We start from the raw sequence: 49,480 nt of genomic DNA, 5'->3' as shown, positions 1-49,480 counted from the left end.
TATGCCGCGTTCGCCCTGATGCACCACACGCTGACCATGGGCCACCTCTCGTTCGAGAAGGACCGCGACAGGTACATGGCCTCCATCGGACACACGGTCGCCTACTACGGCATCACGTATCTGCTGCGGGAGCTGGAGGAGCGCGCCGGGACCGCTCAGGCCGACGCGGTGGCCTGCGAGTTGTGGAAGGACTGGGTGGACGGTTCGTGGATCGGGTCGTCCCTCTGGGAGTGGCTGGACGAGGAGTACGGCATCGACCCGGCCGGGGTGCAGAAGGCCGCGGCTGAGGTCTACGAGTCCATCAAGGCGAAGGCCGCCGAGAGCACCGCTGATGGTGCGGCATGAGCCACATCGATGACCTGTACGAGCCCGGAGACGACCGGGAGCCCGACGCGCCGGAGGAGTACGAGGAGCCGCTCGACCTCGACGCGATCCTCGCCGCCTACCGGGCGTCGATGGAAGAGTCCCGCATCACCGGCCCGTACCTGACTGCGGTCCTCGCCGCGGTGCCGGACCTGATTCGGGAGCTGCGCGCGGTGCGCGAGGAGCTCGCCTATTGGCGGGGCCTGGAGATGGACCAGGTCTACGCCGTCGCGCACGGCGGCAACCGGCGCCCCGAGGACTGCGCGCTGTTCGTCCACCACCGCAGCGGAGACGCCGCCGAGCACTCTGCCGCCCAGGACCCGGACGGCGCCACGGCGTACATGCGGGTGCGGACGCTGCACCCGTGGGCCGAGCTCGGCGAAGCCCCCTTCTGACCTTCCCCTTCCCCTTGCCGTCTCCGCGCCCTCCATCGGGGGTGGGCGCGGAGGCGGCCCCCTCGACCTAGGAGACCCACGATCATGAGCAACCCGTACCCAGCCGATCTCTCCCCTGTCCACCTGACAGCCGAGGACACCGACTTCCTGCGCCAGCGCCTGGAGCGCGACGAGGCGACCCTGATGAACGTCCGCGCGGATCGGGCCGTGATTCAGGCGAAGCTCGACTCCCGCGATCGGGTCATCGCGACCCTGGAGCGGTCGGTCGAGGAGGCCAAGCTGGCGCTCGGCGAGATCGCCAGCGCAGACCACCCTTTGACGACGCAGGGCGACCGCCTGGTGCACACCGCTCAGTGGGGGAACGTCGACCCGGATCCGACGCGGGTTTTCCAGCCCGCGGAGCCGGCTGGCCGGTGCAAGGGCTGCCAGGAGCCGCTGTGGCCCACCGCGAACGGTTCAGGGCTGGTGCACGCCTATGGCGGCGCGGACTGCTTCCCCGAGCAGGAAGACACCCCGCAGGCCGAGCTCGCCGAGCCGGTCCGGTGACCGGCCTGCGCCGCTTGTGGCGGCACTACGTGGCCCGCCAGCCGTACACCGGCCGGCACGCCCTCCCGGCCGAGACGCCGGGCCCCATCGCTGACGACGCCCCCACCGTGTCCTTCCGCCGCCCCCCGTACCCCCAGGAGCCGACCCGATGAGCACCGACACCCCCGAAGCCTGCCCGAAGAGCATCTATCTGCTGCGCCAGGAGAAGGTAGCCCACGCCATCCAGGCGTGGCAGGCGAGCACCAACACCTCCGGTCACCCGCTCGCTGACGCGAACGACCTGACCGACCACCTCGACAACGAGGGCCTGCTGATCCTGCCGCGGGCCGTCACCTACGGCAGGTGGGTGGTGCTGGTGGACGGCGAGCCCGCACCGTACCCCGACAGCGGTCGTCCGGCCGGGCCGGTGGACGCCGAGCAGGCCGCTGAGATCTTCCTGATCGAAGCGGCCAAGGCTGAGTCCGTCGACCGGTCACGGCAGATCACCATCCGTCCGGCGACGGACGCCGAGCTCGTCACATACGCGATCGGCGGTGCCCTGTGAGCACCGAGACGCACACCCCCGCTGCCGACCTGCTTGGGGCGGTCCGGCGCAAGCCCAACGGCAAGGTCCTCGCGGTCCTGTGGCCGGCCCCGCCGCACAAGGCGCGGTGGATGGTCACCGACTGCTGGGGTTCGTGCGGCTACGAAACGGACGAGGCGGTCGCGGACTGGCCGGTTGTTGGCGCGGTCCCGTACAGCCCCGCTGCCGGGTTCCCGATGCCCGCCCCCGCTTCCGCTGTTCAGGGAGAGGCGGAGACCAGCGGGGGCGACCGTGGCTGAGTCGATCACCCCGGAGCACTTGGACGAGCTGGTCGACACCGACCCGATCCGGTTGAAGGAGATTGCGCTGTCTCTCCTCATCAAGGTGGAGCGGCTCCGCGCCGAGTTGGCCGAGATCCGCGCTGACGAGCGTGCCCGCTGCGTCGCCGAGCTGCGCGCCCACTCGGTCGAGCGCATGGACATCGCCGTTGGCCAGGTGAGCGCTGGTGACGACAACGGGTTCGCCCGCGTCTCCTACGCCGCGACGATGAGCAAGGCTGCTCATCTCCTGGAGTCCGGAGAGCTGTCCACCCCGCTCGCTGGTCAGGGAGAGGCGGAGACCGCCGGGGGTGCCGAGTGAAGCCGCTGCTGCTGATCGACGTGGACGGCGTCCTGAACCCGTTCCGCCGCCCCGGCCCCGAGTGGGTCAAGACGAAGTGCTCGGTGGATGGCCGCTCTTACAACGTGCTGCTCAACCCGGGCCACGGCAAGCAGCTGCTGGAGCTCGCCGAGACGGTCGGCTGTGAGCTGGTGTGGGCCACCACCTGGGAGCACGACGCCAACACGCAGATCAGCCCGATCATCGGCCTGCCGCAGCTGCCCGTAATCGAGGTGGATCGCGACAACCAGCACCGCCACCGCTACGACGACGTCAGGCACAAGACGCCGCACGTCGCCGAATGGGTGCAAGGCCGCCCGTTCGTGTGGCTCGACGACTACCTCACCCACCGCGACGAGGAATACCTGCTCGCCCACGAAGGAGTCGGCGACTTTCTGATCATCCACGTCGATGACGGGCTCGGCATCACTGATGACGACCTCCGCGAGGCCGCCGCTTGGCTGACCGAGCACCAAGGCGGATCTGGTGCCTGACGTCATCAACCCGTGGTGGTTCGCCCCCGCTGGGCTCCTGATCGTTGGGGGCCTGGCGTGGGCGGCCACCGCCCATCTGATCCGGGCGTGTCGCTCCCGCCGCTTCATCGCCCGCCTACGCGCCGAGGGCGCCGCTATGGAGGCCGAGGGCTACTTCCAGGTCGACCAGGAGCGGCGCCTCCTCGCCGACGCCTATGACGTGTTCGAGGAGGAGAGCAATGCCTGAGGTAACTGTCCGCCGCGCCCAGCTCTGGGCGAGTCGAGTCGAGCCGTCCCGCCGTTTCCTCGTCACCACCGCCACCGACGCTGACGCCCGAGGCATGGACTACAGGGGGGGGGAGTCACGAACCAGCACCCTCACTCTCCCTATCGCTGACCTGAAGGCCCGGTATCGGCTGCTGGAGGACGTTCCCGCCCACTGGGGGCAGGTGACCTGTGACCGCTGAGACTCTCGCCCCTCACCCCGCCTGTACCGAGGTGGCCTGTACAGACGCTGTAGACGCTGTTGTGCACGGCCTTAAGGCCCGTGCGGCAGCCCTGAGGGAGAACCGTCCCGGCTACTCCGATCCGCTCGCTGACGCCCTCTGGGAGGGCTGCACGCGCGGTGAGGATCACGGGTTCATCTACGGCGACCCTCGCGCTATCGCCGCGGTTGCCCTGGAGGTCCTCGCCGCCGACCTCGCCGGATCGTCCCGGACGACTCCGGATGACCTCGGGGAGGCCAGCCATGGCGGCTAAGACGGGCACCTGGCAGTGGCAGCACGACGCCGCATGCCGCGGGGAGTCGCTGGTGCTGTTCTTCGGCCCCGAGGGGGAGCGGCAGCCGGAGCGTGACCTCCGGGAGCGGCAGGCCAAGGCCATCTGCGCCCAGTGCCCCGTACGTACTTCCTGCCTCACCTACGCGCTGTCCCGGCCGGAGAAGTACGGCACCTGGGGCGGCCTCAACCAGGACGAGCGCGGCTCTGAGCGGCGCCGCAAGCAGAGAGCCGCCCTGCGCGCCACCGCCAAGACCGTCTGATCGAGATCAAGGACACCCGACATGGGAAGACGACGTAACCCGCAGGACTACAGCCCAGAGCAGTTCGACGCCGTGGTGGCGATGATCCGCGGCGACCAGGGGCTTCAGCAGGACATCGAGCGCATCACCGGCCAGTCCCTGGAGGGCAAGACGCCGCGGGAGCTGTTCGACCTGTTCCGCGCCATCCAGGCCACCACTGAGGTGCAGGCCGTGGTCGTGAACTACGGCCGGGCCCGGCAGGCGGTGCGGCAGACCCGCATCGAGATGGACCTCGACCCGGCGAACCTGCCGCCGGACACCGCCCGCCACGTGGCGCAACTGCAGGCGAAGGTCGACAACGAGCGACAGCGCCGCATGGAGGCCGAGGCCGCCCTGAAGCAGCTCGCCGAGAAGCAGCGGGCTCAGCCTCGCAATCTTCTTTCCCTCCCCGCTAGCACCCCCACCAGGAAGGCGGTTGGCCAGTGAGCGCCGTCGACATCTTCGGAACCAAGACGAATGTGGCCCTCTACCGGGTGAGGCTGCAGCTCCGCGACAAGATCGTGGGCGGGGTGCCGTCGTCGGAGTCGGTCATCAAGGGCTGGCTCAAGACCCGCATGGAGCTCGGCGACCGCGATCTGCAGGAGCTGACGCAGAAGACCCTGGCGGAGCGGTTCCCTGACCGGCAGCCATCCGCGGACGAGCTGGCTGATGCGCTGCTGGAGTCCGACGCCGCCCCGTCGATCAACGGGTTCAAGCGGATCCCGGAAACGGGCGAACTGGCCTACGAGGGCCGATGCATGAAGTCCGCCATCAAGGAGTGGGCCAACTCCGCCTACCCGGGAACCGACTGGGACGGCAAGACCACCACGAAGAGCGATGTTGGCCGGCCACTGCCGAAGGGCTTCCGCAAGGGGCTCATGTCCACGATCGCCGAGCGGGTGTTCGTCACCGAGGTCTTCATCGGCTTGGGGGTGAAGGAGCCGTCAGGCATCGAAGAGCGCATCAAGCACGTCATGACCGCTCAGGGTCCGCGGTCGTCGATCAACCGGGTCGAGTACGTGGAGCGGCCAGTCCTGGAGTTCGAGCTGAAGGTCCACGACGACTTCCTGAGCATGGAGGCGTGGGGCCGCATCTGGGAGCGCGGCGAGGACATCGGCATCGGCTCTGACCGCGGCCGGTCCGACGGCAAGTTCGAGCTCCTCGCGTTCGAGCGGATCTGACCAGTGGGCTCCTTCATCTGCGACGCCGTCCCCGATACGGCTAGCCACGCCATGCCGACGAACCGAACCACCTCTATCCCTGCCGACGGTCCACCCCACTCCCGTCCTCGTCGACAGGTCAAGCCGGCGCTGTCCTGGCCGCTACGACAAGCCAAGCCGCGTCATCCCCATGCCGACACGCCATGCTTCGCCCGCCCATGCCAAGCCGACAAGCCACGCCCTGGACATCTCTTGCCGCTGCGACAAACCCAATCCCGCCTCATCAGGCCAAGCCACTCCGACCAGCCATCCCATGCCGGCCCCTACCAGCGCGACACGCCAACCCGAGCCGCCTCCGATGCTGCCCCGGGCGACTACTCCATCCTCGCCCTGCCCGGCCGCTTCAAGCCGACTCGCCACGCCTTGCCCGGCCTCACCGACAAGCCCTCCCATTCGCAAGTCCAACCCAGGGCGCGCCGACAAGCCGAGCCATCACAGCTCTCTGGCGACATGCCTGCCCAAACCCGGCCGGCCCGGTCCCGACAAGCCCATCCCGGCCTGTGATGACCAGCTAATTCCAGTGTGTTCCAGCAAATTCCAGTGATCGCATGCGAAAAGCCGGAGCCCACCCGATGTGGGTGGGCTCCGGCCGGCAACCGAAAGGAGGTGACCTTGATCTCTAGAGCGCGAAGAAGCGGCATGACCACCGATGTCGCCCGCGAGGGACTTGCTCAGGGGAGCCGTACGAGCGGCTCCCCGAGGGGATCAGGAGGGCGCGGTCTTCTTGCGCGCGTCCACGACCTTGCGGCGCACCCACTCCCGGGTGAAGCCGATCTCTCTGACGATGTCGACCTGCTGCTCGCCGTCGTCAAGCGCAGCGAGGACTTCGGCGACCAGGTCGTCATGCGCCGCTTCGGCGGCCTCGGTCCGGCGCTTGTAGGCGGCGGCGAGCCGGCGAAGTCGCTGCTGGCGGTCCTTGTCCACAAGGTCATGTTCGCACACGGGGGATGGCATCAAGGCGTGGCTGTGCGTCATGTGTCTACTGTAGGCCATGATGATTGGCCATGGCCATATGCCATGGGGTGTGGCATATAGTGGAACCGAACACCCGAGCTAGACCCGGGATTGATGGGGTGATCTGTCGAAAACAGGCCCCGCTTCCGCTGTCCCTTTAAGAGCACCACCAGCACCAAGGAGAACTCGTCCAGGTGAACGACGACAAGCTTCGGCCCGCTGCCGACCCCGCCATGGCGGCCGGAGAGCGAGCTGTGGGCCTGGACCGTCCGGCGGTCGGCTGGGCGTGGGCGCAGCCGATCACTAACAACCCGGGCGCCCGGGTCGTGCTGCTGTGCCTCGCCCTCCAGGTCGATGACGCCTGGGAGTGCACGGCGAGCCAGGACGAGATCGCGGCGGAGGCGTTGCTGTCTATCCGCTCGGTTCGCCGGCACATGGAGCAGTTGGAGGACGGCGAGTACATCCGGCGGAAGAAGCGGTTCGACGAGAAGGGACACCGGCTGCCGGATCTGTGCCGCCTGAACCCCGCCATGGACCTATCGGCCAATCTGGCCGGTAGGCAGGTCAGCCCACTGGCCAATCTGGACGCTAGGGAGGGCGACCACCGGCCAGATTGGCCAGTGGCCAATCTGGCCACTGGATCTGACCAGCAGGAATCCCTACCGGCCAATCTGGCCAGTGGGCAGGTTGACCTGTGGGCAGATTGGCCGGTGGTTGCCCCCTCTGAAACGGACATCCCCAGCTCAGAACCAGTGGCCAAATTGACCAGTGGCCAAATTGGCCGCGCTATAAGTAGTTCTCCTACGGAGAACTACAACAACAAACCCACTTCTATAAAGAAGCGCAGTCGCGCACAGTCCAGCGCCGAGGAGCACCCCCGCTTCGCTGAGTGGTACGCGGTCTACCCGCTGCACGACAAACGGCCCCAAGCCGTCAAAGCGTTCAACAAGGCCATCGAGAAGGTCGGGGACCCCCAGATCCTCATCGACGCCGCCGAGCGCTACGCGAAGTTCGACCGCCGAGTGCTGGACGGCTTCATCAAGGGCCCGTCCGTCTGGCTTAACAACAACTGCTGGGACGACGACATTCAGGTGCCGACTCCACGGGTCGCAGCAGGTGCTGACGGCCGCCCCTCCAACGGCTCTGGCCCCCAAGTACCTCCCCGCGGCACCCGACAGAACCCCTTCCGGAACAAGAGGGAGACAGCGTGAACTTCGACGACGACGCCATCGCTGAATGGCGTGCCGACCGGCTCCGTAAGCGCATCGCGGCTTTCCAGGCCCGCCGGCCGGTCTTACTCCGACACGCTGGCCAGCTCAACGACGAGGTTGCCGAGTGGGGCAGCCGCCTGTTCGACAACACCGCCCGCACGCTCGTCATCACCGGCGACGTCGGCACCGCGAAGACCTGGAACGTGTGGGAGGTCCTGGAGAGGGCGGTCAAAGTCGGTTACGCGGGCGAGATCCTGTTCATCACCGCCGCCGAGTGGCAGGACATCGCTGGCCCGCCACCGAATCTGGAGCGGCTGCGGAAGATGCGCACCGTTGACACCCTGGTTGTGGACGACCTTGGCGCGTGCCGGATCAACCCCTACCAGCTGGATCTGCTTGGGCCAGTGATGGACGAGCGGTGGGTCAACGGCCGCCCCACCGCGATCACCTCGAACATGGACGACTTCGACACGGCCCTGGGCGAGCGGCTGACTTCCCGTCTCGGTGATGGCGTCATTAACGCCATGCTCGAAGGCGAAGACCTGCGGGCGGGCCGATGAGCGACTTCGACTCCGACCAGGAAGACCGCGACCTCTTCGCCGAGCGGTCGGTGCTCGGCTCGATGATGCTGACCGCCGACGCCGCTGATCGGGCGTTGGAGGCGGTGTCCAGCCGTGACTTCAAGCGGCCCGGCCATCAGCTGATCTTTGAGGCGATCTCGGCGCTGGCCAACCGCGGCATGGGCATCGACCCGCTGACGGTGGCCGACGAACTCGACAAGCACCAGATGCTGCCCCGCGTTGGCGGCGCGCTGACGCTGCACGAGATGACCGCCGTCGTGCCGACCGCCGTCAACGTGGGCTACTACCTAGCACAGGTCCGCGAGGCGGCCGTCACCCGGCACACGCTGATGGCGACCGCGCAGGCCGGCCAGGTCATGGCCAACCGGGAGATGGACCTCGACGACCGGGTGGACGCGGTCCGCTCGCTCATCGACGACGCCACCCGCCTCACCTCGTCGGCGCCGATGCGGTCGGTCGCCGACGTGATCGGCCCGCTGCTGGACCGGCTCGGCTCCAAGACGCCGGCCGAGGGCGTGACGACCGGCTGGTCCGACTTGGACGGCATGCTGACCAAGCTCCGCCCGGGACAGCTCGTCGTGGTGGGCGCCCGGCCGGGCATGGGCAAGTCCGTCGTCATGATCAACCTGGCGGCGCACGTGCGTATCACCCTCGGCCTGCCCGTCCTGTACGCCAGCCTGGAGATGTCCGAGGACGAGATCGTCCTGCGCATGCTCGCCCAGAAGGCCAAAGCGGACCTGTCGCGGCTACAGAAGGGCGCCCTGGACGACCAGGAGTGGTCACGCGCCGCCGACTGGGCTGGCCGGATCGCCGAGTACGACGACCTGATCATCGACGACGACGCGTCCATGACGATCGCGAACCTGCGCTCCAACATCCGCCGGATGCGCCGCAACGGCATGCCGCCCGCCCTCGTCGTCGTCGACTACCTCCAGCTCATGTCCACCGGCAAACGAGTCGAGTCCCGCCAGGCCGAGGTGTCCGAGCTGAGCCGCAACTTGAAGATCCTCGCCAAGGAGTTCGAGGTGCCTGTCGTCGTCGGCTCACAGCTCAACCGCGAGTCCGAGAAGCGCGCCAGCAAGCGCCCCACCCAGGCAGACCTTCGCGAGTCCGGCGCCGTCGAGCAGGACGCCGACGTGATCCTCCTGCTGCACCGCGAGGACGCCTACGAGCCGGAGTCGCCCCGGGCGGGCGAACTCGACGTGATCATCGAAAAGAACCGGCAGGGCCCGCGGGGTGTTGTGACCCTCGCCTGGCAGGGCCACTACGCCCGCGCGATGGACTTCGAACGTGAGTCGCCGGACGGCCGCCCGAACCTGCAGGTCGTGAAGTGATGGCGGTCCGCTTCCCCGCCCGCCCGGTGTGTGAGTGGTGCGGGTCCAGGCCCGCCACCGAGCTGCTGGTCCGCGACCGCCCCACGGAGAAGGGCGGCACCCATAGGGCTTGCACGCTGGCCTGCACCGGCTGCGGCGACCGGATGTCCTTGACCATCGCCCGCATCGAGGACGTGACCGCGATGTACCGCCTCGCCATCAACCCCCTCATCCCCGCATCACAGGAGGCGTGCTGATGACCCGCCCCGACCGTCCCGACTCGCCCTGTCCCCACCTTGTGGACGCTGCTGTGGAGGAGATCGCATGACCGCCGACGAATGGAACGCGACTCACCCGGTCGGGACACCGGTCCGCTACTGGCCCGGCTGGCGTGAGGGTGAAGGCCGACCCGGCCTCACCCGTACCCCTGCGTGGCGTCTCGGGTCCGGCGAGCACGTGGTCTCCGTCGAGGGGTACGCGGGCGGCATCGCCCTCACCCACGTGGAGCCTGTCCCTGGCCTGTGCCGGGCGGTAAGCGAGCACGGAGACGTGTGCGTCAACTCCGAGGACCATTCCGGCCTGTGCCGGTCGGGAGTAGGGCGCCGGCTCGTGTCCTCGCCTGAGAAGGCCGACAAGCCGTGGTTCTGGTACCGCGACCCCGCCTCGTCTGCCTCTGTGGCCCCTTCCGCCCCTCCGGGAGCCGCGCAGAGCGTCGTGTAGGCCGGATTGGTCCACGACTGAGGGGTGCCCGCACTGATCTTGTCTCAGGGCTCTACAGCCCTCCGAACGGAACTCCAGTTCCCAAAACTGATCTTCATGGGAACTCCAGAGCGACTCACAGCCACGAAAGGACCCCCGAAATGCCCTGGAGAACCCTCCTGCACTGGGTCGATGACACGACGATCGTCGACGGCCGCGTCTACCACCTCGTCAAACACCCAGGCGACGCCGACGACAAGGGCCGCCCCGACCCGGCGGAGACGTGGTACCTGCACGAAGACGACGGCGGCCAGCCCGAGGACATGCGCTGCTCGTTCACCCTCGGCGGCAACAAGCGGGTAGCGCGCCGCCTGGCTGAGCTGCTCCTCGTCGACCAGTGGGAGCGCGTGTACGGCCGCCGCGCCGCGGACGGCGGCGAACTGTGGAAGAGCCCGGCCGGCGACGTCCGCCCCCTCGCCGAGCTGCTCCGCGGCGAGCACCGCACCTCCGCCTGACCCCCGACAACCTCAACGACAGGGAGACCCCGATGTCTGACCCCACCTACTGCAGCAACCCAGACCACGCCCGGCCGACGCCCGCGATCGTCCACCTGTCCTGGCCTGACGGCCGATTCAAGCCCACAACCGCCTGCATCAGCGACATGCAGTTCCACGTTCGCGCCTCCATCGACGAGGGCCACCCCGTGATCCTCCAGCCCGTCGCGCCCAGCCCGTACGACCGCAAGGGCGGCACCTACCTGGTCTGGTCGAACGAGTCCGCCGCATGGTGGGGGCCGCACGGATCTGGCTACACCGCCGACGTCTGGTCAGCCGGCCGCTACGACGAGAGCGAAGCGATCAAGGCGTGCGGCATGCGGACCTGGTCGCAGGGCGCCCAGCCGCCCGAGGTGATGGTCCTCGCCCCCGAGGACGGCCGCGCTGCCTTCACCGTGGACGACATCCGCGCCGTACCTGTCTGATGCGGCAGCGCATCCGCGAGGCGACCCGACAGGCCATCGCCGAGCGCAAGGCCGCCGCCTCTGTTCCCGCCTGACCCCCGCCCCTCCGCCGTCCCGTCCGGTCTGTCTCCGGACGGGACCTCCAACCCCCGAAAGGCAAGACCGCCGATGTTCACCAGTGGAGTGTTCAACCACATCCGGGAGCGACTGCTCCGCGACTGGGCCGAGCGGGACACCACGCCCCGCATCGAGCCCGTGGACCCGCCCGCCGAGGTACTCGCCGCCGCGTCTGCCCCGCCCGCAGACCGGGCCCCGGTCGAGGTGTACGACGAGGTCGGGATCCTCCTCTATCACCGCCCCCTCGCCGGCTACCACGCTCAGGAGACCGGCCACGAGCTCGCTGTCCTTGATGACCTTGCTGACCGCATCGCTGACGGCATGTCCCCGCTCGCGGCAGCCCGAGCCTGTTTCGGGGGCCCCGGTGTCTGACCCCTCCTCCCTGCCGGCGGAAGCGCCGCGCGAGATCCCCGAGCCTGAGGTTCGCGTCACCCGCTACGAGGTGTCGTGCCTGCCCGAGGGCGGCATCGACGCCGACGCGTACACGCTGACCGTGGAGTACCGGGGAGGCGGCCTGTGGGCTGTCAAAACCAGGGGTGCATGCCTGAACGCTGACGGCGTCAAGTCGTGGGGCCACCACTGGGAGGACGGCCGCGAACCCGTCACCGGCGAGGAGCTGCGCGCCCATGAGGCGAGCCGTCAGGCGTGGCTCGACGCGCACCGCTTCGACGAGGAGACCGCACTCCAGATCGCCCGCAAGGCTGCCCCGACCATGACCTGCATGGGCCACACGGTGGCTGACGCTCTCCGAGACCGAAAGGCCCGTGATGTCTGACCCCACGATCCCAGCGGAAGCCGTACAGGCCACCGCAGACGCGCTGATGCATCACGACCAGGACGTGTGCGGCTACGGCTACTTCGAGGGTGACCGCGAGTCGGCCGAGTCGATTGCAAGAGTCGCCCTGGAGGCTGCTGCCCCGTTCATCGCCGAGCAGGCCCGCCGAGAGGAGCGCGCCCGCATTGTCGCTCATCTCCGCGAACTCGCGAAGTGGGAGATGAACGGCGGCTTCGTCAACCTCTTCGCCTTCATCGGGCGACACGAGCGGCTGGAGCACATCGAGCCGACACATCTGTCCATGGCGTTCCGGCTACTCGCCGACGAGATCGAGGGAGGCAACCAGTGACCCCCGAGCGTGTGATCGAGGTCGCCATTGGCCTGTACGACGGCCCCCGAACAGGCAAGGACGCGCCTCCCACCATGGTCAGCGCCGTCCTGACTGCTCTCACAGAGCAGGGCTACGCCATCGTCTCCGCTGAGGACCTCCGCAAGGCATGCGCCCCGACCGACAAGGCCGAGTTCATCGCTTGGGCGTCGGACATGTTCCGCGACCTGGGTAAGGCGGTCGTGGACCGCGAGGACCTCGATGTAGCCATCGCCTACGCGGCGCGCGATCAGGATGGTCAGCGCAGCCCGCGCGTTGCTCGTCTCCGCGCTGTCCTCTCAGGTACGGCCCCGAACCCCTCAGAGCCGCCCCAGGACGCCCAGACTGCCGGTGATGGGATCAACGGACGATCCGACACCCCGGACGCCTCTACGGGCACCTCAGGCGCCCGCGCTGGTGACCTCCGCCGCCGCTACATCGATGCGCTCGTTGACGCAGGCTGGTGGCCAAGACCAGACCATGACGTGAAACGGATCATCGACGCGATCCTGTCCGTTCAAGACAGCGAGATAGCTGGCCTCCGCTCCAATCTGGAGACCGCCCGTGCCGCCCTTGACCGCGTCCGGGACCTCCACCACGTCCACTCCTGCGCCGCCGACGGGCACGCCCTCACCCGCACCCCCACGCCGTGCGTCAACGACGGCGTCTGCTCCTGCGGCTCAACCCGCTGCCCGACCCTCGCTGCTCTCGACACCCCGGAGGAGCCGTGACCAACCCTGACGGTGTTCTCGCCGCGATCGACGCCTGCCTCTCGGACTACTCGGTCAGTCCGGACGCCATGAGGTGGGCTCCAGACCAGCCAGACCCGGCACCAGAGGACGGCCTGGCCCTGTGGGGCCAATACATCACCGGGGAACGCCTCTACAGGACCACAGCGCCGCCCTACCGGTTTGTGGTCAGGCACGGAGATTCGCCGCTGTTTGATCGCTGAGAACGCGAAAGCGGCTCCCCGCGCCACACGGAGAGCCGCCCACTATCGCCGCACGAGACCTGTCCTGGTCTGCCCGTAAGAGTACGAGATCGGGGAGACCACCATGCCTTACGACGACATGCGCCCATGCGCCCGTGACATCCACTGTGCTGACCGGCAGATCGTCATCGACGACGGTCGCCGCATCATCGAGCCGGCTTGGACCTACCGTCCGTTCTGCGACCTCGACCGGCAACACCTCATCACCTGCATCGAAGCGCTCCCCGGCCAGTACGTGGACCTCTACCGCAAGCTCCCGCCCGCCGGCAGCGGCGGGCAGCGCGTGTCCGGCTCCCGCACCCCGCCCATCCCCATGGTCCTCAACGTCGAAGCGCTCATGCGGGAAGTCGTCCACGTCGTCTGCTCCTGGGCGGAAGTCGTCGGCCACGTCGCGAACCTCTCCACCACCGACGGGCCGCGGCGGGCCGGCACAGCCCTCAACGAGGCATCCAAAGCGCTGGCCATCCACGTAGACGCTCTCCTCGCCCTCGGCACATGGTCCGTCACCCGCTACATGGACATCCACAAAGCCGCAGACCTGCCCGCAGGAACGATCGGCTGGGTCCACCCGCACGCCGGCTACGTCGAAGCGATCGTCGACCTCGACGGCCCCGCCGCCGGCATGGAACTCCTCGACCTGCACGCCAAATGCCGATCCGTCCTCGGCCTCACGAAGAAGCGGGAAATCCTCACGATTCCCTGCCACGAATGCGGCCACGCCGCCCTTCACCGGGAGGAAACCTCCCAGGGCATGGAGGACGGGGCGACGTGCGGAAACTGCCGAACCGAATACACCGGCGAACAGTGGAAACTCCTGCGCGACATCGTCTACGGCGAGCAAATTGCCGCGCGTAAAGCCGGATGACATGGGATAATGGGCAGCATTGTGATTACATCCCCTCCCATCTCAGCCGATCTGACGCCATGCGCTGACGGCTATGTGGTGATCCCGCACGTCCTCACCATTCACGTCCCGCAAGCCGCTTTCGGCCTCACGGTCGCTGAGTTCTTCGGCCTCGACGAAACGCCGCGCTGACCTGCAAGTAGCCGAGATCACCGGACTTGTGTAACGTGAGTGCCAGCAGAACACGTATGCCCTCGATCCTCACAGGTCGGGGGCCTTCGTCGTATTCGGGGGTGATCCCGTTGCTCATCACCCGAGATGACGGCCTCATCGACTCCGACCAAGCTGCGGAACTGGCCAACGTCAAACCCGGCGTGATTCGTATCTGGGTCCACCGAGGCAAACTCGCCGTCGCCCTACGCGAGGACGGACGCAACCTGTTCAACCCCGCTGCCGTCGCCGCCGCGGAGTTCGCCACCCACCGCAAGGCCGGCCGCCGAACCGATCGCCTCCGCGCTGCCTGAACCCCACAGACGCGCACCCCTGGCGGAGGTGCGCCGCTCCAGAGGCCGGCCCCCTGCCGCCTCTGTGAGCCCCCCGAGATGCGGTCCGGCCCACCACGCGGGGGGTCGCGAGTAGGGCCGGGCCGCACCTCCCACACGCTCGGGCGGGCCGTTTGACTCTGCGGCCGACGTCCCGCCCGCACCACCCTGGGAGGCCGGCGTGCACCTACGCCACCGCTGGACCCCCATCGAGATCATCGGCCGCGTGATCACCTCACGCTGCCGTATCTGCGGAAAGACCCGCACCCGCGTCGCCTAACCCTGGAGCCCACTTGCCCACCACGCCGTACCTGACCGTTGAGATCCGCCACGACCCCGCGCACTGGACGTCACCGCCGTATCGACGCTTCAAGGAGTGGGCCGCCGCGGAGGGCATCCCGGAGGAGTCGGGCCACTACCTCGAAGTGTGGGACGAGTCGCCAGTCCGCGCGGTGCTGGACGTGTACGACCTCGACGGCAACGGCGACAAGATCGACGACGGCAACGGCGGCTACCTCACCCACCCCGTCACCTACACCGCCTCCACACTGCCTCCCGTTCAAGGGCAGATCGTCGGCGGCGCCCGCTAACCGCACCTGATCGAGGCCCCGCGGCCTCCAACTCTCACCAGAGGAGGCCGCGATGGCCGACGGCGTGTTCAACATCAGTCTCGGCGCGATCAAGTACTACGCCGGCCTGCCGGCCGCCAACGACGCCCTGATCGTCGTCCTGCTCAAGAGCAGCGGCCTGGAAGCGGATGCGACGCTACGCGACCACGACACCCTGTCGGCGCTGCTGGCCGCCACCAACGACGAAGCCGATGCCACGAACTACACCCGCAAGACGCTGAGCAGCGTCACCGTGACAGTCGACGACACGAACAACCGGGTCGACATCGACGCCGACGACCTCGCCTACACCAGCCTCGGCGGCGCCTCCAACAACACGCTGAGCAAGCTCATCGTCTGCTACGACCCCGACACCACCGGCGGAGACGACACCAGCATCATCCCGCTGACGTTCCACGACATCACGCTCACCACCGACGGCAACACGGTCAACGTCACCATCCCGTCCGGCGGATTCGCCCGCGCCGCCTAACCGGCTGACGGGAGCGCATCGTGGCCGACCGGCACAATCTGTGCATTAACCCGGCACTCACCGTCAACACCACCGGCTGGGGCGGCGGATCCACGCCAACCCGCAACGACGTCACCGGCCTCGGTTTCGCCCGGACCTGGGCGGCCCTCTACAGCAGCGGCACGTTCATGGCCTCCGCGGCGACCGCATCAGGCGCCGTCGCCGTCGGCTCCGCCTACACGCTGTCGGTGTACCTGCGGCCCACAAGCAGCGCCGGCGGCACCATCTACGTGGAGTGGATCAACGGCGGGGGTGGAGGCTTCGGCTACCCCACCGCCTCCTACAGCGTCGCAGCCGGCACAGTAGGACGAGCCAGCATCACCGCCGTCGCCCCAACCACCGCCGTCGCCTGCCGGATCATCCTGGACGGCGTCAACTACGGCGCCAACAACTGCAACATCACAATGGTCCTCATCGAGCAGGCCGGCAGTCTCGACACTTACTTCGACGGCGACACCACCCCGGGCGGATCCTGGGACGGCACCCCGGGCAACTCGGCGTCCACCCTGACCAGCGGGCAAACCATCACCATCGGCCAGGCCACAGAGACCGACACCGGCCGGGCCCTGACCACCGCCCGAACCGCGCTCCTTGGCCGCGCCACAGAAACCGGCACTGGCCGAGCGCTGACGCTCACCAAATCCATCGTCCTGGGCCGCGCTGTAGAGGCCGACACCGCGCAGCCCCTGACAACCCGCACCACCCTCATCGTCACCCCCACGCGAGCCTCAGAAGCCGACACAGCCCGCCCGATGGCCATCACCAAGACCATCGCGCTCGGCAGAGCAACAGAGACGGACACCGCTCGGCGCCTTACCGTCACAGGCGGAGCGACTGTCGACACCGGAGGCACTCTCGGCGGGGCGCTCACCACACCTCGCCTCGGCGGCACCCTCACCACTCCAGCCCTTGGCGGCCGGCTCACCTGACAGGAGGCGGCCATGGCACAGCTCGTCAACGTCGCCCTGATGCAGGGAGACGAGACCTCCCGCACGTGGCAGCTCACCTCAGACGGCGAACCCCTCAACCTCACCAGCGTCACCGTGACCGCCATCATCAAGGCCACCCCACACGTGGACGACGATGACGCCGCAGCGATCCACCGCACCGAAGCCGACGGCATCACCATCACGAACCCAGCACAGGGTGAGGTGACCATCGCCATCCCCACCACCGTCACCCAGTACCCAGGCGCCTGGTACTACAAGATCCTGCGCGAGATAGATGGCGACACCCAGGTAGCAGTGCACGGGTGGATCACCATCACGGACACCTGATGCCGCGCAAGGCTCAGACCCCATGCCCCCGCGCAGGATGCGATCAGCTCACCGATGGTGGCCCATGCGTTGCACACAGGCGTCAGGCTGAGAAGCAGCGAGGCAGCGCATCCCAACGTGGCTATGGCCATGCTCACCGCACCCTGTTCAGAGACGCAGTGCTGGCCAAGGACCCCGTGTGCACCATCCCCACATGTGGAGAGCCCAGCACACACGCCGACCATCATCCGCTCTCACGCAAGCAACTCATAGCTCAAGGACTCGACCCCAACGATCCACGGTATGGACGTGGCCTATGTGCCTCATGCCATGGCAGGGAGACGCAGGCCAACCCCGGTCAGCGTGGAGGATGGAACGCAGGCTAGGTCCCTTCCTCAGCGGTGCTTCATCTTGGTTAGCTTCAGCTCTTCCTCATCCCTAGCAGCAAGGATGATCAGGTACGGGGTGAAGTCCTCCGCACCACCTACATACACGGCGTTGAACGCACGCCCCGCATCCATCTGTGGTGCGAGCTTGGACGCCAGCCCCTTCGGCAAGTAGCCGAGAGGAATCGGCTCCACGCCCTCACTCGATACGACGCCGAGCACGAGCACAGCATTGGTGTCGTAGATGTTGTTCATGTCACGACGTAAGACCAGCTCACTACCAGGCTTGACATGCTTGACCTTGTCGCCCTTGTACTTGGCGCCCCTCAGCTTGACCGCTGTGTATTCGACATGCATGCCGCAGAGCAAAGCAGCACGAGGCCGGCACGTCAGGCGAATCGGACTCTCGCCCTAGCGTAGGGGTGGGGTATGCCCCCTATGTCCGATTCGTAGTGGACCGAGGGGGAGGCTTCCGCGTGGTGCCGCACTCAAACGACTTTGCGCGATGACCGAGAGTGAGGTCCCTCATGGCTGATGCCGGCAGGAAGCGGCCCCCGCTCGCGGTTGTCCGCGAGGGCAACCCGGGCAAACGGCCTGTTGAGATGGGCGTGATCCTTCCAGCCGCTGAGCTGGAGGAGCCGAACTGGCAGGACACCTTCCCGACCGTCTCGGACAAGTCGCAGCAGGCGTTGAACCGCCGCGCGCGTGAAGTCGCGCGCAGGGAGTGGCGTTGCGTCGTCCCCGTCCTGAAGCATTCGGCCGGCCTCGCCGCGGTGGACGCGAACCTGCTCACCGACTACTGCGTGTGCGTCGCCCGTATCGACCAGTGCGAGCGTGACCTGTCGACCCGCGGTCTCCTGGTGGAGGGGGAGCGTGGCTGGCAGAAGAACGGCGCTACGACCATCGTCAGCCAGTACCGAGCCCAGTTGAAGGTCTACATCCGGGAGCTGGGGCTCTCGCCGTCGGCGCGGGCGGGCCTGAAGCCCCCGGGGGATAGCGATGACGGAGATGACGTCTTCGACTGAGGCGCTGCCGGTTCCGCTGGAGGCGCTGGTCGAGCTCGGCATGACCGCTGAGCAGATCGACGAGGCGCTGGAGTCCCGGCCCCTGACGGTGGCGTTCCAGGCGGACCGTCAGCCGGGCGCGTACTTCGATGTCACTCGCGTCCAGAAGGCGTTGCGGGCGCTGGCGCAGTTCAAGCACACGAAAGGCCGATGGGCTGGCAAGCCCATCAAGCTCGGCCAGGGGCTCGCCCCGTGGCAGGTCGTGTGGATCCTCGCGCCGGTGTTCGGCTGGGTCCACTTTGACGAGGAAGTCGACGACGTTGTCCGGGTCATCCGGGCGGTGTGGGTCGAGGTCCCTCGCAAGAACGGCAAGTCGACGATCTCCTCAGGCATCGGCAACGTGCTACTTCTCGCGGACGGCGAGGCCGGGCCTGAGGTGTATGCCGCGGCCGGCAGCAAGGAGCAGGCGGGGCGCGTCTTCGAGGATGCGAAGCGCATGTGTCTCACCTCGCGGGCGGCACGCTCGCGCGTGGAGGCGCTCGCGGGCGTGATCCGGGCGCCGAAGTCCGCAGGCATCTTTCGCGCCTTGTCGAAGGTCGCCGAGACCGCGCACGGCCTCAACGTCAGCGGTGCCGTTGTCGATGAGGTGCACGTCCACAAGAAGCGCGACCTCATCGACGCGATCGAGACCGGCACGGGTGCCCGAGCCCAACCGCTGATCATCTTCATCACGACAGCGGACGAGGCGACCGAGGGATCGATCTACGACGAGAAGCACTCCTACACCGAGAAGGTCGCGGACAACGTCGTCGAGGACCCCAGCCACTACGGGGTGATCTGGGCGGCTGAGGAGACCGACGACCCGTTCGATGAGGCCACGTGGCGCAAAGCCAACCCGGGCCTCGGGACGTCACCGACCGTCTCCTACATCCGCAAGGAAGCCAACAAGGCCAAGACGACCCCGAGCTACTTCCCCACGTTCTGCCGGCTGCATCTGAACCGGCGGATGCGCGGCGAGTCCCGCCTGATCGACCTGCGCACGTGGGACGCGACCGCGGGCATCGTCGACCTAGCCGCTCTCAAAGGGCGGCGGGCGTGGGGTGGCCTGGACCTGTCAGCCGTCTCCGACCTCACCTCCTGGTGGCTGGGCATCGAGTCCACCCAGCCGGGCATTGAGCTGGAGTTCTTCTGGCGGTTCTGGGTGCCGGGCGACCGCGTCGAGGATCTGGAGCGACAACTCCAGGTGCCGCTGACCCGGTGGATCGGCGAAGGCTGGATCACCGCGACGGAGGGCGACGTCATCGACTACGCCGCCGTCCAAGAGCAGGTGATGGCCGACTGCAAGACGTTGGACGTGCAGCGCATCGGCTACGACCGGATGTTCGCCGGCCAGATGGTCCAAGACATCGACGCCGGCCTGAAGGGTGTTGAGGTCGCGCCGATCGCGCAGACGTTCCTCGGCCACTCCCCATCCATCAAGGAGCTACAGCGGCTGCTTGGCAAGTCCGGCGACCAGGAAGGGCCCGCCCGCATCAAGCAGGGCGGCAACCCAGTGGCCCGGTGGATGGCCCGCGTCGTCGAGGTCAAAGACGACGGCAACGACAACTACCGGCTCGTCAAACCGCAGCGCAACACCTCCCAAGCCCGCATCGACGGCATCGCCGCATGCGTGACCGGACTGGACGGGTACGTGCGCCGGCCGAAGAAGAAGACCAGACGAGTCGTCGGATTCTAGGGGGTCAGCGTGGCAATCGAGCTTCCCCCGGAGTCGCCGGAGTGGTGGGTGCGCAGGCTGCATAAGCAGCTCGCCGACCGCCAGACAGACTTGGACCTGCTGGAGCGGTACTACTGCGGAGACCATCCGCTGCCGCATCTGCATGAGAAGGCCCGGGATCCGTTCCGGCGGATGCTGAAGATGTCACGATCGAACTACTGCCAGCTGGTAGTAGACGCCGCGGCCGGCCGGACGGAGATCGGCGGGTTCCGCACCTCTGACCCTGAAGGGGATGAGGCGGAGCGCGGCGACGATGAGGCGTGGCGCATCTGGCAGGCCAACCACCTGGACGCCGACTCCGACTTGGTGTTCACCGAGGCGTACAAGCTGGGGCACGCCTACATGCTGGTCGAGCCGAACAAGAACGACCCGTCTACGCCGATCATCACGCCGGAGCACCCCTCCCAGGTGATCGTCGAATACCGGCCGGGCTCCCGGCGGATTCGCGCCGTAGGCATGAAGGAGTGGCTGGATGACTGGACTGGCCTTCGGATGGCCACCCTGTATCTGCCGGATCGGATCTACACCTACTCGGCGCCGGACCAGCGTGGGATCCTTGAACCCAAGTGGACGTTGATCGAGAAGCTGACCGGGCCGAACCCTCTCAAAGAGGTGCCGCTGGTCGAGTTCGCCAACCGGCCGTCCATGCTGAAGCCGCCGGCGTCGGAGATCACGGGCATCGTCGACATTCAGAATCGGATCAACAAGACGCTCGCTGACCGGCTCATGGCCCAGGAATACGGTGCATTCAAGCAGAAATGGGTCACTGGGTTCGAAGTCCCATCCGATGAGAACGGCAACCCGGTCGAACCGTTCAAGGTCGCCGTGGACCGGATCCTCGTCGCGGAAGAGGCCGACACGACATTCGGCGAGTTCAGCGCCACTGACCTCAAGCCCTACCTTGAGGCCGCACGGGACGACATCACCGACATTGCCGCGATCACCTCGACTCCGCCGCACTATCTACTGGGCGACATGGTCAACCTGTCCGCGGAAGCGCTGAAGGCCGCCGAAGCTGGTCTGGTGGCGAAGGTCCGCAACCGCATGCGGCACCTGGGCGAAGCGACTGAGGAGACCATGCGGCTCGCCTTGAAGGCCGCCGGATCCGGCCGGAGCGCTGACATGGCCTCCGAGGTCGTGTGGCGCAACCCGGAGTTCAGGACCGAAGGCGAACTGGTTGACGCCTTGCTGAAGATGAAGACGCTCAACGTCCCCGAAGAGGCGCTGTGGGAGCGGTGGGGCGCCAGCCCGCAGGAGATCAAGCGCTGGAAGAAGATCCGCGACGAGCGAGAGGAGCAGGCCGCAGCCCGCATCATGGGCGGCGACCTCGCCTCGCTCACCGGGCCCAAGCCCGACGACGCATCTGAGTCTGCGGCGTAGCCGTGTCGCTGGAGTCAGTGACCGCCATTCACTACAAGGCGCAGCAGGGCATTGCCCGGGAGACCGCCACGCAGGCACAGGAGCTGTGGCGACAGGTCGAACCGGGGTCCGTCGTCGACTCGTGGATGAGCGTGCTGGCCGAGGTAGTGGCGCTGCTCACCATGGGGCAGGTCGCCGCGGCCCGGCTGGCGATGCCGTACCTGAGGCAGGTGTCGGCGGAGCAGGGCGGATCAACGCGCCTGCCTGGCGTGGTGCAGCCTGCGACGTTCGCCGGGCTTGCCGCGGATGGCCGGGATCTGGCGTCACTGCTGATGCAACCCGCGCTGCTGGTGCTGCGGCTCCTCGCCGCTGGGGTCGACAGCCGGCAGGCGCTCACCTCCGGGCTGGCGTCCCTGACCCGGATCGTCGCCACTGAGGTGCCCGACGCCGGCCGTACCGCGGTCGGCGCCGGGGTGGTCGCCAACCGCGCGTTCGTGACGTACGTGCGGATGCTGACGCTCCCGTCGTGCGGCAGGTGCGTCGTCCTGGCCGGCCGAGAGTACTCATGGAGCGAGGGGTTCGCCCGGCACCCGCAGTGCGATTGCTATCACCTGCCGATCCACAGGGACAGCCCAGAGCAGTTGCTCGTGCAGTCCCCGGCCGAGGTGTTCGCCGCCATGACCCCCGAGCAGCAGAACCGGGCGTTCACCAACGCGGGCGCGGAAGCGATCCGCGACGGCGCTGACATCGGCCAGGTCGTCAATGCTCGCCGCGGCATGCAGACCGCAAGTGGCCGGCTGGTCACCACGGAAGGCACGACCCGCCGCGGGGTGGCCGGACGCCGCGCTGGCACCACCTCGCGCCGCCGCTCTGCTGTACGGCCGATGCCTGAGCAGATCTACGCCGACGCCGCCGGAGACCGCGACGAGGCGATCAGGTTGCTCAAGCGCTTCGGATACATCGCATAGACGTCCCGCTGGGCGAGAGGCCCGCGGGGTTGCCCGCCACGGCGTGATGCCGGGCGGACCACTGGAAGGACAGCCCTCATGGCTGACGACGACACCACGATCGACACCGGCATCGAGGGCGAGACGCCCGAGGTCGAGGTCGATGAACTGGCAGGACTCCGGTCCGCCCTCGCGAAGGAGCGCACTGCCAGCAAGACGCTGGAAAAGGAAGCCAAGCGGGCGAGGGCTCTCGAAGCAGAGTTGGCGAAGGTTCGCGAGGCGAACCAGACCGAGGCCGAGAAAGCGCTGACCAAAGCCCGAGAAGAAGCCTCCGCGCAGGCGCGCAACGAGGTTCTTTCCACGGTTGGACAGCGGCTTGTGAAGGCTGAATTCAAGGCCGAAGCGGCAGGCAAGGTCCGCGACATCGACGGCCTGCTCGAAGACCTGAACCTCGGCAAGTTCCTCACCGAGGACGGCGAGCCCGACAGCAAGGCGATCAAGGCTGCGGTTGCCCGTTACGCCAAAGTCGCGCCGGCGGAGCAGACGCCGCCGTTCAACGGCGGACCACGCAAGACCGCCGAGACCACCGACATGAACTCGCTCATCCGGCAGAAGGCCGGCCTGGGCTGAACCACGGCCGCACCCGGCACGCCGCGGGGCTGCGGATCGATTAGCAGGAGGTAACCCGTGGCGTACAACAACCTGACCAGCCGTACCGATGCGGCGGCGCTCATTCCCGAGGAAGTCTCCAAGGAGATGCTCGGCAAGGCGACCGAGTCCAGCGCGGTGCTGCAGCTGTTCAAGAAGGTTCCGGTGGGCCGGGCGCAGGTCCGCTTCCCCGTGCTCAGCGCTCTGCCCACCGCCTACTTCGTGGCCGGCGACACCGGGCTGAAGCAGACGACTGAGATCAACTGGACCAACAAGTACCTCAACATCGAGGAAATCGCCACGATCATGCCGGTCCCGGACAATGTCCTGGCCGACGTGGACGCCAACATCTGGGACGAGGCCATGCCTCTCCTCGTCGAGGCGTTCGGCCGCGTCCTGGACGCAGCCGTGTTCTTCGGCACCAACGCGCCGTCCTCGTGGCCGACCTACGTCCACTCGGCCATCACCGCCGCCGGCAACAACGTCACCGAGGGCTCCGCCGCCACCGCGGGCGGCTTCTACAACGACGTCGACAAGCTGTATGAGAAGGTCGAGTCCGACGGCTACGAAGTGACTGGCTTCGTCGGCGCGACCTCCGTCAAGTCCAAGCTCCGCATGGCCCGCGACTCGCAGGGCCGCAAGCTGGACGAGCAGCGCGTCGCCGGCAACCTGATGACCCTCGACGGTCTGCCGATCGCCTACCCGATGCGCGGCATGTTCGCCACGTCCTCGGGCTCGCCGCGGCTGTTCGCCGGCGACTGGTCGCAGTTCGTCGTGGGCGTCCGGCAGGACATCACGATGAAGATCCTCGACCAGGCCGTCATCCAGGACAACACCGGCGCCATTGTCTACAACCTCGCCCAGCAGGACATGACCGCCATCCGCCTGACCTTCCGCGTGGGCTGGCAGGTCGCCAACACCATCAACAACGACCAGCCCACCGAGGCCGACCGCTACCCGGCGGCTGCGCTCAACCTCGCCTGACCTGCGTAAAGGAAGAGAGGAAACGAGATCATGGCGGATACTGCTCCTTACGTCCGTGTCATCGAGCTCCCGGTCCCCGCGGTGTCGACCGCGAACGCCAGCGACGACACGATCGTCGGCCAGGCGCCGTTCAACTGCACCGTCACGGCGGTGGAGTACGTGCCGGAGGCCGCGATCACGGGCGCTGCGACCAACCACCGCACGTTCTCACTGGTCAACAAGGGCGCCACCGGTTCGGCCTCGACGACCGTCGCCACCCTGGCTTTCGACTCCGGTTCGGTGACCGCGTCGGCCAACAACGAGAAGGCCATCACCCTGTCGGGTACGGCCGCGAACCTCAATCTGGACGAGGACGACACCCTGCTGTGGCGGTCGGTCGCGGTTGGTACTGGCATCACCGACCCGGGTGGCCTGGTCCGTATCACTGTGACTCGCCGGTAGGAGGCAGCCGTGACCACCAGGAACGACCCGAAGAAGGACACCCCGGAGACCAAGGCTGCGGCAGAGGTCCAGCACGCCATGGACCGAGAGACCGAGCAGGGATTCCGCGGCGTCGAGGTCGACGACACCCCCAACTCGGCCTACACCGTCGCCGGCGTCGTAGCTGGCGAGCCCACCCCGGAAACCGACGTCGAACTGTCCCGTAAACGGCGCGCGGAGCTCGACGAGCGCTCCGGCCGCTTCTAGCCCTGAGGGGAGGCCGGTGTGAGCTACATGGACGGCCCGCCGCTTGCCACACCGGCTGACCTGGCAGCGTTCCTCCAGCGCGACGTCGACTCGGCTCACGCCGAGGTGGCGCTACGGATCGCATCCGGGTTGATCCGGAGCTACACGGGTCAGCGGATCACGTTCACCGCCGCCGCCACATACGTCCTGGACGGCGGCGGCCGTACCGTGCGGCTTCCACAGCGCCCGGTCGTGGTGGACGACGACCACCCGATGACCGTGGTGGAGCTGGAGGAGTACGGCAACGGCCAACTGACGGTCAGGGAGCATTTCACCTACACGCGGCACCGGGATGAGCTGCGGCGCCGCTGTGGCTGGTGGCGGCCCCGTGTGCAGGTGACCTACTCCCACGGCTACACGTCCGTCCCTGACGACATCGTGGGCGTCGTGCTGGACCTAGCGTGCCGGTCGATGACCAACCCGGCCGGACTCCGGTCAGTGGCCATCGACGACTACACGCGGACGTACGCCACGGAGACGCTCGGCGCCGGCGCGCTCACCGACGCCAACAAAGCGGCCCTGTCCAGCTACCGGCGGGGCGCAACCTCGCTGAGGCTGTCGTGAGCGACCCGGTCCTGGAGACGGCGCTCGCTGACGGCCGGCGGGAGGCGTTGGTCCTGATGCGGGACACCTGCACGGTGGAGCGCAAGTCCGGCGACCCGGTGTTCGACGAGGACACCGGCCAGTACGTGCAGGCGTGGGCCCCGGTCCACGCGGGCCCGTGCCGAATCAAGCCGCGCTCTCACAGTGAGGCCGAGTTCGGGGAGCGGGAAGTCACCTTGCACTCCTACATCGCGGTCCTGCCGTGGGATGTGACACCGGAGATCCACCGTGAGGACCGGCTGACCGTCACCGCCTCCGATGATGCGTGGCTGATCGGCCGGCCACTCGAAGTGATTGACGTCGGCTACGCCGGCACGGCCACAGCTCGCCGCCTAGTGGTCGAGGACAAAGCGGGGTGAGTCATGGCTGACATGCTCGATGCCTCTGAGCTTTTGGCGTTGTCTGCCCTAATCGACGATGCTGCCGACCGAGCAGCCCAAGGCGCGTTTCCGCTTGTCAAGGAGCATGCGCTGAAGCTGCAGGACAGGTGGAGGGACAACGCCAAGGAGACTGCCCGGCGGCACGGCAAGCACTACCCGCGCAGCATCACCGCTGAGCAGATCTTCGCCTCGTCTGCGGCGGAGTGGGAGATCGGCCCGGACCGGGCATTCAGGCAGGGATCGATGGGCCGCGGCTTCGAGTACGGCTCCGCTAACCAGTCGCCTCACCTTGATGGGGCGCGGGCGACTGTGGCGACCGAGCCGGAGTTCAACGCCGCAGTGGACGCGTTCGCGAGGTCGCTGCTGTGACTGAGCCTCTAGAGTCCAGGCCCTTGGTGAACGCCCTGCTGACCATGCTTCGGACCGCTGTCCCTGGGGTGGGCGTTCACTGGGCAGGCGCGCCCCAGGGGGCCGCCCTGCCGTACGTGGTGCTGTACCCCGACATCGGCATGGAGTCCGCTGCGGACCGATCCCTGTCCGACGATGTGCCGAATGATCTGCGCTACCAGGTGACCAGTGTCGGCAGCACCGCGGAGCAGGCGGCGTGGACGGCCGATAAGGTTGCCGCCGCGCTGCTTACTACCGTCCCGACCGTGGTTGGCCGCCGGGTGCGGCCGACCCGGCAGGAGGGCGCTCAGCCCGTCCGGCGGGACGATGAGTCCACGGCCCTGTGGATCGCGACCGCCCAGTACCTGACGCGCTCCGAGCGCGCCTGACCTAATCCCGTTCCCAGCCCGGCACCTGCGGTGTGCGGGCTTCTTGGCATGCCTGGAGGAGCCCGACATGGCTACCCGTACAGCTCAGGCGATCACTGTCGCCGGACTCAGCGCTACCTACCACGCCGCCACCGCCACGACCGGCGACAAGGTCAAGGCCGCGGCCCGCGCGTGGATCACCGTTAAGAACGGCGGCGGCAGCTCGACCAACGTCGTCCTGTCTGGCGTCGGCCAGACCAGCTATGGCGTCGACCTGCCCGACAAGTCCTACACGGTCCCGGCTACCGGCGAGATGGACATCCCCATCGGACCCGAGTTCGGCGATCCGGCGGACGGCGGGCTGGCCACCTTCGTGTGCACACCGGCCACGTCGGTCACGTTCGCGGTGAGGCGCATCTGATGCCCCCCACCTTCATCAAGGTCCGCCACCGCGAAACCGGCGCCACCACGTTGCTCAGCCCGAACGCGCTGCCTCACTTCCCCGACTACGAAGCCGTCGCTGACGAGACGTCCGAGTCTCCCGCTGCTCCCGCCCAGGTCGAGCAGCCCCAGTCCAGCAAGCCCACCACCCGCCGCGTCCCGGCGGCCACGGAGAAGGAGTAACACGTGTCTGCCGACCTTTTGGGCGATGGCAACGTCAAAGTGACGTGGTGTCTGAACATCGCGAACATCTCAGCCCCGACCGCCGCGGAGCTCAACGCGGGCGTTGACTTGCAGGAGTACCTGACCAAGGACGGGCTCAACATTGAGCCGGACCAGTCCGCGGTCGACAACACGAAGCTGGCCAGCACCAGCGAGACCGAGGATGCGGGCACGACGAAGTTCAGCATTGACCTCACCTACGCGCGCAAGCAGGTGCTGGCCGAGGATGTCGCGTTCAACACGCTCGTTCCCGGCCAGCTCGGCTACCTCGCGGTTCGGCGCACCATGGCGCACGACACTGCGTGGGCGGCCGGCCAGGAAGCGGAGATCTATCCGGGGCGGTGCGGCAAGCGGCGCCGTCAGCCTCCGGTGCTGAACGAGAGCCAGCGGGTCATGGTAAAGCTGTTCAACCACGAGCCCGCCGACGACGAAGCGACGGTGGCGTAAGTGACCGAGACCCCCGAGCAGTACGTCGAGGACATCGACGAGTTCCTGGACGGCCTGAAGCTGCCCGAGGATGGCGTGCCGATCTGCATGCGCGGCGACCTCCAGGCCCGCTTCGAGGAGCTCGAACGGCAGTTAGAGACCGCCCGGCACAGGCCAGAGACCGACTCACTGGCCGGCGGCGGCGAGGCCCGGCGGATAGCCGAGGAGATCGAGGCACTTCGCCAGGAGATGCAGCGTCACGTCCGCGTGATCCTGCTGCGCGCCCTGCCCCGCAAGGAATGGTCGGACCTGGTCAAGGAGCATCCACCGCGCAAGCAAGACGCTCCGGCTGACCACAACCCGGAAACGTTCCCCGTCGCGGCTCTCGCTGCGTGCTCGGTGAAGCCGAAGATGAAGGCAGAGCAGGCGGGCCGCTTGGTGGACCGGGTGACGCAGGGACAGTGGACAGCCTTGTGGAACAAGATCCTGGAGCTGAACGGCGGGTCCGGTGAGGTCCCTTTCTCCGTAGCGTCCTCCGCGATTCTGTCCAGCACCAGGACGAGTTAGCGCTCGCCCGCGCCTACCAGATTCCCCGGTCCAAATTGTTGGGCCGGGAGCCGGTGTCCGTCACGACGTACGAGTACGACGACAGCACAGGCCGGCTGGTGCGGGCGATCACTCGTCGGGAGCCGGAGTGGCTGGAAGACGATCGGGACTGGGCGCTCGCTCAGCTACGTGAGGAAAACGGCCGATGCTCTGGCGGGTGCGGGTTCCCGCTGGATGAGACCACCAACCCAGCCAACGCCGGCCTCTACGAGGCGCCGCCGCCGGTCCGCTGTCAGGCGTGCGCCACGCTGGCGGCCCGCCAGGCAGAGCACAAGGAAGGCGTGGAGGGACTGATGTACCACGTCCGCGAGAAAGCCGTCAGCTAGTCGGAAGATATGGGCTGCTGGCGCCGCATATTGATGACGTTGGCGGCAAGGAACAAGACGGCGCCGATCCCGAGAAGGGTGAAAGCCGGGATACGGATGAGGCTCCGTAGATCCACGCAGGCCGACTCGCGGTCATTTGAAACGCCGCGCATCGAATCGGTTAGGTCTGAAACGAAGGCATCGCTGCTTCTCACAAACGCCGACCCGCAGTTGGCGCCTTGCGACGTGACCGGGATGAAGCCGATCAACGCGCCGGCGCCGATGAGGACGGCCGCGACGATGGCTAACGCCTTGAAGGTCATGAGGAACCCCTCCCTGTGATGGTCCCCGAGTCGTCGTGATGATGCCACGTTCACCGCCTCGCCAGCTTAAACAGATCAATTCGTGACCTTCGGGGGTGAGTCGTGGCTGACCGCACTGTAACGACCAGACTTCGTCTCGCCGTCACTGACTTCGTCGCTGGCACCACCACGGCCAAGCGCAGCATGAAAGACCTGAACAGGCAATTCGCTGAGACCGCTGGGTTCGCGCAGGGTTTCCGCAAGAAGCTCGAAAACGCCACCAAAGCCCTGCCGAAGATCGAGATTGACGCGAACTCCACCCCGGCCGAGGTCAAGATGGCTCAGGTCCGCGCCGAGATGGAGAAGCTCAGCGAGAAGACGATCGGTGTGGACATCGACTCCACGTCTGCCTTGATCGAGATGAACCGGCTGCAAGGCGAGCTGCGAGAGCTGGAGAAGGGTGCCTCTTTCGAGGTACGCGCGGGCATCGCCCAGGCTCTTGGTGAGCTGCAGTCAGTGAACGCTGAGGTCAGCCGGTTAAATGGCCAAGAGGCCCGCGTCCATGTGGACGCGGACGTGGCCGGCGCCTTGTCGGGGATCGCCATGGTGAACAGCGCATTGTCTGCGTTGCCCGCCGTCGCGTCGCTCGGACTTGGCGTGGGAGCTCTCGGCGGCGCGTTCGTCGCCGCCGGGGCGGGCGCTGCGTCCTTCGCCTCGGTTGCGGTGCCGTCGCTGACCCGCATCAATGAAGGACTCGCCGAGCAGGAGAAAGTGGCGCTGAAGGCGCGCCGCGCCGCGGGTGAACTGACCCCGGTGTACAACGACCTGTCGCGGGCCGAGAAGGCTCTCGGCGCTGAGATGAAGAAGCTCAGCGAGGGGACAGAGGCGTGGCAGCGGGCGCTACAGCCTGAGGTGTTCCCGGTCCTGGTCTCGGGGATGGACCTGCTGTCGGCGGGCATGCTGAAGACCACGCCGCTGGTGAAGTCCTCGGCGGGCGCGTTCGGCCAGCTCGCCAGCGAAGCGAGAACGGCGCTGGATGGGCCGTTCTGGTCGAAGTTCCTCGACAACGTCAACACGAAGATCCCAACCGCGATCACCGGGCTTGGCCATGTCGGCGGGGACGTCTTTCACGGCCTGGCCGGCGTGATTCAGGCGTTCTTGCCATACGTCGATAACGTGGTGGAAAAGCTGGAATCCGGGTCGAGCAAGTTCGCCTCATGGGGGGAGAACCTCGGAGCATCGTCAGGGTTCCAGCAGTTCCTGCTGTACGTCCGCGAAAATGGGCCGGCCGTGGCGGAGACGCTGGGCAATCTGACGACGACGGCGGGCAGCTTGGCCCAGGCCGCCGCGCCGTTCGCGTCGTTGTCGGTGAGCGGGCTGAGCTTGCTGGCCGATGTGCTGGCGGGCATGTCGCCGGGCCAGATTCAGGGCGTGGCTATCGCTGTCGCCGCGGTGTACGGGGCGGTGAAGGTTGGGCAGGCGGTCAGCGCCGGCAGCGAAGCGCTAGGCGTCCTGCGGGACCGCATCAACGGCGTCGGCACCGCTTCGAACACGACCAAAACCAAGCTCGGTGGGATCGTGTCGTCCCTCGCGGCCGGCGGCCCGTGGGGTGTGGCGCTCGGCGCGGGCATCGGCGCCCTGGGCTTGTTCGCGGCCAGCCACGCCGAGGCTCAGCAGCGGGTCAGCGACCTGACCCAGGCTATCCAGGCTGACTCTGGCGCGCTCGGCGAGAACACCCGCGCCAAGGTCGCCAACACGTTGCAGACCAGCGGCGCCATGGAAACCGCCCGCAAGTACGGCATCTCGATGTCGACCCTCACAGATGCGGCGCTGGGCAATCAGTCCGCGCTGGCGGCGGTCAACGCGCAGCTTGCCAATCAAGGCAGCCAGGTCCTCGGGTTGCATCCGGCGGTGCGGTCGTTGAGCGATGCGAACAAGTATCTGACGGGCGACAGCTTGGCCCTGTGGAACCAACTCAACAGCACCAACAGTGAGATTGGGGAGGCTCGTCAGGCCGCTCAGAACCTCGCTGAGGCCATGGGCGGGGCCTCAGGCAAGACGGGCGCCTTGTCGACGGCTCAGAGCGGCTTGACGCAGAAGACGGCCGCGGCGCGGGAGGAGTTCGTACGGCAGTTGCCGAAGCTGATGGAGTTGGCTGGCAGCAACGCCAAAGCCAAAGAGGAGGTGCTCAAGCTGGCGGCGGCGTACGGCGTCTCCGAGGCGGATGCGAAGAAAGCGGCATCGGGCGCTAAGGGACTTCAGGAGGTCTTGAACGGTCTCCGGGACAAGACCGTCCGGATCTTCGTGAAGACGGAGTTTCAGGATGACTTGTCGAGGCAAGCCCTTCGGCAGGCCAACGCACGCGCCAATGGGGGCATTGCCCATCGGGACGGCCGTCCGGACTACATGGCTGCCGGCGGGATCCGGAACCTCGGGGCGAGTGCTCCGGCGATGATCGCCCGGCAGCCGTATCGGCTTTCGGGCCGCTCAGGTCCAGACGTGATCTTTGGTGAGGCCGGATGGGAGGCGTTCATCCCGCTCGACCGGTCCAAGCGGGGCCGCGGTCTGAAGATCCTGCGGGAAACCGCGGGAATGATGGGCATGGCGGTCGTCCCCGAGAAGATGGACGTCAACACTGGTGGCGGCAGCATGACCGGCGCGTCCGGCGGCCGTATGGATGAAGCGTCCGTCACGGTCACGGGGATCGAGGCGCTGAGGTCCAGCTTGAACACGACTGCGGTGTCCCTGACCACTCAGCTCGGCCAGGCGACCACCACCCTCGATGCGACGTTGGGGTCCGCCGGGTCGCTCACCTCGTCTCTGAACGGGGTGGGGGAGGTCACCGGGCATCTGGCTGATGAGGTGACCGGGTGGGGTGAGGTCATCTCCGTGGAGGTACCGCCACTCACTGAGGCGATCGAGACGCTAGGTGATCAACTGGCTGCGGCTGCGGAGAAAGCGAAGGGCGACTCCAAGGGCAACGGTGGGTCCAAGGGCGACGAGCGCAACCCCCGCAGCAAGAAGAGCAGCTCAAAGGGGAACAGCGGTAGCAAGGGCGACGAACGCAACCCGCGGGATAAGCAGAGCAACTCAAAGGGTGGCGGCAGTAAGGGGGATGAACGCAATCCCCGGGATAAGGCGGGCTCAAAGAGCAGCGGAAAGGCGCTGTCGGCCGTCAAATCCACGAAGCCAATCGGTGTGGCGATGTCCGCCACCAAGTCGACGAAGCCGCTTCAGAAGATCGGGATTGTCGGGGCCGTTGGAGGCAGCACCGGGGCGTCGGGCGGCACGAACTGGTCGAAGGTGTCCAAGCCGGTGCAGCAGCGGGGCCCGGCATGGGCTGCTGGTAGCGCCGCGTCAACGTACGGCGGCGATGTCTCACCCGGCGCCTCTGGCGGGTCGGGCGGGTCGGGCGGCCCGCTGTTCGTCGTGAACGGCCTACAGGTGCATGAGTCCGCGGACGTCGACATGTTCGCCGCCCGCGCGTCGATGCGTCTCGGTAACCGCGGCTGACCCATTCCACTCACGGCCCCGAACGGAACCCGTTCGGGGCCTTTTCCTTTCTAGATGAGAGGCGGTTCGGCGTGTCCGAATTTGATCCGGTCTCCGGGATCACCTACGGCGAATGGCTGCGGCGCAAGGGACTCCAGCACATCGCGGGTGGTCGCACGTGGGCTACCCGAGACGAGGTGCTCGTCGATACCCCGGCCCAGCGGACGGTGCGGGATCAGCTCGGCCACGAGGTGACCGAGCGGACCGACCCCGAGACCGGCCGGCAGCACCGTGACGTCACGATCAACCTGAGGGGCTGACCATGGCGATCACTCGTGACGGCCTGTACGTCTCCACCATCGTGGCTGCGCTGACCAACACGGTCGCGCTGGATCTGTCCAGCGCATCGGCGTTCAAGCTCGCCATGTTCACCGACAGCCTCACCCCGGACTTCTCGGCTGCATCCCCGGCGTACGGGACCGCGCCGTACAACGCCAACGAGGTGTCGGGGCCTGGCTACACAGCCGGCGGCATCGCCCTGTCCAGCGCGGTGTTCGAGGAGCTGTCCGGGTCACCGGGGACGGTGCGGTTCGACTTCGCGAACATCTCGTGGACGAGCAGCACGATCACCAACGCGAAGGGCGGCCTGGTCTACATCCCCGGCTTGTCGAACCGGGCGCTGTTGCTGAGGAGCTTCGGCCAGAACTACTCGACCGAGGACGGCACGTTCTCGATCAACGTCCACTCTGACGGCGCATTCAAGATCGGCCTACTCGGCCCCATTCTCTGACCTGATCGACCTGTCGCCCCTGCCGTGTGCGGGGGTTTTCGCATGAAAGGGGCCGATCATGGCTCGATACACCGCTGCCGTTGAGGGCGTGGCGTCCGGCACGTCCGCCAAGACGCTCCTGCAGGTGGTGGCCGGTACGCAGCGGCTCGGCGTGTACGCCGTCCGCGTGTCGTTCAAGGGAACGTCCAGTACGGCGGAGCCGGTGCGGATACGGCTGGTGCGGCAAACCACCGCGGGCACGAGCGGCGGCACCGCGACCGTCGGATCGGTGGACTCCTCAGGAGTCACTGCCACCGCGACGGCGAACATCACGTTCACCAGCACTGAGCCGACCTCTGGGGATCTGCTGTGGACGCAGGAGATCCACCCGCAGACCGGGTGGGCGGAGTACATTCCGTTGGGCGACGAGTTCGTGGTGCCGGCGTCGGGTCGTGTCGGGGTGACTGTGCTGGCCGCCGCCACCGTCAACGTGACCGCGCAACTGTACTGGCGCGAAGGCCACTGATGGCAGGGGCTACCAACAGCTTCGAGGGCGGCTCCGACACGGTCGCGATCAGCACAGGCAACTCTGGCGGCCTGTCGGGGACGGCGTTCTCAGCGGCGACCAACATCACCTACTCGACGACACAGGTCATGCACGGGGCCTTGTCCGGCAAGGTGCCCGCCAGTACCGACGGCTACGCTGAGCACACCCTGACTGGGACGGGTCTGCGGTATGCGCGGGCCTACGTGTACGTCGGCTCAACGACCTCGCTGCTGAAACTGATCCTGTCCGGTACCAACAACAGCTATCTGCTGCAGATGACTGGCACCACCACGACCTTGTTCGGCGAAGTGGCCGGGTCGTTCAACACGTTGGCAACCCATCCTGCGGGGTTCCTCAACCAGTGGATCCGCGCTGAGTTGCGGGGGACGAGCGACGCCGCCGGCGGCGCTGAGGCGCGTATCTACCTGGCTGATTCAGCGACGGCATCCGCGACGCTGACCGGCAGCGCCGCGCGTACTGGGGGCACGTGGACGACGGTCCGCTACGGCGGCTCAAACAACGGCGGCACGATCTGCTACCTCGACGATGTCGGCTGGTCAGATGTCGACTGGCTTGGGCCCTCTGCGGATTTCCTGCCGCGCACTGTCGTCGCTCCAAGGGCGGCTGTTCACCGCGCCTCACGCTGGTAGAGGGGGGACCCGGTGGCCCGTTACGGTCGCGCCTATCCTGCTCCGGCTCGGCAAGTAGGGCCGCCCTCCCGAGCTCGGCACCAAAGCGTCGACTTGAGCGTCCTGTCTTTGCAGGTGGAGTTTCCCGCCTTCACGGTGACCACTCCGGATGCGCAGGTCGACCTGGGTGTCCTCGCCTTACAGGCGGAGTTCCCGGCACTGACGATCGCCGCCCAGCGGTACCAAACCGTCGACCTGGGTGTCCTCGCCCTACAGGCGGAGTTTCCGGCGCTGACGGTGGTCACGCCGGTCCAGCCAGGTGACTCGCTCACTGCGGCCGGTCAGGTCGAGTGGAACGGCACCCTGTGGGGCGCGGGAACCAGCGTCGCCCTGCGCGGCATCGACGGGTGGCGATCCCGCCCCGGCATGGACAACCTCAACGTGGAGCGGCCATCTCGGCATGGCGCGTGGGGTGGCCGCAAACTCGCCCAGCAGCGCCTCGTCACGTTGAAACTGCAGGTCAACTCCCGATCCGACCCTGCCCTGATCGACGACCTACTCGATGATTTCGACGCGGTCACGGGTGTGGCCGACGACGAAACGGAACTGCCGCTGGTCGTCCGCCTGTACGGCTCGCCGCAACTGGCCTATGGGCAGATCGTCGACAAGGACATCCCGATCGAGGGTGACTACAACATCGGCATTGTCGATGTTGCCCTGCTGATCGCCTGCTCCGACTCCAGGCGCTACAGCCTGGATCGGTACGGCGTGACTATCCCGGTGGACGGCTCCGTCCAACTGTCCAACGCCGGCAACGCGGCCACTCACCCCGTGATCCGCATCGATGGCCCGGTAGTGGATCCGGTGCTGGACAACGCCACGACCGGCCGCACGCTGCAGTTGTCCATCACCGTCGCTGACGGCGACCGGCTGGAGATCGACACTGACGCTGGCACGATCGTCATCGGCGACGTCAACAAGATCTCCACTCTGACCGGCAGTTCAGCACCGGTGCAGGACTTCGTCCTCTCATCGGGCGCAAACGAGATCACTTACACCGCCACGTCCGGCGGCTCCGCTGGCGTGGACTTCCTTTGGCGCGACGCCTGGCTCTAATCCGCCCCTGACCTGCGAGAGGGGTGGGCATGCCTGCGTCGCTCCGGTCGGCTATCACCTCAACGATCGACGGCTCGTTCGGTAACGCCAACTCTCCCCTGGACGTGCAAGAAGGCGACCTGCTGATTGCCTGGCATACCGCGGACAGCGGCACCCTGGCCGACATGGTCATCTCCGGCGGTGGTGACTGGCGGCCACTGTCATCCCGGGCGGGCAGCAGCTGGGCGGGCACCGAGATCTGGACCCGCACCGCAACGGCCAATGAGCCAGGGATCTACGGCGTTGCTCAGGGGCCCGCTGCTGACGGCACGGTCATCATCGCGGCGATCAAGGACGCTGACGGTGCGGACATCACGGTGCTGTCAGCGGACGGGGTGACCGCTCCCGCGGCCACGCCGGCAGGCGCGTCCGGGTTGGAGCTGCGGTACGCCACCGGGGTCCCGCAGTTCCAAGACATCATCACCTGGACCGCGCCCAGTGGGTACGCGGTGACGCAGCGGCAGTCAGTGCCGTGGACGTCCAGCGGCCTGGCCGTGCGGTCGTTCTCGTCGTCGTCGCCCCTGGGCGCGCTGCCGCTGACGCCGTCGGCCAGCCTGTTCGTGTCACAGGCGTGGACGATCCTCGTCGGGTCGTCAGAGCCGACGCCTGAGCCCGAGACGCCGACGTATCCGCCGTTCGCCCCATCCCGGGGCAGCGCGCCTTATCAGTACTTCTTCCGTCGCCTGCTGGACGGTGTCCTGCTAGGGCAACTCGACCTCGCGGGCGTCAGCTTCGACAAGCGGATCGGCCAGGCCGGCGCGTTTCAGGCGACGATTCCGATCCCGTCGCGGCGCATCGCTGACCAGGTCGCCGCCATCATCCCCCGCACTCCGGCCGAGCTGTCGATCGGCCCAGGTGTGATCGTGTGTGACATCTGGCGGGACGGCGTGCCGTGGGGGGAGTACTGGATCACCGGGGCGCGGCCGGCGCGGTCTCGCCGCGGCACCCCGTCGATCCAGGTACGCGGATCCACGCTGGACGCCTACCTGCTGCACGTGGAGTTGCAGGCGGACCTGAACTATGTGCAACTCGATCAGTTGGACATCGCCCGCAGCCTGATCAGCCACATGCAGTCCCAGACCGGCGCGAATCTCGGCCTGACCCTGGAGGCTGGCACATCGGGGGTGCTGCGGGATCACCGCTACACCGCGGACGAGTCCACCTACGGCCAACGGCTGCAGGAGCTCGGCCAACTCGACAACGGCTTCGAGTGGATGATCAACATTGGAGTTGACGGCGGCGTGATCACCCGTGAGTGGGTGTACGGCTACCCCAAGCTCGGCCAGTCCACCCCGCAGCACGTGTTCGTTGACTCGCCGCACGGCGGCGACGTCCTGGAGTGGGCCGAGGAGATCGACGCGCTGCGTGGTGCTACGAGGTGGCGGGCCCGCGGCGCCACAGTGTCCGCTGATGCCTCCACCACCTCCACACCGCTGATCAGCACCGTCCACGAGGCGACCGCTCACCTGGCTGCCGGATGGCCGCGCCTGGACAAGACGATCAACCGCAGCTCGGTGACCGAGCTGCAGACCCTGGAGGACTACGCAGCCTACTGGGCGAGCGTGGCCGCGGGCGCGCTGCGGGTCGACTCGATCACCGTCGCCATCGGTGCCGAACCGAGCTTCACGCCCAACAGCTTGGGCGACACCGCACGGATCTTCCTCGGCAACGAATGGCACGAGCCTCATAGCAGGGTGCGCCGCATCATCGGCATGTCCATCACACCCCCTTCTCGCCAGGGCGGCAAAGAGGAAGCGCAACTGATCTTGGAGGGGCAGGAGGACGGTGGATAGATACCCCGGTGATCTCCTGGCGGAGGTCCGCAAACTCCAGGCCGACGTCGCCGAACTCCAAGCCCTGCTCGGCGCCCGGCCGGCGTCCACAGAGGCGTCCCAGGGGTGGGTGTTCACTGACATGGCCACACCACCCACCCCCGCCGCCGGCAAAACACACATCTACTCCCAGAGTGGCCGGCTGCGTGCCCGATCCACCATTGACGACGTGGTGCTGGTGGACATCCCGACCGGCACCGCTCCTGACGCGCTGGTCATATCGGTTAGCGGCGCGGTCGACGGTGAGGTCTCCAACGTCCCCGCCAGCTATGACGCCAACGCGATCAACACCAACCTCAGGGAGTTGGCCGAGAAGATCAACGAAGTGATCGCGGGCATGCCCTAACCCCCTTTGATCGTGTCGCCTGCGCTGGGAGATGCGCCCATAAGGGAGCGCAGGCGACACCCCGTGCCGCCCGTCGTGGCCCCGTGGCGGGCGGCACCCCCAACCCATCACGGCGACAGCCGTAGTTGCCCGACTCAAGAACGGGGGATGACGTGGCCCTTATCAGCGCCGCATTCCTGCATCGGATCGGCCGCCGTGGCGCCTCCTTGCTGTTCCTGGCGCTGCTCGATCTCATCTACGCCGCCAGCCTGCTCGGCGCGCCCCCCGAGACGCGGGCCAGCCCAGGGCTCGCTTTCTTCGTGCTGCTGCTGCCCTTACCCGTCTGGGCGCTCATCTGGGGCGCGGTGGGGGCGCTGTGCCTGGTCCAGGCGTTCCTGTCGACGGATCGGCTGGCGTTCGGCGCCGCTTCCCTTCTCAAGGTCGCTTGGGGGACTGTTTACCTGTTGGGGTGGGCGCTGGGAGACGTCCCTCGTGGCTACGTGACAGCGACGATCTGGTTGGGCTTCGCCGCGTGGGTGGCGATCATCTCGGGGTGGCGTGAGCCGCCCACAGGGGCGTGATGGACCCGACCATCATCGTCGCCATCATCGGCGGCCTGGCTGGAGCCGTATCCGCCGTCTACACCGCCCGGTCAGCAGGGCGGGCCAGCCAGAAAAAAACCGACGCGGATGAGCGTGCCGCGCTGCGGCAGATCGAGGCCGGCGCTTATGAGCGGGCCCGCCAGGTCTACGAGGGCGCCTTGGGACGCATGCAGAACGAGATCGACCGGCAGGCCGCTCAGATCAATGCGCTGCAGCGCCAGGTGTCCCGGCTCACGCGGCAGGTCAGGGATGCCGGACTCGTGCCCGTCACCAGCAGCGAAGAGGAGATGTAGCCATGACCGAGAAGACCGAAGCCCAGCTTGTCGCCGAGGGCGTCGACCGCCTTGAGTGGGGGCCGACCGAGGCCGACGAGGAGAACGTCCTGCGCGGCCTGGGCTACGTCCTGAACGAGACGACCGGCATCTATGAGGGCGACGGCGGTGAGGCCCCGTGAGCGCGTCCACGATGCTCGCTGCGGCCCGCAAGACACTGGGGTTGGTCGGCAGGCCGAACTACATCACCCGGGACTACGCGAGCCGCCACGGCGATGTCTTCCTCCGCGCGGCGTGGTGCAACATGGCGATCACCCGGTGGGCCCGCGAGTCGGGTAACGCCGCCGCGGTCCTCCCTGAGGGAGATCGCGCCTACACGGTGTGGTGCGCCGAGGACGGGGAGCGGCTCGGCCTCTGGTACGCCGGCACCGCAGCCAACATCCGCAAGTACGCCAAGCCTGGCGCCATCGTGTTCTTCGACTGGGGCGGATCCAACGCCGTCGCGTGGATCGACCACGTCGGCATCGTCGAGCGCAACTTGGGTGACGGCCGGGTGCAGACCATCGAGGGCAACACCGGTGACGCCTGCAAGCGGCGAGTCCGGGCCTCGAACGTCATCGCTGGCTTCTGGAACCCGCGCTACGTGACCAAACCGGCCAAGCCGAAGCCCGTCCCGAATCCTACGGAGGCCATGGTGAAGAAGCTCCCGATGCTGCGCGAAGGCGACACGGGGTGGGACGTCAAGACGATGCACTACCTGCTGCTCGCCCGGGACTACGCGGGCCTCGACGGTGTGGATGACACCACGTTCACGGCGGCCCACACGGCTGGCATCAAGGGACTCCAGCAGGCCGCTGGCATCGAGGTTGACGGCGTAGTCGGCGATCAGACCTGGCCGGTGCTGCTCCGCGTGGCCTGAGCTGTGGAGCCCGTCGACTCCCTCCCGCTGCTCCTGGCCCGGCTGGCAGTGCTGTGGCCGGCCGAGGAGCAGGTCCTGCCGTACGAGCCTGGCGCCCGGGTCCCGGGCGAGATCGATGAGACGAACTGACCCCCGCAGCGCTGATCTCCTGGTCGAGCGCTGCCCCACTCACCTCCCGCCATGGTGGCGGGCTGCCCAAGGAGGGCGTATGAGTAATCCGCCGATGCTGTTCGGGCGGGAGCCCGCCCTGATTCTCGGCTTTGTATCTGCTGGCTTGCAGTTGCTGACCGCGTTCGTGCTGCCGCTCACCACCGACCAGGTGACCGCGGTCAACGCGATTGCCGCGGCCGGCGTCGGTGTGTGGCTGGCGTTCGTCACCCGGGCGGCGGATGGCGGCTCCAGCATGCAGTCAGCGATCCTCGGTTTCGCGCAGGCGGCGATCACGCTGGCCCTGGTGTTCGGCCTGCAGTTCTCCGACGAGCAGACCGCGGCCATCATGGCGTTCGTCGCGATGGGAGTGGCGATGTTCATCCGGCAGAACGTGGCACCGAAGGGCACCCCTGCGGTGCGTCAGGTCGCCTGAGCACGACTCCTGCCCCCGCATACTGAGGGTGTGGGGCCCTGGGCGTGCGGACACACCTCAGGGCCCCACCCAGACAGCAGAGAGCGCCGTCCACCTTCGGGTGGGCGGCGCTCTTTCGCATTGCGGGGCTACCGGGGAGGCAATGCTCGGCCGCGCTCTACGAGTTGCTGCGCGCGGGCACGGCTCACGCCGATCAGGTCACCGATGCGGCCGAAGGACAATCCCTTGCCGCCATCCCACCAGGCAGCGCACACTCGGGCCCGCTCGTCCGCCAGCGCGGCAGACACCGCGTCGTGGTGGACTTGGGCAGCGGTGGCCCGGTGGTAACGCTCCAGGGGGTCAGTGATGTCGCCGAGAAGGCCGCTCACCTCGGCAGCCACGTCGGTCGGCTCGGCCTCGTAGCCGAGGGTGGTGGGGTCGGGCATGGTCGCTCTCCTGCTCAGTCGATGTCGAAGCCGTACGCCTCGCGGATGTCGGCGGGCACCTCGGCGCAGAACGTGGGCAGAGCGTCCTCCAGGGTGCCGTAGGTGTCGATCAGGTCATAGAGGTCGATCTCAACGGCGTCAGCCAGGTCGAAGATGTCCACTGTGGGGATGTCGATCTCGGCGAGGTGGGCGGCGGGGATGCGGTGAGAGCCGGTGATGGCCTGTGCTGTGGCGGTGTCGGCGACGATGGGGGCGCCCCACCAGCCGTCGGCGGTCATGCTGGCGGCAATCTGCTCCATGTGGGCGGTGTCGCGGACCTCGTGGCGGGGGGCGTACTGGGTGCCGTCGTGGAGGTCAAGGCCGAGGGGGTTGATCACCGTCGCTGTCTGCATAGTCCTACTGTGCATCACGGGAAGGGCGTCTGCATAGAGGGTCTATGCGATTGGTTGGTGCTCCAGGCGTCAGCCTCTCGTAGGATCGCCCGGTACCTGGGGACTGGAGCGATCATGAGCGACTATGAATTTCCGCCTGACCTGCTGGAGGCGCAGCGCGCCTACTGGGCCGCCGACCGCCGCGTGCAGGAGGTGACCGACGCGTTGCCGTCCTCGCAGGAGATCCTGGAAGGCGCCATGAGCGACGAGCAACAGGCGGAGCTGGTCCAGGTGCGCACAGCCCGGCTCGACGCGCTGGACGAGCTGAACCGGCACCCGTTCTGGGAGACGATCGACGACCGGCACCGCGCATGGATGGCGCTACAGAAGGCGGCCAAGGGCTAAACCGCGTACCCTGGAGGCACAGCCACATCGGGCGGTGACCTATTCGGATGGTCAACCAAGCCGCCCCGTCCTATTAGGAGGGACCATGGCCCTTAGCCGTCTTGCCCGCGAGCACGCGGCAGAGATCGCGAACCACGACTGGAGCGACGCTCCCTACCGACTCGACCGCGCCGGACACCAGCGCGAATTCGACTCGACCAAGAACGAAAAGCAGCTCGATGCCGAGGAAGCCCACCGCGTGAAGGTCAACGTCGTATGGGTAACCGGGCAGGTGCTCGCGCACGCGGACCCGAACTTCAACATCGTCGAATTCGCCCGCCTGTGCGGGGTCAAGGGACTTTCGTCAGGATGGTTGGAGAACGGGCTTCGCCGGGATTCCAACGGTAACTACCTGCAGGCCCCTCCGGTCGCATAGCGCCTGGCGTCCGCGACAGAACGGCCCCGTCCTCTCCGGAGGGCGGGGCCGTTTCTGCGTGTCCGGCGACTACAGGCAGTTGATCGACTCGACCTGGGAGCTGTTGTAGGCGCAGGAGTCGATGAGCTTTCCAGACGGGTTGCGGATGTACCCCGTGTCCGCGGCCTGGTTCCAGATGTACGCGAACGTCCCCCCGGACCGACCCCAGTAGCGGACAGTCGAGGTGTTCGTCCCCTTACCGGTCCGCACCGTGACTGTCTTCCCAGCGCCGAGAGTGAACGTATCGAATGTGTAGACGTGATCGGACGCAGACGTCTTGTCGCGGAGCGTCCACCCCTTGAGGCTGATCGCCTGCCGGGTGGTGTTCTTGAGCTGCGCCCACTCGCCGTTCAGGCTGCTGTTCGCCCCGTTGTCGGGCGACCCGGGCGAGTTGTAGTAGATCTTCACGAACTGGACCGCAGGGAGCGCGGCGGCCTGCGCTGGCACAACGGGGACGAGCGCCACAGCCAAAGCGGCAGCGGACAGGGGGAGAAGGCGCACCGGTGGATCCTCCAGCGTGTGAGAGATGAGACGCATGTGAGACGGCTGCCCTGGGCTTCCGGTTGGCCGGTGGGGCGGCCAGGGAGTAGACCATGCTCGGCCCCACCCTCGCGGGGGCCGAGCCCCTCGCGTGGCCTCACGGCTCAGACGCCCCATCGGCATCGCTGGTTCCAGCAGAAAGCCCCCGCCCATATCGGGCGGGGGCTCTTTGCTATGCCTGGCCCCGGTTCCCCTCGCCGGGATCGGGACCGATCAGTGATCAGGTGGTGCGGTACTCCACCCATGCCCGGCCGGCGTCGGCGGCCTGAGCGCGGAACGCTCGGCCGTCCTCGGGTCCGTACATGGCCTTGTAGACGCGGAACAGCGTCCACAGCGCGGCCAGGCCGGTCACAGCCGCCTCAGGCGCGGCCTTCCACGTGGGCACGGTCGCGAGGAGCTCCTCGGCCTGGGCGGGGGTGTGACCGGCCTCGATGAGGCGCGGGGCGAGCATGACCGCGTCGACCCACGCCGCGCCCTGGGCGGCGAAGCCCCAGTCGATGACGTACAGCCGCTCCTCGGTGACCTGGAGGTTGCCGGAGTGCAGGTCGTAGTGCAGCAGCGTGTCCCCGTCCAGGGCGTCGAGGTCGAAGCCGTCGAGCGCTGCGGCGTACATGTCGCGGTGCGGCAGCGTCCCGGCGGGCTTGGCCAGCAGGTGACGGCCCTTGGCCTGGAGGAAGCCGACGTTGTCGGAGACAGGCGGAGCGTCCACCGCGGGGCACGGGGTGAGGAGGCTGCCGAGCTGGGCGACGGTGTCGAGCACTGCGGGCACGTCGGGCGACCCGGGGGACAGGTCCGCGCGGCGCCCGTCGATGTGGTCGAACAGCATCGTGATCCAGCCGTCTGCGGTGCTGCTCCACGTCATGCGCGGCGTGGGCACCGTGGGCGGCAGGGCGTTGCCTGCCCACCGCTCCCGCTCGTACAGGCGGGCGGCCGGGCTGCCGGCGGGGATCGCCTTGATGAAAGCGCGGTCGCCGTCGGCGGTGTGGAGGGTGGCGGCCAGGCCCGGCATGAGGCCCTGGGTGGCGGACTCGGCCTTGAGGACGTGGCCGGTGTGCTCCTGCACGGCGTCGCGGACAGCGGCGGGCAGGGTCTCCCAGTGGAGTCTGTTCATGATCAGCCTTCCGTCTTCGGGTCGTCGGCGCAGCCGGCGTAGCACTGGCTGCACTCGGCGGCGGCGACCCACAGTTCGGGGATGACGGGCAGTCCTGCGGTGCGCATCGCTGCGACGGTAGCGCCGATGACGGCCGCCGGGCTGGTGTTTCCCGACGTGGGCGTGTCGGTGGGGACATGGTGGATGAACCGGTCTGCGACCCGGGTGCAGAACTCGGCGTAGGGGCGGGTGTCGGTGAGGAACTCGTGCCAGCCGATGTCCACCAGCTTGGAGGGGGACAGGTGCGCGTCGGGGTTGAGCGCACAGGCGATGAGGAACGCGAGCGTCTGCTCCATGATCTGCTCGGCCTGGTGGGCGTGGGTGGGGTGGCTGTCGGCGATGCGCGTGACGAGCCGGTCGAACAGGTCGGGGGTGATGAGGGCGCGGGGGTCGACGCCGGTTGGTCGTTCAGCGGTGACGGTCATGTCACTCCTCTGATCGGGATAGGTGGGCACCTATCGCTACGACCACGACTGTGAGTCACAGCATCGCTACGGTCAATAGGTGGGTGCCTATCATCTTTGGTATGGCGCTATGGATAGAGATCACCAACCGCATCCGGACGGACATCGTCGCAGGCAGATACCCCACGGGCGAACTCATGCCCCGAGAAATCGACCTCGCTGGACGGTACGGAACCTCCAAAGCGACCATCCATAAAGCGCTCGCCCAGCTCGAAACCGAGGGACTTGTCGCGCAGGCTCAAGGCCGCGGCACCCTCGTGCGTCAGCACCCCGCCCGGCAGCGCCTCACCCTCGACACGCGGGTCTACCGCGACGAGCTGGGCTACTACTTCAGCGCCGCCACTCAACCCCTGCGCCCCCTGCAGCCTCCCACTGTGACTGAGGGGCCATGCCCGCCTGATCTCATCGCCCTGCTCGGCCTGGAGGCCGGCGCCTCAGTGGTAATCCGCGACCGCGTCATGGGCGACCCGGGCACCGGCCGGGCCGTGCAGCTCGCCACGTCGTACCTGCCTGCGGATCTCGCCGCCGGCACCGTGCTCGCTGAGGCGGACACCGGTCCGGGCGGCATCTACGACCGCATGGAGCAAGATCTCGGCTGGGGTGTCCTGGAGTGGGCGGGCGCCATCTCCGCCCGGGCGGCCACCCCGGAGGAGACGCGTCTGCTCGGTCTGGCACCGGGGGTGCCGGTGCTGTGCGTGACCCGCACGACGACCGCAACCGCAGGGCCGGCCGCTGGGCGGGTAGTCGAGGTCAACGTCACCCGGCGCGACGCGTCGAGGTTCGAAGTCGGCTACCCCATCGCCAGGCAGGAGTGAAGGGCCCTACCTTCCCCCGCTGAAGGTGGGGCAGCGCTGGTTCGCGAGATCACTCGTACAGATCACGCATCGTGTGGTCGTAGTCGGCGTGCGGGGGCAACCCAACCTCGGCGCGCCGCACGTCGAGGCGTTCGGGGTCCTCGACCGGCCGCGCTTTGAGTACCCCGTCCTGCGTCCAGTACTGAGTGCCGTACACCTGGGGGCGGCCGTCGGCGACGCGGACGCGGTCGACGAGGTACGCCAGCTCCGATGGTTGAGCCTGGCCCGCGTCGACCGCGGCCTGGAGGAGCGGCAGGCAGTCGCGCTGGAACTGCGGATCCTGGTCGGCGTGCTGGGCCAGCAGCCACGCGGCATGCGCGCCCGTCTCGCCGACCATGTCCTTTCCTGGCCATCCGCGGTCAGCGATGACCTCCTTGAGGAACGCGGTGTTGCCGATATCGACGGCATCCCACTCCTCTGCCAGTTCCCGAGACAGGGGTTCGCCGGCCGGGACCATGTTTCGCACCGCCTGATCCCGCTCTACCCGGCGCAGCAGCTCCTCACGTAGCTCGGCGTCGAACACGGCGTGGCTTTTCCCTCCTGGCCTGGGGGCGGGAGGTCAGGGTATGGGATGCGGCCCAGCTGAGAGGGGCAGATGCCCCTACCTCCCTGAGCGGAGGCTGCTTCTGTGGTGTGGCCCCGCCTCCCCTCGCCGGAGGCGGGACCAGGCTGTCAGCAACGGGTCCGGACAGCACGAGAGCCCCCGCCCGTGCTGGGCGAGGGCTCCTCGCGATGTACGGCTACCGTGCCAGCCAGGCATCGATATCGGCGGGCTCCCACAGCGGGGTGCGGCTCACGTACCGGGAAGGCTTCGGGGCTTGGCCTCGGGCGGCGTAGGCCCTCCACGTGCTCGGCGCGATCGTCCGCTGGGTCTTGGCCTGGATGTAGGCGAGCACCTGCGGAAGGGTCATGCCCCGATCCTTGGACGCCGCGTCGAATGACGGAACCGGCGTGGAGGGGAAAGCGCCGACGATCGTGTACTGCGGCGGGATGCGGCGGGCCTGCTGCTCCAGGTAATCGTGCTGGCTCATGACCGAGTCGGCCGGGTAGGCCGACCAGCCAGACCAGCCCATCCGGTAGGGCTGGTCGAGCTCGTCGGTGGCGTAGAACTGCTCAGCGCCAGGGATGGTCTCGCGGACGGTTCGGTCGGACTGGACCCAGATGACGCAGGCGCCGCCGAGGCGCTGGGCGCACGCCTCAGCTAGAGCGCGGGCGCGGGGGGACAGGGCGTCAAGATCGACGGGTTCGGGGGTGCTGTCGTCGCGCAGGTTGAGGTTCACGGTGGTCATCAGGCGCCGTCCTCGGCGAGGTTCTCAAGGCGCTCGTCCTCTTCCTCCGCGCGGGCCTCGGCTTCGACGGTGCGGCGCAGACGGTCGGCGTCGGTCTTGCGCTTGAGCTCGGCCAGGGTGGGGGCGCCGTCCAGGCGGGTCATGTCGACCAGGTAGGTGGCGACAGTGATGCCGGGGAATTTGGGGGACTCGCCGAGGATGCGGTCGAGGCCGATGGTCTCCAGCTTGATGCCGTCGTCGTAGGTCTGGCGGGTGTGGCCGAGGTAGACGACCTCTCCGGCGAGTTTGCCGGTCAGGGTGATGGGGGTGCCAGCCTCGAAGGCGGTCTTGAGCTGGTCGGCGTCGCCCATGACGGCGATGTCGGCTCCGGGGGTCTTGACCTTGGTGGTGATGTTGAAAGGGGTGCTCATCGGGGTGCCTTCCGGTCCGGCGGGCTGATGACTTCAAGTTACAGCGTCACGCTGTACAGCGTCAAGCTGTATTTGGATTCTTCTGCCCACCCGGCGCGCGATGCGTACGATGAACCTCATCGGCCCCGTTCAGCGGGGATGCTCCGTAGCCTTGTTTCAAACCAGGTTGGCCCCGCACCTGCGGGGATGGCTCCAAGACGCAGGCAGTCAAGAGCGTTGGCCCCGCTTCGGCGGGGACGCAGACAGCCCCCGCCGCCACCGCGGGGGCTGTCTCGCGTTGTACGACTACTTCTCCTCGCCCGCCGGCCCGCTCATGATGGCCGCCACGTCCTCCTTGGACGCTCCCGCGTCCAGCGCTCGCCAGGCTCGGCGGGAGTCGTCTGTGAGGCGGGTGAGGGCTGCTGTGAGGCCGTCGTCATCCATGCCGCCATGCTCGCGCCCCCGGGTGATCGTCCGCAGGCAGACATGACGACGCCCCCACCCGGGAGGGCAGGGGTGTGGAGGGATGTCAGCTGAACTATTCGCCGATCTTCTTCGCGTAGAGGGTGACCAGCGTGTCGATCGGCACCTTGCGGCCCGCAGCGGGGGTTTGCCGGGTCACCACCCAGTTACGGTCGAAGACCTGTAAGCGGTTCTGGCCGGTGGCGTCTTTGTCGTTGAGAACGTAGAACCCGGCGGCCTGCATCGTGTCTTGCCCCTTCTGCAGGTTCATTCCGACCACATTCGGCAGCGTCTTCTTTACCGCCTTCTCTACCGCGAGGGTGGGCTCCTTGTCTTCCTGCGTGATCGGCTTGCGGGTCGTCTCCGCGGGTGCCGGCCGAGTCGTGGTGACGGTCACTGCTGGCGCCGCGCTGCCCGCGCCCGTGCTGCATCCTGCAAGGGCTGTGACGAACACGGCGGCGATGAAATGACGGGTAGTCCTCACGGTGATCACTCCTAGGATGGCGTGTGGTAAGGGGACGATCGGCGTGGGTGACGGGTTGGCTGGTGAGCTGGGTTCTGTTGGGGCTCCTGATTGCCTGTAGGGCCGAACGGCGTTCAGGGGAGCGCGAAGTAAAGATCGCCTAGACCGGCTGATAATCCGAGCTATCGGGTACTTCGCGGAGGGGCTCTCACAGGATCATCGCAACCCGCTGCGAAGGATCCCTTTCAAGGCGATTCCTCGCATGAACGTAAATCTTGGTCGTATCAGGCGAAGCGTGACCAAGAGCGTCTTGAAGCTCAGACAGGGACGCGCCTTCCTCATCGGCCAACGTGGCGAAAGTATGCCTAAGCGCGTGTGGAGTGACACGATCCGGGCATTCCAGACCCGCCTCACGCGCCACCCGCCGAACGAGACCGAACAGATACCGAGTGTCGAGCCGGCCACCGGTCGCCGTGGCGAACAACGGCGCCTCCGGATCCAGCACCCCGCCAGCCGCCCGCTCGGCCAGATACCGATCCAGCGCCGCGGCCGTCGCCGTCGGCACCGTACGGATACGGATCTTCTGCCCCTTGCCGACGATCCGCACCGTTCGAAATCCACGTTCGAATCCGAGTGACCCGACGGAGAGATTCACCACCTCCTCCGCGCGCGGGCCGATCGACAACGCGAACCGGATCAACGCCGCGGTACGCAATCTCGCCCGGCCGCTGCCGGCCTCCGCCGCGGCGACCATCGCCCGCGCCTCTGAGCGCTCCAGCCCGACCGTCTCCGAATGCGTCCGGTCGATCCGCGGTCTCCTCGCCCCGCTGAACTTGTTGGCGGCGATGACGTCCTCAGCGACGAGGTAGGCGTACCAACTGGAGACCGCGCCCAGCTTCAACGCGACAGTCTTCGGCGCCGGCCGCGGTTCCTGATGTTCCAGCCAGCGCGCGTACAGGTCCCCATGCGCTCGGGTAGCGGCCAACGGATCCTGTCCGCGCTCGCTGCAGAAGTCGAGCCACTCACGCAGGTGCCGGCCGTACGCCCGCCGGGTGTGCGGCGAGCCGAACGACCACAGCCACCCCGCCGTCAGCCGCGAGACGAGATCGACCTCCGGGGCCGGCAACTCCAGCGCGGAGCCGACGACCTCGCCGACGAGGACCTGACCGCCCATGGGTCTCCTTCCAAGGGGAGGGCGCCCGGGTGAGGCGCCTCGCGCGTACGGCTGCGCGTGGGATGCACGCGCGAAACTTTTTGATCTTGATCGGAGGGTGCAACCAGGGGTGCAACGCGCCTCCGCCGGCAGGGTGCAACCGGGGTGCCACACCCCCTGCAACGGGGGGTGCAACCAAGGGGTGCAACGCGGGTGCCACACCCCCTCTGACCTGTAACCCCCTCACGCGTTGCACCCCCAGCCCCTCCCGCGAGCCCCGCCAGGGGTGCAACGGGAGGGTCAGTCGAGCTCGGGCCGGGTGAGCATCAGGTGCCGCTGGGCGGCGTCGTCGTAGCCCAGCACGCCCGCCTCCCGCAGCCCTCGTAGGCGCTTCTGCGCCCACTGCCGGGTCATGTCCGTCGAGGACCACAGCGGGCTCAGATCGCCCGTGGCGAAGTCCCGGCGGCCGTGATCCCACCAGTCCTGCAGCAGCTGCACCAGCGCCGCATGGCGCGCCTCTGGCGTCATCGGCGGCGCCTGCGTGAACGTCCACGGCGGCTCGCCGTCGTCGATGTCGGGGATCTCGTCGTCGAGCCCAGCCTGAACGTCCGGGTCCGGGTCGTCCTCGGTGAGATACTCCGCGGCCACGTTCTTCACGTCCTCGTCGTCATCCATATCCGCCTCGGCGTCCTGGCCGTCGCCGCGGATCTCCGCCAGCAGCTCCTCCAGCTCATCGACCCGAGTGAGTACGGCTGGTGCGGCGTTCTCCCGAGGCGGGCCGACCACTTCCCGATCCCGCAGGGCGACGATCAGCGCCTCGGCCTGCGCGAAGGGGATGCGAAGTTTGCGCTGCAGCATCGACGCCGAGGCGAACTGTGTGTTCACCACCAGTTCGGCCGCCTGGGCGAGCAGCTCGATGTCCACCGGCGCCTCTACCGGGGTGGGCGCCGGTGCTGGAGCGGCCAGGGCCGAGGCGTCTAGCCGGGAGATTTTCGCGGTGCCGGCATCGACCTTCTTGTAGGCGGCCGGGTAAGCGGCAGCGTGCGCGCTCAGCGCGGCGTTGGCGAGCTCGTCGTCGAACACCGT

Annotated in this window: 80 protein-coding genes (1 of these 80 cut by a window edge); 65 read left to right on the top strand and 15 right to left on the bottom strand. The window is 67.6% G+C overall.

Annotated elements, in window-relative coordinates; translation table 11 throughout:
* The 13 genes from ACZ6R6_RS40930 to ACZ6R6_RS40870 all read left to right on the top strand — a co-directional run.
* On the top strand, nt 1–345 hold the 3' portion of the coding sequence (locus tag ACZ6R6_RS40930; RefSeq protein ID WP_470102322.1) for a hypothetical protein. The gene continues 90 nt to the left of window position 1, outside the view; 345 of the gene's 435 nt are visible here — the last part of the coding sequence; the start codon falls outside the window, past its left edge; it ends in the stop codon at nt 343–345.
* Entirely contained in the window at nt 342–758 is a 417-nt protein-coding gene (locus ACZ6R6_RS40925; RefSeq protein ID WP_470102321.1) for a hypothetical protein, read from the top strand. Before ACZ6R6_RS40930 ends, ACZ6R6_RS40925 begins: the two co-directional genes overlap by 4 nt.
* An 84-nt stretch (nt 759–842) precedes the next feature.
* On the top strand, nt 843–1,304 hold the full coding sequence (locus ACZ6R6_RS40920; protein ID WP_470102320.1) for a hypothetical protein: 462 nt from the start codon (nt 843–845) through the stop codon (nt 1,302–1,304).
* A gap of 148 nt (nt 1,305–1,452) precedes the next feature.
* The gene (locus tag ACZ6R6_RS40915) at nt 1,453–1,848 is read left to right on the top strand and encodes a hypothetical protein (protein ID WP_470102319.1); all 396 of its coding nucleotides are present in this window, start codon (nt 1,453–1,455) and stop codon (nt 1,846–1,848) included.
* The gene (locus ACZ6R6_RS40910) at nt 1,845–2,126 is read left to right on the top strand and encodes a hypothetical protein (RefSeq protein ID WP_470102318.1); all 282 of its coding nucleotides are present in this window, start codon (nt 1,845–1,847) and stop codon (nt 2,124–2,126) included. The genes ACZ6R6_RS40915 and ACZ6R6_RS40910 overlap by 4 nt, the downstream gene beginning before the upstream one ends.
* Complete coding sequence (locus ACZ6R6_RS40905; protein ID WP_470102317.1) at nt 2,119–2,466, top strand: hypothetical protein; 348 nt, start codon at nt 2,119–2,121, stop codon at nt 2,464–2,466. The genes ACZ6R6_RS40910 and ACZ6R6_RS40905 overlap by 8 nt, the downstream gene beginning before the upstream one ends.
* On the top strand, nt 2,463–2,978 hold the full coding sequence (locus ACZ6R6_RS40900; protein ID WP_470102316.1) for an HAD domain-containing protein: 516 nt from the start codon (nt 2,463–2,465) through the stop codon (nt 2,976–2,978). The genes ACZ6R6_RS40905 and ACZ6R6_RS40900 overlap by 4 nt, the downstream gene beginning before the upstream one ends.
* Nucleotides 2,971–3,204 (top strand): hypothetical protein, encoded by a 234-nt coding sequence (locus ACZ6R6_RS40895; protein ID WP_470102315.1) that lies wholly within the window; start codon nt 2,971–2,973, stop codon nt 3,202–3,204. The genes ACZ6R6_RS40900 and ACZ6R6_RS40895 overlap by 8 nt, the downstream gene beginning before the upstream one ends.
* The gene (locus ACZ6R6_RS40890) at nt 3,197–3,424 is read left to right on the top strand and encodes a hypothetical protein (RefSeq protein ID WP_470102314.1); all 228 of its coding nucleotides are present in this window, start codon (nt 3,197–3,199) and stop codon (nt 3,422–3,424) included. The genes ACZ6R6_RS40895 and ACZ6R6_RS40890 overlap by 8 nt, the downstream gene beginning before the upstream one ends.
* A complete protein-coding gene (locus ACZ6R6_RS40885) occupies nt 3,414–3,716 on the top strand; it encodes a hypothetical protein (RefSeq protein WP_470102313.1) in 303 nt (100 codons plus the stop codon). The genes ACZ6R6_RS40890 and ACZ6R6_RS40885 overlap by 11 nt, the downstream gene beginning before the upstream one ends.
* The gene (locus tag ACZ6R6_RS40880) at nt 3,706–3,996 is read left to right on the top strand and encodes a WhiB family transcriptional regulator (RefSeq protein ID WP_470102312.1); all 291 of its coding nucleotides are present in this window, start codon (nt 3,706–3,708) and stop codon (nt 3,994–3,996) included. The genes ACZ6R6_RS40885 and ACZ6R6_RS40880 overlap by 11 nt, the downstream gene beginning before the upstream one ends.
* 21 nt (nt 3,997–4,017) lie before the next feature.
* Nucleotides 4,018–4,461 (top strand): hypothetical protein, encoded by a 444-nt coding sequence (locus ACZ6R6_RS40875; protein ID WP_470102311.1) that lies wholly within the window; start codon nt 4,018–4,020, stop codon nt 4,459–4,461.
* The gene (locus tag ACZ6R6_RS40870) at nt 4,458–5,195 is read left to right on the top strand and encodes a hypothetical protein (protein ID WP_470102310.1); all 738 of its coding nucleotides are present in this window, start codon (nt 4,458–4,460) and stop codon (nt 5,193–5,195) included. Before ACZ6R6_RS40875 ends, ACZ6R6_RS40870 begins: the two co-directional genes overlap by 4 nt.
* A gap of 744 nt (nt 5,196–5,939) precedes the next feature.
* On the opposite strand, the gene ACZ6R6_RS40865 is transcribed toward ACZ6R6_RS40870, so the two are convergent.
* Entirely contained in the window at nt 5,940–6,158 is a 219-nt protein-coding gene (locus ACZ6R6_RS40865; RefSeq protein WP_470102309.1) for a hypothetical protein, read from the bottom strand.
* A gap of 224 nt (nt 6,159–6,382) precedes the next feature.
* On the opposite strand from ACZ6R6_RS40865, the gene ACZ6R6_RS40860 reads away from it, so the two are divergent.
* The 18 genes from ACZ6R6_RS40860 (at nt 6,383) to ACZ6R6_RS40775 (ending at nt 17,003) form a co-directional block, all read left to right on the top strand.
* A complete protein-coding gene (locus tag ACZ6R6_RS40860) occupies nt 6,383–7,399 on the top strand; it encodes a hypothetical protein (RefSeq protein ID WP_470102308.1) in 1,017 nt (338 codons plus the stop codon).
* Nucleotides 7,396–7,959: a P-loop NTPase family protein gene (locus tag ACZ6R6_RS40855; protein WP_470102307.1), complete on the top strand. Its 564-nt coding sequence runs from the start codon at nt 7,396–7,398 to the stop codon at nt 7,957–7,959. Before ACZ6R6_RS40860 ends, ACZ6R6_RS40855 begins: the two co-directional genes overlap by 4 nt.
* Nucleotides 7,956–9,314 (top strand): replicative DNA helicase, encoded by a 1,359-nt coding sequence (locus ACZ6R6_RS40850; RefSeq protein ID WP_470102306.1) that lies wholly within the window; start codon nt 7,956–7,958, stop codon nt 9,312–9,314. The genes ACZ6R6_RS40855 and ACZ6R6_RS40850 overlap by 4 nt, the downstream gene beginning before the upstream one ends.
* Nucleotides 9,314–9,550, top strand: coding sequence for a hypothetical protein (locus ACZ6R6_RS40845; RefSeq protein WP_470102305.1), 237 nt, complete (start codon nt 9,314–9,316; stop codon nt 9,548–9,550). Before ACZ6R6_RS40850 ends, ACZ6R6_RS40845 begins: the two co-directional genes overlap by 1 nt.
* A gap of 67 nt (nt 9,551–9,617) precedes the next feature.
* Complete coding sequence (locus ACZ6R6_RS40840; RefSeq protein ID WP_470102304.1) at nt 9,618–10,013, top strand: hypothetical protein; 396 nt, start codon at nt 9,618–9,620, stop codon at nt 10,011–10,013.
* A gap of 140 nt (nt 10,014–10,153) precedes the next feature.
* Nucleotides 10,154–10,507, top strand: coding sequence for a hypothetical protein (locus ACZ6R6_RS40835; protein WP_470102303.1), 354 nt, complete (start codon nt 10,154–10,156; stop codon nt 10,505–10,507).
* Between the two features lie 32 nt (nt 10,508–10,539).
* On the top strand, nt 10,540–10,971 hold the full coding sequence (locus ACZ6R6_RS40830) for a hypothetical protein (RefSeq protein ID WP_470102302.1): 432 nt from the start codon (nt 10,540–10,542) through the stop codon (nt 10,969–10,971).
* Nucleotides 10,972–11,118: 147 nt separating this feature from the next.
* Nucleotides 11,119–11,439, top strand: coding sequence for a hypothetical protein (locus ACZ6R6_RS40825; protein WP_470102301.1), 321 nt, complete (start codon nt 11,119–11,121; stop codon nt 11,437–11,439).
* Nucleotides 11,432–11,842 (top strand): hypothetical protein, encoded by a 411-nt coding sequence (locus tag ACZ6R6_RS40820; RefSeq protein ID WP_470102300.1) that lies wholly within the window; start codon nt 11,432–11,434, stop codon nt 11,840–11,842. Before ACZ6R6_RS40825 ends, ACZ6R6_RS40820 begins: the two co-directional genes overlap by 8 nt.
* A complete protein-coding gene (locus ACZ6R6_RS40815) occupies nt 11,835–12,191 on the top strand; it encodes a hypothetical protein (RefSeq protein ID WP_470102299.1) in 357 nt (118 codons plus the stop codon). The genes ACZ6R6_RS40820 and ACZ6R6_RS40815 overlap by 8 nt, the downstream gene beginning before the upstream one ends.
* Nucleotides 12,188–12,940 carry a hypothetical protein gene (locus ACZ6R6_RS40810; protein WP_470102298.1) on the top strand — a complete coding sequence of 251 codons (753 nt, stop codon included), beginning with the start codon at nt 12,188–12,190 and terminating at the stop codon, nt 12,938–12,940. The genes ACZ6R6_RS40815 and ACZ6R6_RS40810 overlap by 4 nt, the downstream gene beginning before the upstream one ends.
* Before the next feature lie 324 nt (nt 12,941–13,264).
* Nucleotides 13,265–14,065: a hypothetical protein gene (locus tag ACZ6R6_RS40805; protein WP_470102297.1), complete on the top strand. Its 801-nt coding sequence runs from the start codon at nt 13,265–13,267 to the stop codon at nt 14,063–14,065.
* A gap of 9 nt (nt 14,066–14,074) precedes the next feature.
* Nucleotides 14,075–14,236, top strand: a complete 162-nt coding sequence (locus tag ACZ6R6_RS40800) for a hypothetical protein (protein WP_470102296.1) — start codon at nt 14,075–14,077, stop codon at nt 14,234–14,236.
* Between the two features lie 101 nt (nt 14,237–14,337).
* Nucleotides 14,338–14,568 carry a MerR family transcriptional regulator gene (locus ACZ6R6_RS40795; RefSeq protein WP_470102295.1) on the top strand — a complete coding sequence of 77 codons (231 nt, stop codon included), beginning with the start codon at nt 14,338–14,340 and terminating at the stop codon, nt 14,566–14,568.
* A gap of 311 nt (nt 14,569–14,879) precedes the next feature.
* Nucleotides 14,880–15,176 (top strand): hypothetical protein, encoded by a 297-nt coding sequence (locus ACZ6R6_RS40790; RefSeq protein ID WP_470102294.1) that lies wholly within the window; start codon nt 14,880–14,882, stop codon nt 15,174–15,176.
* 52 nt (nt 15,177–15,228) lie between these two features.
* The gene (locus ACZ6R6_RS40785) at nt 15,229–15,687 is read left to right on the top strand and encodes a hypothetical protein (RefSeq protein WP_470102293.1); all 459 of its coding nucleotides are present in this window, start codon (nt 15,229–15,231) and stop codon (nt 15,685–15,687) included.
* A gap of 20 nt (nt 15,688–15,707) precedes the next feature.
* Entirely contained in the window at nt 15,708–16,655 is a 948-nt protein-coding gene (locus tag ACZ6R6_RS40780; RefSeq protein ID WP_470102292.1) for a hypothetical protein, read from the top strand.
* A 12-nt stretch (nt 16,656–16,667) separates the two neighbouring features.
* Complete coding sequence (locus tag ACZ6R6_RS40775; RefSeq protein ID WP_470102291.1) at nt 16,668–17,003, top strand: hypothetical protein; 336 nt, start codon at nt 16,668–16,670, stop codon at nt 17,001–17,003.
* A 374-nt stretch (nt 17,004–17,377) separates the two neighbouring features.
* Here ACZ6R6_RS40775 and ACZ6R6_RS40770 read toward each other — a convergent pair whose 3' ends face one another.
* Nucleotides 17,378–17,725, bottom strand: a complete 348-nt coding sequence (locus tag ACZ6R6_RS40770) for an HIRAN domain-containing protein (protein WP_470102290.1) — start codon at nt 17,723–17,725, stop codon at nt 17,378–17,380.
* A gap of 170 nt (nt 17,726–17,895) precedes the next feature.
* Here ACZ6R6_RS40770 and ACZ6R6_RS40765 point away from each other — a divergent pair, with 170 nt between their 5' ends.
* The 17 genes from ACZ6R6_RS40765 (at nt 17,896) to ACZ6R6_RS40685 (ending at nt 28,569) form a co-directional block, all read left to right on the top strand.
* The gene (locus ACZ6R6_RS40765) at nt 17,896–18,393 is read left to right on the top strand and encodes a phage terminase small subunit P27 family (protein ID WP_470102289.1); all 498 of its coding nucleotides are present in this window, start codon (nt 17,896–17,898) and stop codon (nt 18,391–18,393) included.
* Nucleotides 18,368–20,107, top strand: coding sequence for a terminase large subunit (locus ACZ6R6_RS40760; RefSeq protein ID WP_470102288.1), 1,740 nt, complete (start codon nt 18,368–18,370; stop codon nt 20,105–20,107). Before ACZ6R6_RS40765 ends, ACZ6R6_RS40760 begins: the two co-directional genes overlap by 26 nt.
* Nucleotides 20,108–20,116: 9 nt before the next feature.
* A complete protein-coding gene (locus ACZ6R6_RS40755) occupies nt 20,117–21,526 on the top strand; it encodes a phage portal protein (RefSeq protein ID WP_470102287.1) in 1,410 nt (469 codons plus the stop codon).
* Between the two features lie 17 nt (nt 21,527–21,543).
* The gene (locus ACZ6R6_RS40750) at nt 21,544–22,473 is read left to right on the top strand and encodes a VG15 protein (protein ID WP_470102286.1); all 930 of its coding nucleotides are present in this window, start codon (nt 21,544–21,546) and stop codon (nt 22,471–22,473) included.
* 78 nt (nt 22,474–22,551) lie between these two features.
* The gene (locus ACZ6R6_RS40745) at nt 22,552–23,082 is read left to right on the top strand and encodes a hypothetical protein (protein ID WP_470102285.1); all 531 of its coding nucleotides are present in this window, start codon (nt 22,552–22,554) and stop codon (nt 23,080–23,082) included.
* A gap of 57 nt (nt 23,083–23,139) precedes the next feature.
* The gene (locus tag ACZ6R6_RS40740) at nt 23,140–24,084 is read left to right on the top strand and encodes a phage major capsid protein (RefSeq protein ID WP_470102284.1); all 945 of its coding nucleotides are present in this window, start codon (nt 23,140–23,142) and stop codon (nt 24,082–24,084) included.
* 30 nt (nt 24,085–24,114) lie between these two features.
* Complete coding sequence (locus ACZ6R6_RS40735) at nt 24,115–24,525, top strand: hypothetical protein (protein WP_470102283.1); 411 nt, start codon at nt 24,115–24,117, stop codon at nt 24,523–24,525.
* Between the two features lie 9 nt (nt 24,526–24,534).
* On the top strand, nt 24,535–24,771 hold the full coding sequence (locus tag ACZ6R6_RS40730) for a hypothetical protein (RefSeq protein WP_470102282.1): 237 nt from the start codon (nt 24,535–24,537) through the stop codon (nt 24,769–24,771).
* Nucleotides 24,772–24,789: 18 nt separating this feature from the next.
* A complete protein-coding gene (locus tag ACZ6R6_RS40725) occupies nt 24,790–25,374 on the top strand; it encodes a hypothetical protein (RefSeq protein ID WP_470102281.1) in 585 nt (194 codons plus the stop codon).
* Complete coding sequence (locus ACZ6R6_RS40720; RefSeq protein WP_470102280.1) at nt 25,371–25,772, top strand: DUF6093 family protein; 402 nt, start codon at nt 25,371–25,373, stop codon at nt 25,770–25,772. Before ACZ6R6_RS40725 ends, ACZ6R6_RS40720 begins: the two co-directional genes overlap by 4 nt.
* 3 nt (nt 25,773–25,775) lie before the next feature.
* Nucleotides 25,776–26,162, top strand: coding sequence for a hypothetical protein (locus ACZ6R6_RS40715; RefSeq protein WP_470102279.1), 387 nt, complete (start codon nt 25,776–25,778; stop codon nt 26,160–26,162).
* A gap of 23 nt (nt 26,163–26,185) precedes the next feature.
* Entirely contained in the window at nt 26,186–26,569 is a 384-nt protein-coding gene (locus ACZ6R6_RS40710) for a hypothetical protein (protein WP_470102278.1), read from the top strand.
* A gap of 67 nt (nt 26,570–26,636) precedes the next feature.
* Entirely contained in the window at nt 26,637–26,969 is a 333-nt protein-coding gene (locus tag ACZ6R6_RS40705) for a hypothetical protein (protein ID WP_470102277.1), read from the top strand.
* Entirely contained in the window at nt 26,969–27,172 is a 204-nt protein-coding gene (locus ACZ6R6_RS40700) for a hypothetical protein (RefSeq protein ID WP_470102276.1), read from the top strand. Before ACZ6R6_RS40705 ends, ACZ6R6_RS40700 begins: the two co-directional genes overlap by 1 nt.
* Before the next feature lie 3 nt (nt 27,173–27,175).
* Complete coding sequence (locus ACZ6R6_RS40695; protein ID WP_470102275.1) at nt 27,176–27,658, top strand: phage tail tube protein; 483 nt, start codon at nt 27,176–27,178, stop codon at nt 27,656–27,658.
* Nucleotides 27,659–28,204 carry a hypothetical protein gene (locus tag ACZ6R6_RS40690; protein WP_470102274.1) on the top strand — a complete coding sequence of 182 codons (546 nt, stop codon included), beginning with the start codon at nt 27,659–27,661 and terminating at the stop codon, nt 28,202–28,204.
* A 53-nt stretch (nt 28,205–28,257) separates the two neighbouring features.
* Entirely contained in the window at nt 28,258–28,569 is a 312-nt protein-coding gene (locus ACZ6R6_RS40685) for a hypothetical protein (protein ID WP_470102273.1), read from the top strand.
* Here the strand turns inward: ACZ6R6_RS40685 and ACZ6R6_RS40680 are convergent.
* On the bottom strand, nt 28,566–28,871 hold the full coding sequence (locus ACZ6R6_RS40680) for a hypothetical protein (RefSeq protein WP_470102272.1): 306 nt from the start codon (nt 28,869–28,871) through the stop codon (nt 28,566–28,568). The genes ACZ6R6_RS40685 and ACZ6R6_RS40680 overlap by 4 nt on opposite strands.
* A 102-nt stretch (nt 28,872–28,973) precedes the next feature.
* On the opposite strand from ACZ6R6_RS40680, the gene ACZ6R6_RS40675 reads away from it, so the two are divergent.
* The 14 genes from ACZ6R6_RS40675 to ACZ6R6_RS40610 all read left to right on the top strand — a co-directional run bounded on the left by ACZ6R6_RS40675 (nt 28,974) and on the right by ACZ6R6_RS40610 (nt 39,975).
* Nucleotides 28,974–32,363, top strand: coding sequence for a hypothetical protein (locus tag ACZ6R6_RS40675; protein ID WP_470102271.1), 3,390 nt, complete (start codon nt 28,974–28,976; stop codon nt 32,361–32,363).
* 71 nt (nt 32,364–32,434) lie between these two features.
* The gene (locus ACZ6R6_RS40670) at nt 32,435–32,662 is read left to right on the top strand and encodes a hypothetical protein (protein WP_470102270.1); all 228 of its coding nucleotides are present in this window, start codon (nt 32,435–32,437) and stop codon (nt 32,660–32,662) included.
* Nucleotides 32,663–32,664: 2 nt separating this feature from the next.
* Nucleotides 32,665–33,132 (top strand): hypothetical protein, encoded by a 468-nt coding sequence (locus ACZ6R6_RS40665; protein ID WP_470102269.1) that lies wholly within the window; start codon nt 32,665–32,667, stop codon nt 33,130–33,132.
* A 58-nt stretch (nt 33,133–33,190) separates the two neighbouring features.
* Entirely contained in the window at nt 33,191–33,637 is a 447-nt protein-coding gene (locus tag ACZ6R6_RS40660; protein WP_470102268.1) for a hypothetical protein, read from the top strand.
* The gene (locus ACZ6R6_RS40655; protein WP_470102267.1) at nt 33,637–34,308 is read left to right on the top strand and encodes a hypothetical protein; all 672 of its coding nucleotides are present in this window, start codon (nt 33,637–33,639) and stop codon (nt 34,306–34,308) included. The genes ACZ6R6_RS40660 and ACZ6R6_RS40655 overlap by 1 nt, the downstream gene beginning before the upstream one ends.
* Before the next feature lie 114 nt (nt 34,309–34,422).
* Nucleotides 34,423–35,403 (top strand): phage distal tail protein, encoded by a 981-nt coding sequence (locus ACZ6R6_RS40650; protein ID WP_470102349.1) that lies wholly within the window; start codon nt 34,423–34,425, stop codon nt 35,401–35,403.
* Between the two features lie 29 nt (nt 35,404–35,432).
* Nucleotides 35,433–37,235, top strand: coding sequence for a hypothetical protein (locus ACZ6R6_RS40645; protein WP_470102266.1), 1,803 nt, complete (start codon nt 35,433–35,435; stop codon nt 37,233–37,235).
* The gene (locus tag ACZ6R6_RS40640) at nt 37,228–37,620 is read left to right on the top strand and encodes a hypothetical protein (RefSeq protein ID WP_470102265.1); all 393 of its coding nucleotides are present in this window, start codon (nt 37,228–37,230) and stop codon (nt 37,618–37,620) included. Before ACZ6R6_RS40645 ends, ACZ6R6_RS40640 begins: the two co-directional genes overlap by 8 nt.
* A 152-nt stretch (nt 37,621–37,772) precedes the next feature.
* A complete protein-coding gene (locus ACZ6R6_RS40635) occupies nt 37,773–38,180 on the top strand; it encodes a hypothetical protein (protein ID WP_470102264.1) in 408 nt (135 codons plus the stop codon).
* Nucleotides 38,180–38,494 carry a hypothetical protein gene (locus ACZ6R6_RS40630; RefSeq protein ID WP_470102263.1) on the top strand — a complete coding sequence of 105 codons (315 nt, stop codon included), beginning with the start codon at nt 38,180–38,182 and terminating at the stop codon, nt 38,492–38,494. The genes ACZ6R6_RS40635 and ACZ6R6_RS40630 overlap by 1 nt, the downstream gene beginning before the upstream one ends.
* Before the next feature lie 2 nt (nt 38,495–38,496).
* On the top strand, nt 38,497–38,655 hold the full coding sequence (locus ACZ6R6_RS40625) for a hypothetical protein (RefSeq protein ID WP_470102262.1): 159 nt from the start codon (nt 38,497–38,499) through the stop codon (nt 38,653–38,655).
* On the top strand, nt 38,652–39,392 hold the full coding sequence (locus ACZ6R6_RS40620; protein WP_470102261.1) for a CHAP domain-containing protein: 741 nt from the start codon (nt 38,652–38,654) through the stop codon (nt 39,390–39,392). The genes ACZ6R6_RS40625 and ACZ6R6_RS40620 overlap by 4 nt, the downstream gene beginning before the upstream one ends.
* Nucleotides 39,393–39,395: 3 nt before the next feature.
* On the top strand, nt 39,396–39,521 hold the full coding sequence (locus ACZ6R6_RS40615; RefSeq protein ID WP_470102260.1) for a hypothetical protein: 126 nt from the start codon (nt 39,396–39,398) through the stop codon (nt 39,519–39,521).
* A 79-nt stretch (nt 39,522–39,600) separates the two neighbouring features.
* Nucleotides 39,601–39,975, top strand: a complete 375-nt coding sequence (locus ACZ6R6_RS40610) for a hypothetical protein (RefSeq protein WP_470102259.1) — start codon at nt 39,601–39,603, stop codon at nt 39,973–39,975.
* Nucleotides 39,976–40,103: 128 nt separating this feature from the next.
* On the opposite strand, the gene ACZ6R6_RS40605 is transcribed toward ACZ6R6_RS40610, so the two are convergent.
* On the bottom strand, nt 40,104–40,400 hold the full coding sequence (locus ACZ6R6_RS40605; protein WP_470102258.1) for a hypothetical protein: 297 nt from the start codon (nt 40,398–40,400) through the stop codon (nt 40,104–40,106).
* 14 nt (nt 40,401–40,414) lie between these two features.
* Entirely contained in the window at nt 40,415–40,792 is a 378-nt protein-coding gene (locus tag ACZ6R6_RS40600; protein ID WP_470102257.1) for a hypothetical protein, read from the bottom strand.
* Nucleotides 40,793–40,906: 114 nt separating this feature from the next.
* Between ACZ6R6_RS40600 and ACZ6R6_RS40595 the strand changes: the two genes are divergently transcribed.
* Nucleotides 40,907–41,176 (top strand): hypothetical protein, encoded by a 270-nt coding sequence (locus tag ACZ6R6_RS40595; RefSeq protein ID WP_470102256.1) that lies wholly within the window; start codon nt 40,907–40,909, stop codon nt 41,174–41,176.
* Nucleotides 41,177–41,261: 85 nt separating this feature from the next.
* Nucleotides 41,262–41,591, top strand: coding sequence for a hypothetical protein (locus ACZ6R6_RS40590; protein WP_470102255.1), 330 nt, complete (start codon nt 41,262–41,264; stop codon nt 41,589–41,591).
* A 69-nt stretch (nt 41,592–41,660) separates the two neighbouring features.
* Here the strand turns inward: ACZ6R6_RS40590 and ACZ6R6_RS40585 are convergent, their stop codons facing one another.
* The 3 genes from ACZ6R6_RS40585 to ACZ6R6_RS40575 form a co-directional block, all read right to left on the bottom strand.
* Nucleotides 41,661–42,077 (bottom strand): lamin tail domain-containing protein, encoded by a 417-nt coding sequence (locus ACZ6R6_RS40585; RefSeq protein ID WP_470102254.1) that lies wholly within the window; start codon nt 42,075–42,077, stop codon nt 41,661–41,663.
* A 313-nt stretch (nt 42,078–42,390) separates the two neighbouring features.
* On the bottom strand, nt 42,391–43,281 hold the full coding sequence (locus ACZ6R6_RS40580) for a phosphotransferase family protein (RefSeq protein ID WP_470102253.1): 891 nt from the start codon (nt 43,279–43,281) through the stop codon (nt 42,391–42,393).
* 2 nt (nt 43,282–43,283) lie between these two features.
* Complete coding sequence (locus tag ACZ6R6_RS40575) at nt 43,284–43,745, bottom strand: glycine-rich domain-containing protein (RefSeq protein WP_470102252.1); 462 nt, start codon at nt 43,743–43,745, stop codon at nt 43,284–43,286.
* A gap of 101 nt (nt 43,746–43,846) precedes the next feature.
* On the opposite strand from ACZ6R6_RS40575, the gene ACZ6R6_RS40570 reads away from it, so the two are divergent.
* Nucleotides 43,847–44,599 (top strand): GntR family transcriptional regulator, encoded by a 753-nt coding sequence (locus tag ACZ6R6_RS40570; protein ID WP_470102251.1) that lies wholly within the window; start codon nt 43,847–43,849, stop codon nt 44,597–44,599.
* A gap of 49 nt (nt 44,600–44,648) precedes the next feature.
* Here the strand turns inward: ACZ6R6_RS40570 and ACZ6R6_RS40565 are convergent, their stop codons facing one another.
* From ACZ6R6_RS40565 to ACZ6R6_RS40535, 7 genes are all read right to left on the bottom strand, one after another.
* A complete protein-coding gene (locus ACZ6R6_RS40565; protein WP_470102250.1) occupies nt 44,649–45,161 on the bottom strand; it encodes a DUF6624 domain-containing protein in 513 nt (170 codons plus the stop codon).
* Between the two features lie 217 nt (nt 45,162–45,378).
* The gene (locus ACZ6R6_RS40560; protein WP_470102249.1) at nt 45,379–45,927 is read right to left on the bottom strand and encodes a helix-turn-helix transcriptional regulator; all 549 of its coding nucleotides are present in this window, start codon (nt 45,925–45,927) and stop codon (nt 45,379–45,381) included.
* Nucleotides 45,927–46,337: a hypothetical protein gene (locus tag ACZ6R6_RS40555; protein ID WP_470102248.1), complete on the bottom strand. Its 411-nt coding sequence runs from the start codon at nt 46,335–46,337 to the stop codon at nt 45,927–45,929. The genes ACZ6R6_RS40560 and ACZ6R6_RS40555 overlap by 1 nt, the downstream gene beginning before the upstream one ends.
* A 285-nt stretch (nt 46,338–46,622) precedes the next feature.
* Complete coding sequence (locus ACZ6R6_RS40550; protein WP_470102247.1) at nt 46,623–46,760, bottom strand: hypothetical protein; 138 nt, start codon at nt 46,758–46,760, stop codon at nt 46,623–46,625.
* A 94-nt stretch (nt 46,761–46,854) separates the two neighbouring features.
* Entirely contained in the window at nt 46,855–47,262 is a 408-nt protein-coding gene (locus ACZ6R6_RS40545) for a PASTA domain-containing protein (protein ID WP_470102246.1), read from the bottom strand.
* A 187-nt stretch (nt 47,263–47,449) separates the two neighbouring features.
* Nucleotides 47,450–48,415, bottom strand: coding sequence for a tyrosine-type recombinase/integrase (locus tag ACZ6R6_RS40540; RefSeq protein WP_470102245.1), 966 nt, complete (start codon nt 48,413–48,415; stop codon nt 47,450–47,452).
* Between the two features lie 279 nt (nt 48,416–48,694).
* A partial coding sequence (locus ACZ6R6_RS40535; RefSeq protein ID WP_470102244.1) for a DNA translocase FtsK occupies nt 48,695–49,480 on the bottom strand: 786 nt, incomplete at its 5' end.

The organism is Streptosporangium sp. NPDC048886, from assembly GCF_055586905.1.
The sequence above is the reverse complement of the archived record's forward strand: the minus strand, read 5'-3'. Positions and strand labels throughout refer to the sequence as shown.

Bases quoted from the DNA above. Each gene is read 5' to 3' on its own strand.
- ACZ6R6_RS40925 (WP_470102321.1), top strand. From the start codon at position 342: ATGAGCCACATCGATGACCTGTACGAGCCCGGAGACGACCGGGAGCCC.
- ACZ6R6_RS40920 (WP_470102320.1), top strand. From the start codon at position 843: ATGAGCAACCCGTACCCAGCCGATCTCTCCCCTGTCCACCTGACAGCC.
- ACZ6R6_RS40915 (WP_470102319.1), top strand. From the start codon at position 1,453: ATGAGCACCGACACCCCCGAAGCCTGCCCGAAGAGCATCTATCTGCTG.
- ACZ6R6_RS40890 (WP_470102314.1), top strand. From the start codon at position 3,197: ATGCCTGAGGTAACTGTCCGCCGCGCCCAGCTCTGGGCGAGTCGAGTC.
- ACZ6R6_RS40880 (WP_470102312.1), top strand. From the start codon at position 3,706: ATGGCGGCTAAGACGGGCACCTGGCAGTGGCAGCACGACGCCGCATGC.
- ACZ6R6_RS40875 (WP_470102311.1), top strand. From the start codon at position 4,018: ATGGGAAGACGACGTAACCCGCAGGACTACAGCCCAGAGCAGTTCGAC.
- ACZ6R6_RS40850 (WP_470102306.1), top strand. From the start codon at position 7,956: ATGAGCGACTTCGACTCCGACCAGGAAGACCGCGACCTCTTCGCCGAG.
- ACZ6R6_RS40845 (WP_470102305.1), top strand. From the start codon at position 9,314: ATGGCGGTCCGCTTCCCCGCCCGCCCGGTGTGTGAGTGGTGCGGGTCC.
- ACZ6R6_RS40840 (WP_470102304.1), top strand. From the start codon at position 9,618: ATGACCGCCGACGAATGGAACGCGACTCACCCGGTCGGGACACCGGTC.
- ACZ6R6_RS40835 (WP_470102303.1), top strand. From the start codon at position 10,154: ATGCCCTGGAGAACCCTCCTGCACTGGGTCGATGACACGACGATCGTC.
- ACZ6R6_RS40830 (WP_470102302.1), top strand. From the start codon at position 10,540: ATGTCTGACCCCACCTACTGCAGCAACCCAGACCACGCCCGGCCGACG.
- ACZ6R6_RS40825 (WP_470102301.1), top strand. From the start codon at position 11,119: ATGTTCACCAGTGGAGTGTTCAACCACATCCGGGAGCGACTGCTCCGC.
- ACZ6R6_RS40815 (WP_470102299.1), top strand. From the start codon at position 11,835: ATGTCTGACCCCACGATCCCAGCGGAAGCCGTACAGGCCACCGCAGAC.
- ACZ6R6_RS40805 (WP_470102297.1), top strand. From the start codon at position 13,265: ATGCCTTACGACGACATGCGCCCATGCGCCCGTGACATCCACTGTGCT.
- ACZ6R6_RS40800 (WP_470102296.1), top strand. From the start codon at position 14,075: ATGGGCAGCATTGTGATTACATCCCCTCCCATCTCAGCCGATCTGACG.
- ACZ6R6_RS40785 (WP_470102293.1), top strand. From the start codon at position 15,229: ATGGCCGACGGCGTGTTCAACATCAGTCTCGGCGCGATCAAGTACTAC.
- ACZ6R6_RS40775 (WP_470102291.1), top strand. From the start codon at position 16,668: ATGGCACAGCTCGTCAACGTCGCCCTGATGCAGGGAGACGAGACCTCC.
- ACZ6R6_RS40770 (WP_470102290.1), bottom strand. From the start codon at position 17,725: ATGCATGTCGAATACACAGCGGTCAAGCTGAGGGGCGCCAAGTACAAG.
- ACZ6R6_RS40765 (WP_470102289.1), top strand. From the start codon at position 17,896: ATGGCTGATGCCGGCAGGAAGCGGCCCCCGCTCGCGGTTGTCCGCGAG.
- ACZ6R6_RS40760 (WP_470102288.1), top strand. From the start codon at position 18,368: ATGACGGAGATGACGTCTTCGACTGAGGCGCTGCCGGTTCCGCTGGAG.
- ACZ6R6_RS40745 (WP_470102285.1), top strand. From the start codon at position 22,552: ATGGCTGACGACGACACCACGATCGACACCGGCATCGAGGGCGAGACG.
- ACZ6R6_RS40735 (WP_470102283.1), top strand. From the start codon at position 24,115: ATGGCGGATACTGCTCCTTACGTCCGTGTCATCGAGCTCCCGGTCCCC.
- ACZ6R6_RS40715 (WP_470102279.1), top strand. From the start codon at position 25,776: ATGGCTGACATGCTCGATGCCTCTGAGCTTTTGGCGTTGTCTGCCCTA.
- ACZ6R6_RS40705 (WP_470102277.1), top strand. From the start codon at position 26,637: ATGGCTACCCGTACAGCTCAGGCGATCACTGTCGCCGGACTCAGCGCT.
- ACZ6R6_RS40700 (WP_470102276.1), top strand. From the start codon at position 26,969: ATGCCCCCCACCTTCATCAAGGTCCGCCACCGCGAAACCGGCGCCACC.
- ACZ6R6_RS40680 (WP_470102272.1), bottom strand. From the start codon at position 28,871: ATGACCTTCAAGGCGTTAGCCATCGTCGCGGCCGTCCTCATCGGCGCC.
- ACZ6R6_RS40665 (WP_470102269.1), top strand. From the start codon at position 32,665: ATGGCGATCACTCGTGACGGCCTGTACGTCTCCACCATCGTGGCTGCG.
- ACZ6R6_RS40660 (WP_470102268.1), top strand. From the start codon at position 33,191: ATGGCTCGATACACCGCTGCCGTTGAGGGCGTGGCGTCCGGCACGTCC.
- ACZ6R6_RS40655 (WP_470102267.1), top strand. From the start codon at position 33,637: ATGGCAGGGGCTACCAACAGCTTCGAGGGCGGCTCCGACACGGTCGCG.
- ACZ6R6_RS40645 (WP_470102266.1), top strand. From the start codon at position 35,433: ATGCCTGCGTCGCTCCGGTCGGCTATCACCTCAACGATCGACGGCTCG.
- ACZ6R6_RS40630 (WP_470102263.1), top strand. From the start codon at position 38,180: ATGGACCCGACCATCATCGTCGCCATCATCGGCGGCCTGGCTGGAGCC.
- ACZ6R6_RS40625 (WP_470102262.1), top strand. From the start codon at position 38,497: ATGACCGAGAAGACCGAAGCCCAGCTTGTCGCCGAGGGCGTCGACCGC.
- ACZ6R6_RS40610 (WP_470102259.1), top strand. From the start codon at position 39,601: ATGAGTAATCCGCCGATGCTGTTCGGGCGGGAGCCCGCCCTGATTCTC.
- ACZ6R6_RS40605 (WP_470102258.1), bottom strand. From the start codon at position 40,400: ATGCCCGACCCCACCACCCTCGGCTACGAGGCCGAGCCGACCGACGTG.
- ACZ6R6_RS40600 (WP_470102257.1), bottom strand. From the start codon at position 40,792: ATGCAGACAGCGACGGTGATCAACCCCCTCGGCCTTGACCTCCACGAC.
- ACZ6R6_RS40595 (WP_470102256.1), top strand. From the start codon at position 40,907: ATGAGCGACTATGAATTTCCGCCTGACCTGCTGGAGGCGCAGCGCGCC.
- ACZ6R6_RS40590 (WP_470102255.1), top strand. From the start codon at position 41,262: ATGGCCCTTAGCCGTCTTGCCCGCGAGCACGCGGCAGAGATCGCGAAC.
- ACZ6R6_RS40580 (WP_470102253.1), bottom strand. From the start codon at position 43,281: ATGAACAGACTCCACTGGGAGACCCTGCCCGCCGCTGTCCGCGACGCC.
- ACZ6R6_RS40575 (WP_470102252.1), bottom strand. From the start codon at position 43,745: ATGACCGTCACCGCTGAACGACCAACCGGCGTCGACCCCCGCGCCCTC.
- ACZ6R6_RS40570 (WP_470102251.1), top strand. From the start codon at position 43,847: ATGGCGCTATGGATAGAGATCACCAACCGCATCCGGACGGACATCGTC.
- ACZ6R6_RS40560 (WP_470102249.1), bottom strand. From the start codon at position 45,927: ATGACCACCGTGAACCTCAACCTGCGCGACGACAGCACCCCCGAACCC.
- ACZ6R6_RS40555 (WP_470102248.1), bottom strand. From the start codon at position 46,337: ATGAGCACCCCTTTCAACATCACCACCAAGGTCAAGACCCCCGGAGCC.
- ACZ6R6_RS40550 (WP_470102247.1), bottom strand. From the start codon at position 46,760: ATGGATGACGACGGCCTCACAGCAGCCCTCACCCGCCTCACAGACGAC.
- ACZ6R6_RS40540 (WP_470102245.1), bottom strand. From the start codon at position 48,415: ATGGGCGGTCAGGTCCTCGTCGGCGAGGTCGTCGGCTCCGCGCTGGAG.